At 53.9% G+C, this 56,749-nt stretch carries 52 protein-coding genes and 1 tRNA gene; 16 read left to right on the plus strand and 37 right to left on the minus strand.

Going from position 1 to position 56,749, the window contains the following annotated elements; translation table 11 throughout:
• Positions 1–797, minus strand: a 797-nt coding sequence (locus ACLQMU_RS10495) for an IS5 family transposase (protein WP_443673696.1), incomplete at its 3' end; no start/stop codon positions are given.
• Between the two features lie 114 nt (positions 798–911).
• On the opposite strand from ACLQMU_RS10495, the gene ACLQMU_RS10500 reads away from it, so the two are divergent.
• Both ACLQMU_RS10500 and ACLQMU_RS10505 read left to right on the plus strand, forming a co-directional pair.
• Entirely contained in the window at positions 912–1,589 is a 678-nt protein-coding gene (locus tag ACLQMU_RS10500; protein ID WP_422148248.1) for a YIP1 family protein, read from the plus strand.
• Between the two features lie 249 nt (positions 1,590–1,838).
• Positions 1,839–2,450 carry a YIP1 family protein gene (locus tag ACLQMU_RS10505; protein WP_422148247.1) on the plus strand — a complete coding sequence of 204 codons (612 nt, stop codon included), beginning with the start codon at positions 1,839–1,841 and terminating at the stop codon, positions 2,448–2,450.
• A gap of 208 nt (positions 2,451–2,658) precedes the next feature.
• Here the strand turns inward: ACLQMU_RS10505 and ACLQMU_RS10510 are convergent, their stop codons facing one another.
• Positions 2,659–3,684: an mRNA surveillance protein pelota gene (locus ACLQMU_RS10510; RefSeq protein ID WP_422148246.1), complete on the minus strand. Its 1,026-nt coding sequence runs from the start codon at positions 3,682–3,684 to the stop codon at positions 2,659–2,661.
• Positions 3,681–5,585 (minus strand): ribosome rescue protein RqcH, encoded by a 1,905-nt coding sequence (gene rqcH, locus ACLQMU_RS10515; protein ID WP_422148245.1) that lies wholly within the window; start codon positions 5,583–5,585, stop codon positions 3,681–3,683. The genes ACLQMU_RS10510 and rqcH overlap by 4 nt, the downstream gene beginning before the upstream one ends.
• Before the next feature lie 62 nt (positions 5,586–5,647).
• Between rqcH and ACLQMU_RS10520 the strand changes: the two genes are divergently transcribed.
• Positions 5,648–6,001, plus strand: coding sequence for an EMC6-like membrane protein (locus tag ACLQMU_RS10520; RefSeq protein WP_422148244.1), 354 nt, complete (start codon positions 5,648–5,650; stop codon positions 5,999–6,001).
• Positions 6,002–6,020: 19 nt separating this feature from the next.
• Positions 6,021–7,793, plus strand: a complete 1,773-nt coding sequence (locus tag ACLQMU_RS10525) for a ribosome biogenesis/translation initiation ATPase RLI (RefSeq protein WP_422148243.1) — start codon at positions 6,021–6,023, stop codon at positions 7,791–7,793.
• Positions 7,794–7,859: 66 nt separating this feature from the next.
• Here ACLQMU_RS10525 and ACLQMU_RS10530 read toward each other — a convergent pair whose 3' ends face one another.
• The 17 genes from ACLQMU_RS10530 to ACLQMU_RS10610 form a co-directional block, all read right to left on the minus strand.
• On the minus strand, positions 7,860–9,119 hold the full coding sequence (locus tag ACLQMU_RS10530) for a ligand-binding sensor domain-containing protein (protein ID WP_443673697.1): 1,260 nt from the start codon (positions 9,117–9,119) through the stop codon (positions 7,860–7,862).
• Positions 9,067–9,558: a chemotaxis protein CheD gene (locus ACLQMU_RS10535; RefSeq protein ID WP_422148425.1), complete on the minus strand. Its 492-nt coding sequence runs from the start codon at positions 9,556–9,558 to the stop codon at positions 9,067–9,069. Before ACLQMU_RS10535 ends, ACLQMU_RS10530 begins: the two co-directional genes overlap by 53 nt.
• A 16-nt stretch (positions 9,559–9,574) precedes the next feature.
• Positions 9,575–10,186 (minus strand): chemotaxis protein CheC, encoded by a 612-nt coding sequence (locus ACLQMU_RS10540; protein WP_422148424.1) that lies wholly within the window; start codon positions 10,184–10,186, stop codon positions 9,575–9,577.
• Positions 10,187–10,193: 7 nt separating this feature from the next.
• Entirely contained in the window at positions 10,194–12,155 is a 1,962-nt protein-coding gene (locus tag ACLQMU_RS10545) for a chemotaxis protein CheA (RefSeq protein WP_424040472.1), read from the minus strand.
• A complete protein-coding gene (gene cheB / locus ACLQMU_RS10550; protein WP_424040470.1) occupies positions 12,148–13,197 on the minus strand; it encodes a chemotaxis-specific protein-glutamate methyltransferase CheB in 1,050 nt (349 codons plus the stop codon). Before cheB ends, ACLQMU_RS10545 begins: the two co-directional genes overlap by 8 nt.
• Positions 13,198–13,202: 5 nt before the next feature.
• Positions 13,203–13,565, minus strand: coding sequence for a response regulator (locus tag ACLQMU_RS10555; protein ID WP_422150659.1), 363 nt, complete (start codon positions 13,563–13,565; stop codon positions 13,203–13,205).
• A 63-nt stretch (positions 13,566–13,628) separates the two neighbouring features.
• Positions 13,629–14,438, minus strand: a complete 810-nt coding sequence (locus ACLQMU_RS10560) for a CheF family chemotaxis protein (protein ID WP_422150658.1) — start codon at positions 14,436–14,438, stop codon at positions 13,629–13,631.
• 71 nt (positions 14,439–14,509) lie between these two features.
• Positions 14,510–15,832, minus strand: a complete 1,323-nt coding sequence (locus ACLQMU_RS10565) for a hypothetical protein (protein ID WP_422150657.1) — start codon at positions 15,830–15,832, stop codon at positions 14,510–14,512.
• Between the two features lies 1 nt (position 15,833).
• Positions 15,834–17,471, minus strand: coding sequence for an archaellar assembly protein FlaJ (gene flaJ, locus ACLQMU_RS10570; RefSeq protein ID WP_422150656.1), 1,638 nt, complete (start codon positions 17,469–17,471; stop codon positions 15,834–15,836).
• Position 17,472: 1 nt separating this feature from the next.
• A complete protein-coding gene (locus ACLQMU_RS10575; RefSeq protein ID WP_422150655.1) occupies positions 17,473–19,341 on the minus strand; it encodes a type II/IV secretion system ATPase subunit in 1,869 nt (622 codons plus the stop codon).
• A 1-nt stretch (position 19,342) separates the two neighbouring features.
• Positions 19,343–20,077 (minus strand): ATPase domain-containing protein, encoded by a 735-nt coding sequence (locus ACLQMU_RS10580; protein WP_422150654.1) that lies wholly within the window; start codon positions 20,075–20,077, stop codon positions 19,343–19,345.
• Between the two features lie 14 nt (positions 20,078–20,091).
• Entirely contained in the window at positions 20,092–20,574 is a 483-nt protein-coding gene (locus ACLQMU_RS10585) for a hypothetical protein (protein WP_424040023.1), read from the minus strand.
• An 11-nt stretch (positions 20,575–20,585) separates the two neighbouring features.
• A complete protein-coding gene (locus ACLQMU_RS10590; protein WP_424040022.1) occupies positions 20,586–21,095 on the minus strand; it encodes a flagellin in 510 nt (169 codons plus the stop codon).
• Between the two features lie 3 nt (positions 21,096–21,098).
• Positions 21,099–21,998 (minus strand): hypothetical protein, encoded by a 900-nt coding sequence (locus ACLQMU_RS10595; protein ID WP_422148796.1) that lies wholly within the window; start codon positions 21,996–21,998, stop codon positions 21,099–21,101.
• A 388-nt stretch (positions 21,999–22,386) separates the two neighbouring features.
• The gene (locus ACLQMU_RS10600) at positions 22,387–22,998 is read right to left on the minus strand and encodes an archaellin/type IV pilin N-terminal domain-containing protein (RefSeq protein WP_424040020.1); all 612 of its coding nucleotides are present in this window, start codon (positions 22,996–22,998) and stop codon (positions 22,387–22,389) included.
• A gap of 247 nt (positions 22,999–23,245) precedes the next feature.
• Positions 23,246–23,857 carry an archaellin/type IV pilin N-terminal domain-containing protein gene (locus ACLQMU_RS10605; RefSeq protein ID WP_422148794.1) on the minus strand — a complete coding sequence of 204 codons (612 nt, stop codon included), beginning with the start codon at positions 23,855–23,857 and terminating at the stop codon, positions 23,246–23,248.
• 15 nt (positions 23,858–23,872) lie between these two features.
• Positions 23,873–24,460: an archaellin/type IV pilin N-terminal domain-containing protein gene (locus tag ACLQMU_RS10610; protein ID WP_424040018.1), complete on the minus strand. Its 588-nt coding sequence runs from the start codon at positions 24,458–24,460 to the stop codon at positions 23,873–23,875.
• Between the two features lie 275 nt (positions 24,461–24,735).
• On the opposite strand from ACLQMU_RS10610, the gene ACLQMU_RS10615 reads away from it, so the two are divergent.
• The gene (locus ACLQMU_RS10615) at positions 24,736–25,599 is read left to right on the plus strand and encodes a hypothetical protein (RefSeq protein ID WP_443673698.1); all 864 of its coding nucleotides are present in this window, start codon (positions 24,736–24,738) and stop codon (positions 25,597–25,599) included.
• A gap of 200 nt (positions 25,600–25,799) precedes the next feature.
• On the opposite strand, the gene ACLQMU_RS10620 is transcribed toward ACLQMU_RS10615, so the two are convergent.
• The gene (locus ACLQMU_RS10620; protein ID WP_422149142.1) at positions 25,800–26,177 is read right to left on the minus strand and encodes a translation initiation factor IF-5A; all 378 of its coding nucleotides are present in this window, start codon (positions 26,175–26,177) and stop codon (positions 25,800–25,802) included.
• Between the two features lie 106 nt (positions 26,178–26,283).
• Here ACLQMU_RS10620 and ACLQMU_RS10625 point away from each other — a divergent pair, with 106 nt between their 5' ends.
• From ACLQMU_RS10625 to ACLQMU_RS10645, 5 genes are all read left to right on the plus strand, one after another.
• Complete coding sequence (locus tag ACLQMU_RS10625) at positions 26,284–27,060, plus strand: bifunctional fructose-bisphosphatase/inositol-phosphate phosphatase (protein ID WP_424040013.1); 777 nt, start codon at positions 26,284–26,286, stop codon at positions 27,058–27,060.
• A 6-nt stretch (positions 27,061–27,066) separates the two neighbouring features.
• Positions 27,067–27,879 (plus strand): NAD(+)/NADH kinase, encoded by an 813-nt coding sequence (locus tag ACLQMU_RS10630; RefSeq protein WP_422149144.1) that lies wholly within the window; start codon positions 27,067–27,069, stop codon positions 27,877–27,879.
• Positions 27,880–27,968: 89 nt separating this feature from the next.
• Positions 27,969–28,460 carry an amino acid-binding protein gene (locus ACLQMU_RS10635; RefSeq protein ID WP_422149151.1) on the plus strand — a complete coding sequence of 164 codons (492 nt, stop codon included), beginning with the start codon at positions 27,969–27,971 and terminating at the stop codon, positions 28,458–28,460.
• Complete coding sequence (locus ACLQMU_RS10640) at positions 28,457–29,443, plus strand: homoserine dehydrogenase (protein WP_422149145.1); 987 nt, start codon at positions 28,457–28,459, stop codon at positions 29,441–29,443. Before ACLQMU_RS10635 ends, ACLQMU_RS10640 begins: the two co-directional genes overlap by 4 nt.
• Positions 29,427–30,533, plus strand: a complete 1,107-nt coding sequence (locus ACLQMU_RS10645) for a sugar-specific transcriptional regulator TrmB (RefSeq protein WP_422149146.1) — start codon at positions 29,427–29,429, stop codon at positions 30,531–30,533. The genes ACLQMU_RS10640 and ACLQMU_RS10645 overlap by 17 nt, the downstream gene beginning before the upstream one ends.
• A gap of 33 nt (positions 30,534–30,566) precedes the next feature.
• Here the strand turns inward: ACLQMU_RS10645 and ACLQMU_RS10650 are convergent, their stop codons facing one another.
• The 3 genes from ACLQMU_RS10650 to mntA form a co-directional block, all read right to left on the minus strand.
• Complete coding sequence (locus ACLQMU_RS10650) at positions 30,567–31,232, minus strand: type 1 glutamine amidotransferase (protein ID WP_422149147.1); 666 nt, start codon at positions 31,230–31,232, stop codon at positions 30,567–30,569.
• An 80-nt stretch (positions 31,233–31,312) separates the two neighbouring features.
• A complete protein-coding gene (hepT, locus tag ACLQMU_RS10655) occupies positions 31,313–31,756 on the minus strand; it encodes a type VII toxin-antitoxin system HepT family RNase toxin (RefSeq protein ID WP_422149148.1) in 444 nt (147 codons plus the stop codon).
• An 8-nt stretch (positions 31,757–31,764) separates the two neighbouring features.
• Positions 31,765–32,319, minus strand: a complete 555-nt coding sequence (gene mntA / locus ACLQMU_RS10660; protein ID WP_422149149.1) for a type VII toxin-antitoxin system MntA family adenylyltransferase antitoxin — start codon at positions 32,317–32,319, stop codon at positions 31,765–31,767.
• A gap of 183 nt (positions 32,320–32,502) precedes the next feature.
• On the opposite strand from mntA, the gene ACLQMU_RS10665 reads away from it, so the two are divergent.
• The 3 genes from ACLQMU_RS10665 (at position 32,503) to ACLQMU_RS10675 (ending at position 36,281) form a co-directional block, all read left to right on the plus strand.
• On the plus strand, positions 32,503–32,907 hold the full coding sequence (locus ACLQMU_RS10665) for a type IV pilin (RefSeq protein WP_424040010.1): 405 nt from the start codon (positions 32,503–32,505) through the stop codon (positions 32,905–32,907).
• Positions 32,908–34,773: 1,866 nt separating this feature from the next.
• The gene (locus tag ACLQMU_RS10670; RefSeq protein ID WP_422150137.1) at positions 34,774–35,478 is read left to right on the plus strand and encodes a type IV toxin-antitoxin system AbiEi family antitoxin; all 705 of its coding nucleotides are present in this window, start codon (positions 34,774–34,776) and stop codon (positions 35,476–35,478) included.
• 5 nt (positions 35,479–35,483) lie between these two features.
• Positions 35,484–36,281 carry a nucleotidyl transferase AbiEii/AbiGii toxin family protein gene (locus ACLQMU_RS10675; RefSeq protein ID WP_422150138.1) on the plus strand — a complete coding sequence of 266 codons (798 nt, stop codon included), beginning with the start codon at positions 35,484–35,486 and terminating at the stop codon, positions 36,279–36,281.
• 55 nt (positions 36,282–36,336) lie between these two features.
• Here ACLQMU_RS10675 and ACLQMU_RS10680 read toward each other — a convergent pair.
• From ACLQMU_RS10680 to ACLQMU_RS10690, 3 genes are all read right to left on the minus strand, one after another.
• Positions 36,337–36,421: transfer RNA gene (locus ACLQMU_RS10680), tRNA-Leu, on the minus strand.
• Positions 36,422–36,501: 80 nt separating this feature from the next.
• Positions 36,502–38,295: a KUP/HAK/KT family potassium transporter gene (locus tag ACLQMU_RS10685; protein WP_424040608.1), complete on the minus strand. Its 1,794-nt coding sequence runs from the start codon at positions 38,293–38,295 to the stop codon at positions 36,502–36,504.
• A gap of 121 nt (positions 38,296–38,416) precedes the next feature.
• Positions 38,417–39,463, minus strand: coding sequence for an AI-2E family transporter (locus ACLQMU_RS10690; RefSeq protein WP_443673699.1), 1,047 nt, complete (start codon positions 39,461–39,463; stop codon positions 38,417–38,419).
• A 114-nt stretch (positions 39,464–39,577) separates the two neighbouring features.
• On the opposite strand from ACLQMU_RS10690, the gene ACLQMU_RS10695 reads away from it, so the two are divergent.
• On the plus strand, positions 39,578–41,104 hold the full coding sequence (locus ACLQMU_RS10695; protein WP_424040611.1) for a TrkH family potassium uptake protein: 1,527 nt from the start codon (positions 39,578–39,580) through the stop codon (positions 41,102–41,104).
• Between the two features lie 17 nt (positions 41,105–41,121).
• On the opposite strand, the gene ACLQMU_RS10700 is transcribed toward ACLQMU_RS10695, so the two are convergent.
• The 8 genes from ACLQMU_RS10700 to ACLQMU_RS10735 all read right to left on the minus strand — a co-directional run bounded on the left by ACLQMU_RS10700 (position 41,122) and on the right by ACLQMU_RS10735 (position 51,752).
• Positions 41,122–42,972, minus strand: a complete 1,851-nt coding sequence (locus ACLQMU_RS10700; protein ID WP_424040612.1) for an ASKHA domain-containing protein — start codon at positions 42,970–42,972, stop codon at positions 41,122–41,124.
• An 84-nt stretch (positions 42,973–43,056) separates the two neighbouring features.
• Positions 43,057–44,490, minus strand: coding sequence for an acetyl-CoA decarbonylase/synthase complex subunit gamma (acsC, locus tag ACLQMU_RS10705; protein WP_422150144.1), 1,434 nt, complete (start codon positions 44,488–44,490; stop codon positions 43,057–43,059).
• Positions 44,491–44,502: 12 nt separating this feature from the next.
• Positions 44,503–45,741: a CO dehydrogenase/acetyl-CoA synthase subunit delta gene (gene cdhD, locus ACLQMU_RS10710; protein WP_424040614.1), complete on the minus strand. Its 1,239-nt coding sequence runs from the start codon at positions 45,739–45,741 to the stop codon at positions 44,503–44,505.
• Positions 45,742–47,127: a CO dehydrogenase/CO-methylating acetyl-CoA synthase complex subunit beta gene (cdhC, locus tag ACLQMU_RS10715; protein ID WP_422150146.1), complete on the minus strand. Its 1,386-nt coding sequence runs from the start codon at positions 47,125–47,127 to the stop codon at positions 45,742–45,744.
• Positions 47,120–47,677: a carbon monoxide dehydrogenase beta subunit family protein gene (locus ACLQMU_RS10720; RefSeq protein ID WP_422150147.1), complete on the minus strand. Its 558-nt coding sequence runs from the start codon at positions 47,675–47,677 to the stop codon at positions 47,120–47,122. Before ACLQMU_RS10720 ends, cdhC begins: the two co-directional genes overlap by 8 nt.
• A gap of 6 nt (positions 47,678–47,683) precedes the next feature.
• Positions 47,684–50,047 (minus strand): CO dehydrogenase/acetyl-CoA synthase complex subunit alpha, encoded by a 2,364-nt coding sequence (gene cdhA / locus ACLQMU_RS10725; protein WP_424040617.1) that lies wholly within the window; start codon positions 50,045–50,047, stop codon positions 47,684–47,686.
• A gap of 119 nt (positions 50,048–50,166) precedes the next feature.
• Positions 50,167–50,937, minus strand: coding sequence for an ATP-binding protein (locus tag ACLQMU_RS10730; protein ID WP_424040619.1), 771 nt, complete (start codon positions 50,935–50,937; stop codon positions 50,167–50,169).
• Positions 50,934–51,752 (minus strand): ATP-binding protein, encoded by an 819-nt coding sequence (locus ACLQMU_RS10735; protein ID WP_422150150.1) that lies wholly within the window; start codon positions 51,750–51,752, stop codon positions 50,934–50,936. The genes ACLQMU_RS10730 and ACLQMU_RS10735 overlap by 4 nt, the downstream gene beginning before the upstream one ends.
• Positions 51,753–52,018: 266 nt before the next feature.
• Here ACLQMU_RS10735 and ACLQMU_RS10740 point away from each other — a divergent pair, with 266 nt between their 5' ends.
• The gene (locus tag ACLQMU_RS10740) at positions 52,019–53,224 is read left to right on the plus strand and encodes a TraB/GumN family protein (protein WP_424040621.1); all 1,206 of its coding nucleotides are present in this window, start codon (positions 52,019–52,021) and stop codon (positions 53,222–53,224) included.
• Positions 53,225–53,284: 60 nt separating this feature from the next.
• Here ACLQMU_RS10740 and ACLQMU_RS10745 read toward each other — a convergent pair whose 3' ends face one another.
• Positions 53,285–53,680: a hypothetical protein gene (locus ACLQMU_RS10745; protein ID WP_424040623.1), complete on the minus strand. Its 396-nt coding sequence runs from the start codon at positions 53,678–53,680 to the stop codon at positions 53,285–53,287.
• Positions 53,681–53,883: 203 nt separating this feature from the next.
• On the opposite strand from ACLQMU_RS10745, the gene ACLQMU_RS10750 reads away from it, so the two are divergent.
• Positions 53,884–54,594, plus strand: a complete 711-nt coding sequence (locus ACLQMU_RS10750; RefSeq protein WP_424040624.1) for a hypothetical protein — start codon at positions 53,884–53,886, stop codon at positions 54,592–54,594.
• Positions 54,595–54,654: 60 nt separating this feature from the next.
• Here the strand turns inward: ACLQMU_RS10750 and ACLQMU_RS10755 are convergent, their stop codons facing one another.
• Positions 54,655–55,896 (minus strand): NAD(P)/FAD-dependent oxidoreductase, encoded by a 1,242-nt coding sequence (locus ACLQMU_RS10755; RefSeq protein ID WP_424040626.1) that lies wholly within the window; start codon positions 55,894–55,896, stop codon positions 54,655–54,657.
• Between the last annotated feature and the right edge of the window lie 853 nt (positions 55,897–56,749).

Raw genomic sequence — 56,749 nt, forward strand, 5'->3', positions numbered from 1 at the left:
CTGAACTTTCTTTTCAGGACAGAGAATTTATTTTCCACGAGTTGTCTTCGAGGATAGATACAATCATTGAACTGACAAGCCATTTCCTGACGATAAGTACCGCCAATAATTTCGTTATTCCAGGAGCGGATAGGGATAACTGAATTGGCATGAAGGTCTTCCCGGATCAACCGGTGAATCGCTTCGGAATCATATCCCTTGTCCATAACGTAGCAATCAGACCTCCGGATTTTGTGACATTGTCGGAGTAATTTTACTGCATGTCGGGTATCGTGGACCCGGCTGTTGGAGGCAACGAATCCGGTGATTACCTGTTGTTCGGTATCAACCGAGATCGAAGTTTTGAGGAAATGTTTTCGGATCTTGCCGGTTCGTTCGGAGAAATAATGACTGCAGTACCCGCTCGTAAAGCCGGATGAATCGATTGCTGTTATGGGAATACTATCGTTGTTGGAGTAGAACAGGTTCAACGTCTTTCTGAAAGTGAACCGAAGATAGAGGGATTTTATCCGGCAGAGAAATTTTTGGAGAGTTGTGAAATGAGGTACGATAGACAGATCAAGTATCTCTTGAATTCGTTCCATGTCTCCGACATCTTCAATAAATTCCCGGTAGTGCTGGTTCCGGTAATCCTTGAAGAGGACAAGGACAAGAAGTTGATGTTGGGTAAACGTCTTCTTTGAATACTTGCAGGAATATGGCTTGAGATGTGTTGACTTCACTACTGATGTGGCTGCCTGGATAAACCTGATATTCCGGCTTGCCAATCTCTTAATTGTCTCCTTACATGACGACACATCATAGTAAGGAGACGCTGTACCTTAGATCTTTCGGTCGTCGGTACAACTCGTTTTTATTTAGGATTTCTACAGAGCATAAATTTTATTAAACATGGAGAATTCAGGTTATCTATGGCCTCTTATCTATTCGATCTCCTGATCAAGCCGGATGCATTTTTCCAGAAGAGGATGGCAGAGAAAGAGAACCTCGTCAAGCCGGCTCTCATCATTCTTGCCGGAGCCATTCTTGGCGCGGTGGCCGGTTACCTTACGAGCAGCCTGACTTCGAAGATGATGGGGTGGGCCGGGTTAGGAACCGGCTTTGCTGTCGCATTTTCTGTTATTGGCGCATTTATCGGCATCTTTGTTACATGGGCTATTGTGACGGGAATATTCTACGTGATCTCCCTCGTTTTTAACGGCAACGGTAGTTTCTTCCGGTGTCTTGGGGTGATAGGGTACGGGTTCCTTCCGCGGGTTATCGGGTCCCTTATTATTTTCGTCGTAACAATTGTGTACATTCCCCTGATTTCCGTACCTCAGATCGCTCCGGAATCGCTCAAAAACCCGCAGGCGATACTGGGCGCAACAAAAACGCTCATGAGCGATCCTACGATGATACAATTCTCCCGGATTACCATGGCAGTCTCCATTATTTTCCTGCTCTGGAGCGCATACTGCTGGATCTATGGCATGAAACACGCACGGCAGCTTACCCTGCGGAATGCGGCAATCTGCGTGGCAGTGCCGGTCATCCTCTACATCATCTATGTTGTCTGTGCGATGTTCCTGCTCTATACACTTTTCTAGGAATGAGAAGAACACCGCACTCTTTTTTGCCGTCATTTCCCGGGTTGCCTGCCGGAGAAACCGTAATTTCCCCCCTCAGGTACCCTCTTTCCCGGTCCGGGAGATGCACCAGCTTCGCAAAACACCTTTCCCGGCGTGCCGGGAAGACATGGATGGTTCAGATTGCCTGCCATCCCGTCCGGCAGCCTCAGGGAAATCAGGAAAACGCGAATAAATTTATTTAAATATCAGGCCGCTGTTGGTTCATGTATGTTTGACACTGTCATTGCCCGGGCAAAGGGGCTTCTTATGAATCCTGTCGGGACCTTCCAGGCCTCGCGGGACGACACGGCAAAAACCGTGTTCTCCTATTTCGGCGTGCTTCTCGTCTTTTACGCACTCCTGAGCGCCATTGTTACCGCCCTTACCGTTTCTGCGATGAGCGCTCTGGGGATGTACAGCGCGATGCTGCCTGCCCACGGGATGGGTTTTGCCGTGCTGATGCCGGTCCTCGTCTTTGTGATTGTGCTTATCTTCTGCACTATCTTCACGCTCGTTGCCGGCGCATGGATCCACCTCCTGGTCTGGATCCTTGGCGGGAAAAACGGCATCATGCAGACCATGAAAACGATCGTGTACGGGATGACCCCCTCGCTTGCGTTCGGGTGGATTCCCTTCATCGGTTTCCTCTTTGGGATCTGGTCGTTCATTCTCGATATCATCGGCGTCCGCGAGCTTGGCGGGCTCAGTACCGGTAAAGCAGCGCTCGCGATGATCATCGGGGTCGCAATACCGCTCATTATCCTGGTTTACCTGATCGTCGTCTTTTACCTGCCATTCCTGCACTCGGCAATGGCAACGACTCCGTGGGCCGGTTATTGAAACATTATTTTTTCGAGTCTTTTTTTTGCGAGCCGGCGTACGGCCGGGACAAGCCTGTTGCAGAGTGCGGGTCCGGAGGGTGCGGAGGGTAAGAGGGGAGAAGGGAGGGGGTACCCCCTCAAGGATCCTGCCCCACCACCCGGCCGGAGGATCCGTATGATGGGGGTTGATACCCCCATACCCCCACGAGCGATGAGTGCCCGCTACATCACCCTACTTTATACCTGAGCAGCGCCGCGATGCCCCCAAGCGCGTCCAGACGTTCCCCGGGTTCGAACTCTGTGGAGAGCACCACTATCTTTGCCTGCATCCTTTCGGCACTCTCGATTAAGGGCACTATTGTCTGGTCCCTGATCAGGGTATCGGCGAGCAATACTTCTTCCACGGCACCGTACTCGATCGCAGATTCCACCGGTTTTTTCCCGTAGGCGACAGCCCCGTCCTGTGCAATGCGGAGAAGCACCTCATCCATCAGTTTAACCTCGCGCGAGAGCTGGAGATCTCCCATCAGTTTCTCGAGCGTCCCGGAACCAATCACGTCCTGCACCGCACCGCGCCCGATCCTCCGGGTTTCAACGACAATCGCCTGCCCGGCAGGAGCGCTGTTTTTGTTTTTGGCATACCTGACGAAATCGTCCTTGATAAAACCGGGTCCTGCAATAATGAGCGGCCCGGATATCTCCGCAATGCATTTGAGCACGGCATCAAAAAAACCGGTCCGGGTATCAGTCTCCCCACCCTTACCGCTTCCCGCCGTAAGAGTGATCACACTCTCGGGGCCGTACTGCCGGAGCCGGAAGAGCTCCGCTTCACCCTCTTCGATGGTCAGGATATGGATGACCCCGAAGACCGAGGCTTTTACCGCCCGATCGATTCGCTCGAGATCGATGGGTCTCCACTGCCGGATAACGGAGATTTCATAACCGGTCTCGACGTTGATCGTGTGGTACGCACCACAGTCCACGCCGTGTTCGATGGTGCCGGCAACCCGGAGCCGTACCCCGTGCCCGGAGAACTCTACTTTTTCAACACGGATACCCAGTCTTACCGGCCGTTTTTCCACCTTTTCCGGTCGGATCTTGTCAGTGGCAGATTCCACGCTCCGGAACGTTGTTGCAAATGCGAGATCCCCCGGGAAGATTAAATGTTCGAGGTGCCAGAGGTCATCGATGCTCTCCGGCAGGAGCCGTATTTCGCCGGCGTTGTCCCTGAGGTCCCCCTGCTCCGCTTTCATGGCGTCCCCAAAATATCAGAACCGCCGGGCGGGACAAACGCCGCGACCGATTCGGTGTTCAGGACTCCTTTGAGCAGTTTTTCCTCATCGGGAGTTATGTTCTGCCTCAGGAGGCGCAGCACTTTCTTTGCCACATCGTTTGGCTCGTACTGGCCGGGCTTTAACTCTGCAAACGTCTTTGTCCGCGATTTGATCACCGCAGGTGGTCCGCCGATCACCGCAGCCTGCGGTTCCAGCACAAGACCGACACTCACCGCGAGAGGAATGTTGTGATAATAGGTACGCTCTCCGCGGACGATGAACGAACCCCGTGCGACAAACTCCCCGGACTCAGGAGTCTTGCTCACCTGGTTGGGCTGTGCGCTGTACACATCGGCGGAAAAATGCCCGCTCCGCCACGCCCCGGAATACGATGCGGCAAACTGCGCCACCTCTTCCATCTTCTCTGTTTTGCCTTTTACGATAACGACACTTGCGCCATGAACATCCGCGTGCACGAAGAGATCGCCGCCGGCCATGTACTTCTTGACCAGTTCCTCGTTCTGCGAGGCGTCCCGCCCTCCCAGCACGACGATGCCGTCACTGGTGACAAACCACCGGAACCGGTGGTACCAGAGTTTTTTCATCGGGACAATATCGTGCCGGATTATTTTTTTCTTCGGCCTGACGGTTTTCATTGCCGCGAGGGCGCCTTCTTTTTTCTTTTTGAATTTTTTTATGACATCGTAGTACCGGCCGGCATTCTGTTCGATACTCTCATGGACAAAGATCTTCACCTTTTTTCCGAGATCGAGATCTACTGCCGCGTCTTTGGGGTGGACGGCCACAATACGTTTTGCATCTGCCGAGGATGTATCCCTGATGTGGTGCTCGATCTCCTGCCATGAAAGGCGTTTACTTGCAGCATCAAGCGAGGAGATGACCTGCGCAACAAACGGGTAATTTTCGTAGATGGCCGCCACCATCTCTTCGGTCTTTTTGATTTTATCGTCAAATTTTTTTATTGCCGTTTCCTGGTACTTGTGAATCCGCTCTTCTTCGGAAAGTTTCGGTTTTGAAGCGACCCGGACTTTTTCTGCCCGGGTGGTCGGGTAGAACATTTCAAGCGCCTCGGAAAAACCGGAGAACCGGTTTGTGTCTTCCGGTGTACTTTTGGATCCTGCGGCAAGTGCGACCGGTTCGCAGCTTGCTGCAGAAAGTACCGGTTGGCCGGCATGCTCCACCTTATCAAAGAGTAACCGGATGGCATCAAACACCGGGCCGGGATCTGCTTTCGAAGCCGGCGTGGCTTTATCGATCCCGGCAGTCCGGCACACGTACTCAGCATAGGTTCCGCCGAGCATGCCGGCAATTGCAAGGGCACGCACGAGATCCCGGTCGTCACTGCCGAGAACTGCTGCAAGGTTATCGGGAGAGCCGGTCGGGTCGGTGCTGCTCAGTGTGTACACGGCATCGGGCACGATATCCCGGTCCTTGAACCGGTGGTGGCGGAGAGGTTTTATAATACGGTACGATTCGTCGGTAAGGATGACATTTCCCTCATCGAAAAGTTCGACGATGAGCCGGTACGTAAGATTGCCTTTCCCGATATCGAAAATGAGGATCCGTTCCAGGCCGTGCTGGCGGATAGCAAGGACTTTTCCACCGGAGATATATCTACGCAGGAGCATGGCAAACTGCGGAGGATTTTTCGGGGGTGGCGGGAAATTTTTCACCAGATGTGCCCGCCGCCCGGCTTCAATGAGCAGCTGGTACTTTGCATGATTTTCCCCGTTTATGCGGATCCCAAGCGTGCGGGTCTCGAACTGGTAGATCTTGTCGATCCAGAGCGGCAGTTTTGCGCAGAGCTCGTACGTTACCGCCCTTACGTCAATCCCGCTCATACCCTGTGCAGTCGCCATGGATTTATACCAAATTACATATGGCTTGCGCACTAAAAAATAAGACTACTGGGTGTAGCCGGATGACCGAAGATGTGCATGAAGAAGAACAGCCAGTTCTTTCCAGGAAAAAGAAGACCAGACTGGAAAAGCAGGCTGAACACATAGACCGGATAAAGAAGACGCTAATGGCCTGTATAATAGGCATCTTTGTCGGGATCGTATCGTACTACCTGCAGGTTACGGTAAAAAACGATATCGGGCTTCTCGCCTTCATGCTGATGCTTGCCGGGGTGGTCATCCAGCGGCACATCTTCATGCTCATGCATATCGACACCTCAAAACTGGGCGCAAAAGACTGGCTCTATCAGGGATTTATGACGTTTGCGTTCTGGTTCATGTCATGGACACTCCTGCTCTCGACCGTGTCGCACTGACCTGTTTTTGTGGATACCCATGAGAATAGCCATCGTCCATAAGGATCGCTGCCACGCGAAGAAGTGCGGGACCGAGTGCATCATCTACTGCCCCCGGGTACGCACCGGTGACGAAACGGTTGTTATCGGCGAGGATGGCAAGGCGATTATTTCAGAAGAGCTCTGTGTCGGCTGCGGAATCTGCATCAAGAAGTGCCCGTTTGAGGCCATAGACATTGTCAGCCTTCCCGAAGAACTCGAGCACCCCACCCACCGGTACGGGAAGAACGGGTTTGCACTCTACGGACTCCCCATTCCGGTACAGGGTAAGGTTACCGGGATCCTTGGCGCAAACGGTATCGGGAAAAGCACTGCGGTAAAAATCCTCTCCGGGCAGCTCCGGCCGAACCTTGGGAATTTTGATTCCGAGGTTGCCTGGGAAGAGATCCTAAAACGTTATGCCGGAACCGAGCTCTTCGATTACCTCCAGACCGTTTCAAAGAAGAGCAGGAAAATCGCGGTCAAGCCGCAGTATATTGATTTTATCCCCAAGGTGTTTACCGGAACGGTCCGCGATCTGCTCATGACCACCGATGAGCGGGGAGTACTTGCAAAGCTTGTCGCCGTGCTCAAACTTGAGGCAATCCTTGACCATGCGATCGGTACGCTGAGCGGGGGAGAACTCCAGCGGGTAGCGATTGCCGCCTGCCTCGCGAGGAACGCCGATCTCTATTTCCTTGATGAGATTACCCCCTTTCTGGACATCTACCAGCGCATTTCGGCAGCCAAACAGATCCGTGAACTGGCAACGGAACGCCCGGTCGTGATTGTCGAACACGATCTCGCCATCCTCGACATGCTGGCCGACACGGTGCACATAGGGTACGGCAAGCCGGCGGTCTTTGGGGTCATAACCCGGCCAAAAGGCGTCCGTGTCGGCATTAACCAGTATCTCGAAGGATATCTTGCAGAGGAGAACGTACGGTTCCGGGAGTCCCAGGTCATTTTCGAGAAACGGGCCCACGAGAAAGGCTCCAAACGTGAGGACCTGGTAGAAATTCCCGCCCTTGTCAAAAAGTACGATACATTCCGGCTCACGATCTCGGGAGGAACGATAAGGGCAGGAGAAGTACTTGGCGTTATCGGGGCAAACGGTATGGGGAAGAGCACCTTTGCCAAGGTGCTTGCCGGTGTGGAGAAACCTGATACCGGCACCATGGACACGACGCTCCGGATCTCGTACAAGCCGCAGTATATCAAACCGGAAACTTCGGATTCTGTCGAGATATATCTTCGTAAATGTACAGGAAAATTTGATACATCCTATTACCAGCACGAGATCCTTGAGCCACTCTCGCTTCAGGCCATTCTCCAGTCACCGGTCGATTCCCTGAGCGGGGGGGAACTCCAGCGGGTGGCAATAGCTGCATGCCTGTCACGGGACGCGGATCTCTATATCCTTGATGAGCCAAGTGCGCACCTCGACGTTGAACAGCGCGTGAAGGCGACCCGTCTCATCAAGCACCATGCAGAGGGAAAAAAAGTGGCAATTCTTGTCATTGATCATGACATATATCTCATTGACATGATCAGCGAACGGATACTCGTCTTTGAAGGAGAACCGGGCGTGGAAGGCACCGCGGCCGGCCCCTTTGCCATGCGGGACGGCATGAACCGGTTTTTAAAGGCGCTGGACGTCACATTCCGTCGGGACCAGACGGGCCGGCCCAGGATCAACAAACCCGACTCCTTCCTTGACCGGGAGCAAAAAAGCCGGGGCGAATATTACTACTACGCCGCAGATGACGAATAATTCCGCTCCCCCCTCATTATTGAAACGGTTTAGGGGGTTCACTTATTCAGGAATCCTTTATCCCAATTAGCGGGACGGCTGCAGGAACGGGAAGAGCCCGGAAAGGAATGCAAGGATCCGGTCAAGTGGCGACATGGCTGCCGGAGGGGGCATTTCGTCTGGTGTCGGCGCCTGTGAAATGTTCACCGGTACCGGGGTCGGAGAAGAAGTGGAGGTCACGGTCTCAATGGTGATGAGGGGCGTTGTTGACAGGTCCATAGTATAATAGCCGACATTATCCAGCGTGGAAAACCAGAGCCGGTTACCTGCATCGGCAAAGACTGTCCTGACGCGGTGTGAGCCGGTTCCGAATCCTTCAAAAGTACCCAGGTGGCGGGCGATCTGGCCGTTCTCCCAGACATAAATGCCATTATCAGTGGCTACGTACAGGGCCCCGTCTGATCCACCGGTCACATCGTCGATGGCATACGGTCCACCGCCAAAATCTCTTTCGGTCAGGAGCGTAGTAAACCCGGTGGTGGAATCGTAGTGTGCCACCTGCGTCGAATTGAAGAAGTACGCGCCCCCGAGCGGGTCACGTCGTACATGGCCGAGCAGGCCGAAAAGATCATGTTCATCTTCTATTTTATCGAAACAGACCGTATCGTCCGATGGTGTCACTTTCCAGAGGCCTTCGCCATCTGTCGCTATCAGGAGTGTATCGGTCGCACTGTCAAGTGCCATACTGTCAGCCTCATAGAAACCCGGTCCGTCATGAGAGAAGGGAGCAAACCATGTCCATGTCCCGTTATGGTACCGGTTCAGACCCGCATTCCCGGTTGCCACCCACATGTCATCATTCCAGCGCTGGAGATACCTGATCCGGAGGCTTTTGAAGAGTTGCTGGTCACCAATTACCTGGAAAACGTGCCCGTTATAGATCTGAACCCCGCTCCCGTACCCGATCCAGAGATTACCGGAGCTGTCGTACTCAAGAGCTGTAACATAGTTATTCATCAGGCCTTCGGAAACATTGTTCAGGTTTATATGCTGCGTACTCCAGATTCCATTATAGGTCGAAAGACCTAACGGCGTGGCCATAAGGACTTCCCCCTGCAGGCCGTTAATCATATCGTTTACCTGGGCGGAAGGGATGGAATCGGATGCCGGACGAAAAAGATGAATCGATCCCTGGTACTGCTGGCCGGAATAAGATATGGCGGTTTCCGTCACATTTTCTGCACACGCCGCAACCGGCATAAGGCAGACAAAAAGCAGGAGACAAAAAAACAATTCAGATTTCGTGTGCAGCGCCATCCGCGCTCCTGACAGTAACTTTGCCACCATCCACCGGATAGAATGCCACGGTCCTGCCGGCTTTTCCCCCGACGTCTTCCGCAGCAATCCGGATCTGGTTCTCTGCGAGAATGGCCCGAACTTTTTCTGCATTTCGCTCCCCGATGTTGAGATTGTTGCCAAAATATTCAAACATGCATGCCCCACCGGCCATTTTTACCACGAGCGATGACCTGTGGCAACCCATATCAGATAGTTTATTGAGCAGGAGAGGGACTGCGGTATCGGCATATTTGCCCGGCCGATCCGTGCGCCCGGAGCTTTCGGGCAGCATGATATGCACCATCGCCCCGATGTGGCGATCTTTACCATAGATGGTCAGTCCGATGCAGGAACCAAGGCCAATCGCCATCATGGGTTCGGAACCTATATGGTATTCACCAATGCCAATCATGACCGGCATTTTATTCTGTGAGAGGGGTTCAGACATTCCGGTTCCGGTAATTTCAGCTGGATTTCATCAGGTTTTCCAGACGTTCAACAAAGGTTTTGAGCGTGCTTGTCTCCGGCATCATAATAATGTCACTGTCAATCTTGTGTTCCTCGCAGACCAGTTCTGTGGAGAACAACAGAACTTCGTCTATTTCCTCCTGCATCTGCGCAATAAGTGACTGCATGGCGGCATGCGCCATATCGATGGTAAGCGCCGGGGGTGAGGGAAGCATGACGAAACCGAGGAGTTCTGCAGTGGCATCGAGAAATGCCGAAGCCATAATATTACCGACCTCTAAAAGAGCGCTTTCATCCATTTCGTTGAGCGGGCGGTCCGGGTCTGTCAGCCCCAGCATCGTATTGGTCATTTGTACTGCAGATTTCCGGGAGATATAGATGATAATGTACCCTCCGTGGGGAATCTCGCCCTGCAACTCGAAGACCACAAGCGCTGCCGATTCCTCCCCGATATAACTTGCGAGCTGGGCGATATCTATGGTCTTGATCCTGGGTACACTCATCTCGACCGTGCTTGAGAGCAGCTGTGACAGGGTGGTTGCAGCGTGAGCCGCACCGATGTTTCCCAGTTCCTGCATCGCATCCATCTGAACTGATGATAATTTCATGGTTTATTCATTCCTGCATCGTATTTACATCAAGAACCGGCACCACATCCCCATCACCGAGGATAGTAACCCCGCTTATCCCTTTCGTGGTTCCGATAAAAGTGCTCAACGGTTTTACAACTACTTCCTGCTGGCCTTCGACAGCATCGACAGGAATACAGCATTTCCGTTTATGGTACTGGACTACAATAAGAATCTCACACCGGTCCGAGCTCCCGACCATATCGTTAAGCCAGAGGATCTGGAGCACTTCATCCCTGATCATGGTCACTTCGCCGTTCCCGATACGGTGCATGCCATCCTTCTTGAAGTTTGCCACTTCAACGATACTGCTGATCGGGATTGCGAGGCGCTTATTGTGGATCCGGACAATCATCACATCGACGATTGCCATGGTAGGGGGAAGAAGAAGCTCAAATACACTTCCTTTACCGGGTGTCGTCTCTACTTTTATGGTACCTTTGAGCGATTCGATCGAACGCTTCACCACGTCGAGCCCTACCCCCCTCCCCGATATGTCCGTGATGGTATCCGCGGTGGAAAAGCCCGGCTGGAAAAGCAGGTCGATGGCCTGATCCGTGGTGAGCGTTGCAGCAACCTCTGCGGTGATCAGCCCTTTATCCACTGCTTTTTTCTTGACCTTGTCAACATTGATACCGGCACCATCATCAGTAAGTTTGATGATGACATTATCACGGTCCCGGTGTGCGGTGAGTTTTACGAGGCCTTTCTCGGGTTTCCCGGCTTTTTTTCGGATGTCGGGTGATTCGATACCATGATTCACGGCGTTTCTGATCAGGTGGAGCAGCGGATCATTGAGGCCGTCCATCACGCTCCGGTCAAGTTCTGTCTCCCCGCCTTCCATGATAAACTCGACTTCCTTATGGTCGTACTGGGCGACATCGCGGACAACCCGGGGAAGGCGGTTAAAAATATGGGAGAGCGGGATCATTCGGATGGTCATCATCAGATTCTGGAGCTCGGAGACCGACCGCTCCACCATGCTGATTGCCTCGTCCATCTCTTTTATCCTGTGCTCTTCCGCGATCTGCTTGAGCCGGCCCCGGTTAATTACCAGATCCTCGACGAGGTTCATAATATGATCGAGCTGGACAATATCCACCCGTAGGTTTTTTATCTCCCGGTTTTTATCCGGTGCCGCCGACTGCTTCCTGTCAGGTTCTGTTACCTTTTTTGCCAGACCGAGTTCTGTCGACAGGGGGGCAGCCGGTGGTTCCAGAGGCCGTACCTCTACGGATGCGATCTCGGTGCCCAGAGCGGCGGTCCTCAGTGCCTCTTCACCGGCATCGCTGGCAATCGTGAGATGTACCGTTCCGTCAAACTTCCCTTCATCAATCGCCTCCTTTGACGGCTGCAGCGACCGGATTGTGCCCAGCTCTTCCAGGTTCTGGATTGCTATGAGTGCCCGGACATCTTTCATCATGCAATCAGGGTCGACCACTATGGTCATTGCAAATTCCTGCCCGTTATCTGATGCGGGAGATTCTGCGCACGGGATCCCCTCCGGGACATTTATCTCTGTCTCCTGTCGCGCAGGATGCCCGGTTTTCTCCCCCCCGTTGGACCCCTGCTGAAGCCAGGTACGTAATGCCTGTACCTGCGTGTCGGGATTCTTAGAAGAGGAGTCACCGCCGGATTCGATGTCGTCCAGCATTTCTTCGATAAGATCGGTGCAGGCAAGAAGGATGTTTCCCAGTTCCTCAGACATCTCCGCACTGCCGTTCCGTATCAGCTGCAAAACGTCTTCCATCGTGTGGCAGAGACGTTCCATGTCCGCAAAACCCATGGATGCGGATGCACCTTTGAGCGTATGGATCGACCGGAAGATCTCGTCAATGGCGTCCTGATCGGTACCTTTTTCCAGAACCAGGAGGTTATTGACAAGATTTTCGTGATTTTCACGGGATTCGGCCACAAACAGCGACCGGTACTGCTCAAACTCAGACATGGGAAACCTCTGCCATCTTCATCACAATCCGCTCCACCTCATCCGGGATCTTTGCTAGCGGGAGCACCTTATCCACAGCGTTTTTCTGGATGGCAGATCGCGCCATGCCATAGACAAGGCAGTCCTTTTGATCACAGATAATACTCGTTCCACCGGCTTGTCTGATGGCTGCCGCCCCGGCCCCGGCATCGTTTCCCATCCCGCTCAAAATGATGGCAACGGTATTTTCCCCAAAGACCTGTGCCGCGGACTCAAAGGTCTTGTCCACAGCAGGCCGTACGCCGTGAACCGGCGGTGCATTGGAATGGATGATCCTTCCCGTCCGTTTCCTATCCGCAGTCAGCGCTGCACCTATCATGGTATGGACGCCGGCCTTGGAAATAAATACCGTACCTGTTTTGAGCATGTCCCCGTTCTCTGTTTCCTTCACCGGCATATGGGCTATGCGGTTGAAACGGGCTGCCAGCGGCGCGGTAAAACCAACCGGCATATGCTGGGTAATGATCACACAGGCCGGGAGATCTGCACGCAGTTTTGAGAGGAGTGCATCGAGCATCGGCGGTCCACCGGCGGATGACCCAATCAGGACCACCCGTTCAGCGCTCCCGTCTTTTTGCGAGAGAACGGGAATCTTTTCGTGGAGCTGGTGAGAGGTGGTGATGAGATGGCGTATCGTTGCTACAAGTTCATCCGCAATAAGCCGGAGCTGCGGGATATCCTTTGGCTTGAGCATGAAATCATCAGCGCCCAGACGGATTGCCTCGGTGGTCATCTCTGCACCTTCCGAGGTAAGCGAACTCAGCATGATGGTTTTTGGGCGCCACGCGGCGTTCTTAAGTTCACGCAGCACTTCAAGGCCATTCATCCGGGGCATCTCGATATCCAGCGTGATCAGGTCGGGCTTAAGGGTGCTGATCTTTTCCAGTGCTTCAATTCCGTTTGAAGCAGTTCCCACTATCTCAAGGGAGGGATCCTTTTGCAGCATGTCCCGGATGACCGTCCGCATAAAAACGGAGTCATCGACAATGAGAACTTTTGCCATGGCATCTAGGACGCGAGCACGTTCTTGACTTCTTCGAGAACCTTTGGTGCTTGGAATGGCTTGACGATATACCCTTTGGCCCCGGTTTTTATAGCCAGCTTGACCATCTGTTCCTGCCCGACGGCGGTGCACATGATCACACGGGCGGCAGGATCGATCTGCTTGATTGCTTTTAAGGCTTCAATCCCGTTCACCTTGGGCATGACCACATCCATTGTGACGAGATCAGGTTTCAGTTCCTTGTACTTTGCTATCGCTTCTTCACCGTTTGCAGCCTCTCCCGCAATGGCATGGCCTCCGGAAAAGAGTATATTTTTTAGAAGGGTTCTCATGAAGAGAGTATCATCCACGATCAGAATATTTCCCATGGAATATCAGAGAGAGTATTGGTATATCATGCTATAAATCAATAGTGGGAAAAAGCGGTAATGTTAGTTTGTTTGGGTTTTTGTGGCGTCGGAAATATAGCGCACTCCTTTGGTGGTCAGCTGAATTTCACGCCGCATCGTGATCACTTCCGCGATCCCGAGTTTTATGATCCGGTCATAGATTTCGTCAAGCTGCTTGTGGGGGATATTAAGCATATTTTCAATGGCGTGGGAATCCATCCCGGAATACACGAGCATTGCAACCTGCTGGCCAACGGCGTCCAGTTCGTTGCCTTTCATATCCATCCCCTTTGTGGCATCTTTAAGGAAATTTGCAAGTACCTGGAGCGTAGAAAGGGGGCAGAGTACGAGGCTTGATACAACTTCTCCGGACTCAACATGATCAATCCGGACGACATCAGTCGGTTTGCCCTGAACATCCCTTTTTGTCAGTTCGATTGCCGCAACATCCGAAAGAGGTACACAGATCTGTTTTGTTGCGCTTACAAACCAGATTCCGGTCTTTACTACTGCAATACTGCCTTTCTCCCATTGCGCATTCTTGGCCAGTACCCCGCCGCGGATCGCCGGCGACATAAAATACGCCATAAGACGGTAAGCATTACAGCTGGCAAGGATAAGCCGTTTTAATACGACGAGGACTTTTTCGATACTGGCGATCCGTATAACGGTATCAGGGTTTCCTTTGACCGTAATGATGAGGATGTTCTTTTTCTCCTCCAGATCAAAGATGGATTTGAAGAGGATTTCCTTATCAACCGGTGCGGGAAACGAGATCCGGTCTTCGCCGACTTGGGCTTTTATAACGCTCCATTTGCCGGCATGTTCGATTTTCAAGGGGATTTCTTTCATGGGAAACTCGCGAGGGGGGTTATCTTAGCTGCAGGGATTTTTCAGATATCGTGATTAGGTACTGCAAATGTTTATTTTATTCCCTGCGATGTAGGGATTTTCTTCGTTGCACCTTTGCTTGCGGTATTGAGCTGCCCGGACATCTCTGAAAGTTCTTTTTCGATATCTGCCGCCGGCGCTTTGAAATCCTTTAAGTCACGGAGCAGGCTGAGATCCCTCTCCTTTTTCACATGTTTTATATCGGAAGCAAGGGAGCTGAGCATATCCTCATCAGAGCCAGAGGCGGTACCTGCTGCAAATGCAGAGATTTCTGAATGATCCTCTTCGAGCTTGACGGTAAGAAGAGATCCCTGGCTGGACCACTTGGCGGTGTCTGACAATATATCTGACGGACTACCCTGGGCGCTGCTTTCCGGTCCACCGGCACGTGTTGCGGGCGCTGTAATAAGACCACCGGGTCCCGGAGCTGAATCCTCTGCCGAAAGGTCGGGAACCGGGGGGGCCGGTTCCAGCATCCCGCTTTCATCCCCCAGGTCGATATCGTCCAGATTTATACTATCCAGGTCTTCCAGTGTTCCATCGGCTGCATCTACACCGTCAAAACCACTAAGCTCATCAGATCCGTCATCTGCATTCGCTTTGAGGATCGCCTCGGCGTCAGCGGCAGTATCATCCGGCAGGTCGGGCATTTCCAGATCCATCATGGAAAGGCTGGAATCTGCTCCTTCGGGTCCAAGACCAGGTTGTGAATTTTCTGCTGGTTCCGGTTCATCCAGATCATCAAGCAACCCGGCTTCGAGTTCATCGCCGGAGAGTGCCAGAAACGGGTCGATCTCTGACCCGCTCTCTGTGTTCATTACTCCGGCGCCACCCTGCTTCGATCCAAACACTGTCGGCGCTTCTGTGACGGTTTCGGGCGCAGATCCCCGGTGGATTTTTTCTGTTATCGTATGTTCCAGCAGTTTGTTGATCTCCTCGGGTTTTTTGGCAGTTTTTTTGCGCCCTGCGAGGATCTTCCCGAATGATTTGGTGGATGATGCCAGTAACGAGAGGTGGTGGCGAATCCCGCCTGTTTTCTCCGCCGGTTTTGCAGGGGCGTTCTTCCCGGCCTTTTTCCCCCCGTCATCTTTTTGGGGAGATATTTTCTTACCGGAGAGATTTACAGAATCGGACCGTTTGGAGGATGATTGCTGTCGTATTTTTTTAAAGGACTGTATTGACAGGGCATTTTTAATCTCTGCGACCGTGATCGAACCGAGAAGTATCAGCAGGAGAAAGCCCACCGCCATGATCAGGGGAATCAGGTAGATAAGTGGAATATCTACAAAGATCAGGACAGAACCGGTTCCCACGATCACGGCAAAGAGAACCAGCCTATGGGTAGTTTCCTTCATGTTACACACCAGTCCCGGATACCCCGCCCCCCATATTCGTCAGCGCCTGCGCACTGAAGAAGAGACCAACCACCATTGGTGCCACCAGAAGAACAAATCCGGTCAGTGTGCAGAATATTGCCGCGTAGAAATAATACATGTATCGATCCCCCCCTCCCACGATTCGCGCTGCGATAATATTGGCTACAGTGAGAATGGTGAGCGTGATGATGACATAGGTTTGCATCGCAGCTGCCGGGAAGTTGGTAAAGAGGTTCATGCCACCGCCAAATATGCCCCCCATGGAAATCCCGGCGCTCTGGCCGCCCGATGCTGATGACATATTCTGCATCTGGTTCATCATGCTCGCCACCGATCCGGTGAGCACCAGAAGGATCTGGTACAGCGCGACAAAAATGCCAATCATGGCGATATGCATTGGTACCAGAAGTACGATAAAGCCTTTTGCAAGCATATCCTTCTTCTCCCGGAGCAGGGTCTGTTCGAGCATCGAAGAGCCCACGACAGTGCCGATAGGTTCCGGCGGTCCCCCGAGCGCAACGGTATCCCGGTAAATGTTAAGGTATTTATAAATAAGGTTACTCCCGGACTCCCCGATAAACTTGTCCCAGCACTGTTTCTCATCGAGTCCCAGGTTGAGCTTTGAATACACGGAATTTACCAGAGGTTCGAGAGCCGTGAGCGATTTCCGGTCGACGCTCCCCAGCGCATACACGGCAGTTGTTCCCTGTCCGCCCATCACCGCACCGAAGCTCCTTATAAACACGGAAAAGTCATTGTCCCGCAGGGTAATGTTGTGGTCGTCAATAAAACCGATGATGCCGAGCGGGGCCATCAGGATACCTACGAGTATAAAGATCAGGCTTGCCGAGATCCCGAGAAGCACAAGGATAACGATGATGGCAAGCGCGAGCGGGACGATGATCCTCTCCATGGCGTGAATCGTCTCCTGCTCCTTTGATGTGCGTTCAGTGAGCCCGTGGCTTTTGGGATCGTCAGGGACTGACGTATACATAAGGGTGATACCAAACACACAGATGGCAAGGATGATCGCATACGACATGTCAAAGGTCGACTGGAGATCCCCCGGGGAATAGATCACGACCGATATCATGATGATAATGGCAATAACCGTCCCTGAAAGGAGCATGGCGACATAGGCATCCCCCCATTTCTGCAGCATGGACATTCCCTGCTCCAGTTGGTTCCGGTAGACACTGCGGACCGTCGAGAGTTCATTGCTCAGGAAATCTTCATCCGGGACACCGGACTCGATGGAGTTTGCATACCTGTTCAGCATGCTCTTGAGAATCTCGTTCTGCGTCCGTTCGGCAACTATGGAGAGGCTTTCGGCGTAACTGAAATTCCATTTTTTTACGAACGTGTCCACTTTTCCGATATATTTTGACGAGATATACTCATGGCGGTTCGCCGCAAAGGAAAAAATTTCGGGCCGGGTCGCATTGGCAATGGCAAGCGATGCCATATACGTGGTCATGAAAAGAAGATCCGCCCCCATCTTCTTTTTTTCCGTGATACCGGCAAGTATCTCTTTAAGCCTTCCGATTTGCGAGGCAAACGGCAGCGATTTGGCCGGGGGGGTTTTCCGGGGTTCAGGCAGAACAGTCTCTTCAGGCATATTATGAACCGATGGTAAGGAGACCCTGTTTCTTGATCTTGGTAATCATATGGAAGAGATCCCAGAATTTCACGTACCCGGCCTTATGCAGGCGTTCGAGGATCTTTGCGCGTTTCTCCACTTCAAGGTAGATCTCCGACTTCCTGCTGTCCGGGATCCCGAGCATGGTCGCGATCTTGTTCTCAAGAAGAAACGAACTGCCTTTCCCGGACCACACGAAGGTATCAGTAACCGGTTCCCAGGTAAACATCTGGACAAATGTGAATCCCCCGGTCTCAGCATTGTACCCCACCAGTTCATTGCAGCTGATCATCCGGCGCACGGTCTGCCCGTCAGGTCGTTTGACCGCACTCTGGATAATGACCAAGTTGAGGTTGTCAACGTAGGTCTTCGGGATATTGATAGGATCCCCGCAGAGACGCTGGATAAGCTTCTCCACTGAAGCCGCATGGAAGGTGCTCATCACCGGGTGACCGGTCTGCATCGCACCAAACGCGACGCTTCCCTCAACGCCGCGGATCTCACCGACAAGGATCTGGTTGGGACGCTGACGCAAGGCAGCCTTGAGGAGATCGAACATGGTGACCCCGCCACCACCCGTGCCGTCCCCTTCCCCTTTGCCTTTTGCCAGGGCCACTTCGCGTATCCAGTTCCGGTGCGGCACGGTAAGCTCGGGGGTATCCTCGATAGTGATGATCTTATTCTCAGGGGGGATGAAGGTGGTGATGGCATTTAAAAGCGTGGTCTTGCCGCTTGCTGTTTCACCGCTCACAAACAGGGACATGCCGTATTCGATACAGATCCAAAGGTATGCGGCGGCGAGGTAATCGATACCGTTGCTCTCGACGATGTTGAGAACGGAGAGCGGGACTTCGTTGACTTTCCGGATGGAGAAGTTGCTGCCATGCTTGCTGATCTCGGTGCCGTAGACGATGTTGATACGGGAACCATCCGGAAGGGTGGCATCGACTATAGGGTTGCGGTAGGTGATCGGCCGTTTTATCCGTTCCGCGACTTTTATCACGAACTCGTCAAGTTCGCTTGATACCTTGAACTCGATCACGGATTTCAACCCCTTGAAGACCTTGTGCTCGATGAAGATCGGCCCTACACCGTCACATGAGATATCTTCGATATAAGGGTCGGAAAGGAACGGCTTGAGGACCCCCATATCGATTTTATCCCGGATAAGGAGATACTCGATAGCCTGGTACTCAACATGGGAAAGGATGATCTTACCGGCCGGGGTGATAGGAATATTCCTGCTCTTCTTACCGGACTTCATCTTATCCTGAGCGGTGAAATCCGTGTTGAGGAAGTTGACCAGTCTGGATGCCGCCCCCTGTTGTTTTTCCGTCCTTGTCAGGCTTGCGATATTCACGCCGACAGGTTTGATCACCGCAACGGAGGCCAGCATCTTTTTTATGACATCTGCCCGTTCCTTGTCGGTGGTTGGATCTGTGTCAAGGCCGTCGATGAGATCGATGAGTTTGGTCTCGATCACCGGCAGGAGCTCGCTGACGCTGTGCAGGAATGAGGGTTCGATGGGGATGTAGAAGTTCCTGACATCATCCGGGTCAGGCAGGATGTGGACAAAGGTAGTGTCGTTGACCGGGTAGATGATGTTGGGATTCTTCATGGACCGGACATCCTTGGTTAATTCCGATAAAAAAAGCGGGATGCCATACGTATTTACCGGGAACGTGTGGAGGTATTCGAGAAGATGCGGGCTGTTCTGGACATACTCCTTTGCATTTGCCGGGAGCATCTTGAACAATGCGTCCGATTCGAGATCTGCGTACAGATCGAGATCTGCATCGACCGGTTCGGGTTTGAACGGAAGGTTTACTGCGACCGAGAGGGAGCCCATGTCAGATCCTCGCAAAACTCATCGGGATTACTTTCATGCCATAGCCCGGATGAACCTCAAAGCTGACAAGGTTTCCGGTGGTCTTTCGCGCACCACGGACTTTGACAACTTCCATGACCATGACATATTTGTCGCCGACAAGAGCTTTTTTCATATTGAGGTGTGCATCACAGATGGAACGAATCCGTACAAGGGTATCTTCCTCAAAGGCGTAGGTATGGAGCGTGACAAGGATGGTCTTGCCGTGATCCACGAGCGACTTGCAGTTAGTAAAGAAGGTAAGGATGGTATCTGTCTGGGCATATTCAGTAAAAAGTGTCAGTGAGTCGACTATCGCAACCTGCGACTTGCTGTTCCTGATATGGGTAATCAACCGGGCCAGGATGCCTTCCATCTCCTCTTTTTTCCATTCAAAACCGACAACGTGAAGCGGGAAGACCTTGAGATATCCCCATGCATAATATTCGGAGATATCAAGGCTCATCGATTCCATCTGCTTGATAAAGCTCTTGCTGGTGTTTTCCGTAGTAAACAGATCGACGGACATTCCCTGTTTCAGTGCGCCCCAGACAATCTGCTGGGTGAGAACACTTTTGCCGGTATCGTTCTCGCCCTCGATAAGGGTGAGGGACCCTACCGGAAGGCCATCGGCAATCTTCTTGTCCAGTTCGCTGTTACCGGTCGAGATGATCTGCCGGTCCTCGCCCCCCATCAGGTCGGAAATATTAGCTGCCATGTTCCCGTACCGCCTCAGAGGAATTCCGATGCATAAACGCCGTTTCCTGTGGTGATCTGGAACCAGGACGGAGGCGTACCTGTCGATGTCGTGACCTGCAGGATATAGGATTCCCCGGGATCGAGCTCGTGGGAGTGGATAACCTCATTGCCATAAAAACTGATCGTCCATGTTCCGTAAACTCCACTACTATTGCTATAGGTATATAGCTGATAGTTCTTGGAACTATTGTCATAGGCAATGATATCCATATGCGTGAAGTCCGAGATGATCTCTGTTCCTGTGTTTTTTATCGTGCAGTTGAAACCTGACAGGCTGGGGGTCGCATCGGTAATGGTAAAATCGGTCCGTAATTGTATCTGCTCCTGCAGGGTGACGGATTTCTGGGCGGTTGTGACGATTTGGGCGGTGGATATGGTACTCCCGACCAGCAGGTATGCGACGATCACCAGAAGAAGCACCCCTATTGCGGCCCCGATAAGATCTGCGACTGCCATACCGGGTCACCCTAAGTGGAGGTCACACTTGCCGTGAACTGGTCCGATCTCCAGATCCCGTCGGGCAGGGTAAACTGGAAGTAATTCGGGCCGCCCGCCGTATTTAATAGTGAGGGCAATGCGTCAATCTCCAGGGTTTCACCGGGATCCCAGTAATTATTGCCGTTCAGATCACTCAGCGTATACGTCCATTGCCCGGGGTTCAGAGAACCAGAGGGGGATAAACTCAACCGGTTAAAATTCGTTGCATCACCACAGATGACATCAGATCGTTGGATATCAGAAACCGGTATCTGCACACTCCCGGTATTTTTCATCCAGATCTGGGCATCCCCGCTGTTGTTTACCACGGCCAGGACAACCTTAAAATCAGTCCGGATCTGCTGGTCCGACGCATGACCGGCGGAAGAAAACGTCCCGGCCATCTGGTAGACAACCGGGAATATAGCACTGATGAGTACACCGGCCGCTATCACTGCCGTAATCAGGAATATGGCGGTCGTGAAGGTATCTGCAGACATCGGTTATATCCTGTCCGGCAGGTTCATCCATTCTTCGTCTTTTCTCACATTCCGTGAAGGTTCCTGTTCTTTGACCGGTACTATCGCTGCCTCCGGTCTTTCTTTTGCCGGCAGTACCTGCTGGCGCTGTTCCATCATGACCTCAATCATGTCCCGGTCGAGTGAGGAATCATTGGGCGAGAGGATCCGGTTGAGTGCATACAGTTCGGATACAAATTCGTCCGGCCCGACCTCGTGCTCGTCTCCAAGGTTTGCCGGCATCAGCCGGGAGATCTCCTTGATCTCATCACAGGATTCCCGCGAAATATATCCCATGATCCGGTACGATTCGAGAATGATATCAAGCCGGTCATGCCCGAATTTACGAATGGCCCCGTTCGTCCACTTGAACAGTTTGTATACTTTCTGGAGCCGGAGTTTTTCATTGGCGAGCGCGTTCTGGCCGGCCTTATGGCCGTTTGCGGGGATCTGGGCCTTTAAGAGCGAGAGCATCTGCTCGTCCGTAATCCGTTTCTCATCAGAAATTGCAGGGGGCGGCATCTCCGGTTTTACTTTCGGCTCCGGTTTTTTGCTTTCTTTCTCAAGTTCGGCCTTTGCGGCGGCATCAGCGGCATCAAGTGTTGATTCACGTGCATCCAGAGCCGCTTCCTTTGCCTCCAGTGCGGCTTTTTTTGCATCGTGGGTGGAATCAGCAATCCCGCCGGCATCAGCGGTCCCTCCGGATGCTGCCAGGGTAAACGGGTTCTCCAGTTCGTTCATCCGTTCCCTGATGTCCATTAACAGGCGCTTGATGGAGGTTTTTATGAGGTCTACTTCCCGTTCGAGGTTCTGGAGCTTGACCTCGGGATCATCCTCAGAAGCCGCGGTGATGATGTGTTCGACCTGAGCCTGATTTACCGCCATAACATTCAATTATTATCCCGTTTTTCGTTAATATACTTTCCCCCGGGGACCCGGGGATTGGCAGGGATTTTTTCCTGTTTTGGAGTCCAGGAACCGGTTTTTTGCAAAAGTACAGGAAGTTACAGGGCGATGTACTGTGGTGATTCTGGCGCACCCGGAAATACCGGTACCGGTTACCCGCCATCCTGGTCCTCAAAAGAGGACCTTTCGAAAGATTACCGGGATATCGTAGAACTCACCTTAATCGTGGACGTATTTACAAAATTGCATTTTGGTACTATCCAGGCACGGGAATGCCATGTCGGTTGTGCCAGCGGAACGTTATACCCGTCCCGTGGTATCTCCGTGATACCGGTGATCTCAGGGCGGGCACATTCAATAAAAGGGATTAGTAGAGTGGCTGGACTGCGGTCAGGCCACCGGGGATCGTCCTCTGGATGGGGAGAACCGCTCCAACCGATGGCTGGAAATTAATCGAGAACTGCGTATTGGGAGTTGCCGATGACGGCAGTCCCACCATAAGAACCATCTGGGCGTCGTTGTCGAGCATGGCGCCCGTCGTTACGTTATTGATTTTCTGTCCTATGCACCAATAATTGCTGTGTGTGGTGAGGGTAGGACAGGTTCCGCTATCTGTCCCTATGCCCCCATAGCTCAGGTTTGCATCGTGGCCTCCGTTATTGTCAGTATATGATACCACCATCGCAGACAGATCGATGGGAGTGCCGCCTGCGGTGAGTGCAACGGTCACGTTGACATAGCTGATGGCGGTCGGGGCAATACCTGAATTTGCAATCCCATAGGTATTCCCGACCACCTGCATGCTTGAACTTGCCTGGCTGACGCCCGTATGGACGGTTGACTGTGCAGTCTGTGACGTGAAGAACCCGGCGCCAAGTACCACGTACGAGAACGATGCAGCAACAACAACAAATGCAATCAGTACAATCGCAGCCTCAAGGCCGGTAAAACCGTTTTCGCAGGTTGGAAGCAGATCCATCTGTTTCAACTCCTGTGCGTCAGATGCTTGTGAGGATGTGCCTCCTTTTAAAAGGACGCAATCTTATATAAAAATTTGCACAATCACATCCTCTTCACTCAGGCTGGCTAAAATGCTGTCCCGGGATTACCGCCTCCAAATCCAGTATGTCTCCTGTGAAGGAGGTTGTTATCCGGAAGTGCCCGTATAACTCCAAGCAAAGTACATATTCCTGAATTTAAGAGGGGCACATTAAAAAAAAAAAGATTTAGTAGAGTGGCTGAACCGCGGTCAGGCCACCGGGGATCGTCCTCTGGATGGGGAGGACTGCTCCGACTGACGGCTGGAAATTAATCGAGAACTGCGTATTGGGAGTTGCTGATGCCGGCAGTCCCACCATAAGAATCATCTGAGCATTGTTGTCGAGCATTCCGCCCGTCGTTATGTTATTGATTTTCTGTCCAATGCACCACGTACCGGATCCGGAGCCAACGCCAGGACAGGTTACTCCTGCATCTGTCCCTATGCCCTCATAGGTCATATTTGGCAGGTGACCTCCGTTGTTGTCCGTGTAGGAGACTACCATCGAAGACAGGTCGATGGGGGTGCCACCGGCAGTGAGTGCGACGGTCACGTTGACATAGCTAATGCCGGTTGGGGAAGTACCTGAATTTGCAACCCCGTAGGTATTCCCGACCTCCTGCAGACTTGAACTGGCCTGGCTGACGCCCGTATGGACAGTTGACTGTGCAGTCTGTGACGTGAAGAACCCGGCGCCAAGCACTACGTACGAGAATACGGCAGCCACGACGACGAATGCGATGAGTACAATCGCAGCCTCAAGGCCGGTGAATGCATTTTCTGAGTAAAGATTTCTCATTTTTTTCACCCTCCTTTAGTATACCTCATACCATGTACCTGACGTCATCCCTGCAGGCACTGTCCTCGCAATCGGGAGCGCTGCACCGATCGGTGGATTCACCTGGACGATAAACTGGGTATTGACACCCAGATCCGTTGCCCCGAACCCCGGTGAAACCGATACAAGAACCATCTCGCGGGGATTGAGCAGCCCGGCATGGGTGGTCTGGCCCGGATCTATCGGGGTATTCTGCTGGACCCACGAGTAAGTGACGCTCGAATTTGTGAAGGTCTCTACTTTTGTAGGCGTGGAAACCGTATACGTTACTTTACTCATGTCCACCGCATTACCGCCAGCAGCCAGCTGGAGGTAGAAGGTAATATTGCCAATTCCGCCATCACCATTACTATCGGCCTGGACACTAACCGGCCCGGATGGTTCCACTGCCGATGTTGCCTGGTTGACACCCGTGTGGACAGTCTGCTGTGCCTTCTGCGTCGTGAAGAACCCGGCGCCGAGCACCACATACGAGAACACCGCCGCAACGACAACGAATGCGATGAGCACAATCGCTGCCTCGAGACCGGTGAACCCTTCATCATTATGTTTACACGAACTCATGAATTCACCTTCTGTGAATTTAGTAGACACTAGTCGATACCAGCGTCTCTACTGTGTTAAAAGGTATTTATTGTATAAATAGTTTTATTAGAAATCTGAATCCCTTCAAGCAATTTTTTTGCAATTATTTTTAAAATTTGATGCGCGTACGGAAGAATAAGGCCAGGATTTATATTAATACTCCAAGCCCCGGGTTCTCCTCTGCCATCCGGACGAGGAGATCCTGACGTAACCCCTTTTTATTTATGAAGGTTCCAATAAGGACTACAGCAGTCATGGATAAAAAAGCTATCACCTATATCATTGCGGCATTCTTCATGGTCCTTGTCATCGCATTTGTCATCAAACCGATAGCCACCGGCCAGCCAGTCAATACCGGCCTTTCCTTTACGACACCCACGCCTTCCATAACGGTAACCCCCCGCGTGGTATTCGCGAATATTACCACCATCCCCACGAAAATCACCACACTTCCAACCCCGACCACCCTTACCCCGGTGCCAACATGGAACGGGAAGACCCAGACGGTAGGCTTTGTCAATCCGGGTACTTACCAGATCTCCACCAACCAGTCCCTGCCTCAGGGAACACAGATCAATGCAACCCAGCCCGACGTCAACCGGACTGTATACGCAACCATATCAGGACAATACAGCGGTACCACCCAGATCATAAACATCCCGTTTCCTTACTGGGAATTATCCTACACCATCGACCCCATGATCGGCCCCGAATCCGGACCTTCGATAGTATCCATGGCAATAACCCCGACCCTGGGAAGTAGTTATTCGCACAGCGGGATCCAGGGATCGTATTCCGCCGTGACCCCGCAATTCTCGATCCAGGTCATGGATGCATCCGACCCCAACCGTATCGTACGAACCATTTCACCTCCCGGAGGGATCAACCCCGATCTCTGGGAAGGCATTACACAGGCGACACCGGTGGCAACCTCGACAACCCCGAAGAAGTACGGGGAGATTGCCCCCACACCGACATCCCCCACAACCGATCCCCGGCCGTGGCTGGAGAAATTTTTCGAAGGCCAGCGGGGTTATTATTTCATCATCAATTCCCAGTATATCAATTCCTACACGATTAAGATCCTCATCCCTTCACGGTATATCGGACAGTACTGATTTGCAGGAATCGATGGAACCGACCGGGGCTGTTCATGTAAAACCGCGTCCCGGTTCATTCACCAGGGTTTGAGCATAACTATCAAAAGCATAAGGCTGTCCCGTACTGCACAGATACGGTAAATCCCTAAAAAACACCCACAACGTAATGCAGTACCAGGAAATCCAGCAAAAAGGATTCTAGTTACAATCCGGCGCTATCAATCAAGCTTTCTCTTTCCCATGGACTCGATGTACATGATCTCCTTTCCTACCTCAAGCTGGCCCTTCTTATCTGCGGGAATGGCGATCTCGAAGTTGGAATAATCCTTCATGTCCATGAGCTGTGCCATATCGCCGGCTATGGAGATAACCTGCCCGCTCTTGCGTTCTACTACGGGAACATATGCCTTTGCGGATACAGGCTGGACGATCGAACGTTTGACACCGTCAAAGATACCGACCGCATCAATCCGTGCCTTTGCAGCCCCGTGTTTCCCGGGCTTGGATGTGGCAAGGCCGACCACTTTGCACGGCTCATCCTCCACAACAATATAGCGTCCTTCTTTTATCTTTCCGATTTCGGTCTGTTCCTTCATTGTACTTCACAACCTAAAACGTATCCATATCTTAAACGCAGAAGTAATTTATCTTTATTGCCGTACATAAATACAACGTTGACCGTATCCAGAGGTTTTTACCGCTATGGACTTCCTTTCTGCCTGCGATGAGATGGCCGCGCTCGTCCGCGAACGTATCCGTCCGCTGGTTGGTTCACCGGATGGAGGGCAGGTTATCCGGATGGGTGCCGACCACACGCCGACCGAGAGGATTGATCAGGTCGCGGAAGACTGCGTGATCGGGTATGTCCGCAAGCACGATCTTTGTTCCCTCCTGATCAGCGAGGAAGCCGGCAAGGTGCCGGTTGATGGCGGAAAAGGAACGATTTTTCTTGACCCGGTTGACGGTACCTATAATGCAGTTGCCGGCATCCCGTTCTATGCCCTCTCCCTTGCATGGGCAACCGGCGGGGTCGTGCACCAGGCTTTCGTCCAGGACCTGTCTTCAGGAGAAACGTTTACCGCAATCCGGGGTAAATCTGCGTACTGCAACAGGAAACCGATCTGCGTCTCATCAACCTCGCGGCTGGATGCTTGCGCCATGAGCGTATATGGCCGGAAATTTGATCCTACCCGGATGATGCAGCTCGGCCACAAGATCCGGAGGTGGCGGCTTCTTGGTGCATCCGCGCTTGAGCTTTGTTATGTCGGCGCCGGGAGGATCGATGGTTTCGTCGACCTGCGGGGAACCCTCAGGGTGACCGATGCCGCAGCGGGGATGCTTATCTGTACTGAAGCCGGCGGAATGGTCTCTGATTTAAACGGCGACCCCCTTGAGTTTCCGGATGAAGTGACGGTTGGACGATGCATTATTGCCACGAACGGCAAACTGCACCACAAGGTAATCGAGTACCTGCGGTGATCGGACATGAAATGCCTGCTTGTTTCCCGCATTGACCTGCCTGAAGCCCTCGACTGTGCCCGGAAGATGAAAACTGCGATGGAAAATGAGGGGTATACCGTTTGTCTTGAGAAGGATACCGCAGCCCGCCTTGGCGAACCCGGCCATCCCTGCCACCACACCGATGCAGATTTTGCAGTAGTGATAGGTGGAGACGGCACGATCCTGCACACCATCCAGCAGTTGCAGCGCCAGATCCCCATTATCGGGATCAACCAGGGTGAAGTGGGATTTCTCGCGGATCTCGAACCAGAGGGGGCCTGGGATTTTATAAAATCTCTCTCCAGCGGATTTGCTGTCGAGGAGCGTATGAGGCTCTCTCTCCTGCGGGACAACATGCCCCTCGGCGACGCACTGAACGAGGCACTCATTGTTACCACCCGCCCGGCAAAGATGCTGCGTTTCTCGATTATCATTGACGGTGTGGTCTCGGAGCGGTTTCGCTCCGATGGCCTGCTGGTCAGCACGCCTACCGGCTCGACCGCCTACGCGATGAGCGCCGGGGGCCCGATTGTGGATCCCCGGATACAGGGTTTCCTCCTTGTCCCGCTCGCCCCGTACCTGCTCTCGGCCCGCCCTCATCTCATCAGCAGCAACCGCCGGCTTGAGATCCGCCTGGAAAGCTCAAAACCCGCGAAACTGGTCATTGACGGGCAGAAGACCGTAGAACTGGGGAGTTCGGTCTCTCTTATCGTGCAGAAGGCAGAGCAGCCGGCGCTGTTTATCGATGCCCACCGCAATTTCTTTGAAAAAGTTGACGATAAGCTCCGGAAACTCTAGTCCACCCTGATCGCGCATGAGAAAAGAACAAGCTTTTCTTGATGAGCGGCTCTATTCTTGTTGATAAGGTGGTACGTGTGCAGGTCTCCATGAAGCTAGAGATGAAGGATTCTCCCGGACAACTGGTCGCAGCCCTCAAACCAATCTCTGACGTGGGGGGGAATATTATTGCGGTCATCCATCACCGTGACCCGGATTCCAGCCACCATATGTTAAACGTGCAGATCGTGCTTGCGCTTCCCGAGGGGCGTCTTGACAACCTGGTAGCGCTCTTAAAAGAGCAGGGCGTCCACATCCAGCGGATAGGTAAGGAGCGCCTGCTTTACAAGCGGACCGTGATCCTGATCGGCCATCTCATGCACACGGATCTGTCCGATACTGTCGACCGGATTGATTCCACGGGTTTTGCCGAAGTCTGCGAGATCTCTATGAGCATGCCTGCCATCAACGAGCGTTCGACATCCCGGGTCACCATCAAGGCAACCAACCGGGCGGATATGGATGCAGCGCTTGCCATCCTGCGCCGGGTCGCGGACCAGAAATCGCTTCTTCTCATCGAGCCGCTGGAGGAGATCGCATGAAGGCGGTACTGATCGGCCTGGGGTCGGTAGGACGCGGCGTCGCGGAGATGATCGCGACAAAAGATCCCGGTATCACGATCACCGGTATTGCGGATTCAAAGAGCGGCTGCATCTGCAACGACGGCCTCGATATAACGGCGGTGCTCGAAACCAAGAAAAGGACCGGGGTCTGCGGAGACCGATCGTTTGGCGCCATTGACGTGATTGAAAAAGCGGATTATGACGTCCTCATCGAAGTGACACCCACCAATGCGCTCACCGGGGAACCGGCAATCGGGTATATCCGGGCAGCTCTTGCAAAAAAGAAACACGTTGTTACCTCCAACAAGGGCCCGATCGCCCTTGCGTACCGGGAACTGTCTGCGCTCGCGCAGACGAATCGCGTAGCGCTTAGGTATGAAGCCACGGTCGGCGGTGCAATCCCGATTATGCACACGCTCGAAGACGGTCTTTTGGGGAACGAGATTATCGCGATCTACGGCGTCCTCAACGGGACCTGCAATTATATCCTCACCCGGATGGCCGCGGAAGGGCTCACGTACGAACAGGCGCTCATGGAGGCGCGGGAGATGGGATATGCCGAGGCCGATCCTACCTACGATGTCAAGGGGATAGATGCGGCGATCAAGCTGGTGATACTCGCAAACACCATCTGGGGAAACGGGACGAAACTTGCCGATATCGACCTGACCGGCATCGACCTGCTCACCCCGGATGCACTGCGCCTTGCCGAAGAGGGAGACTGTACCATCCGGCTGATTGCAGAGGCTATCCCGGGGAAAAAGATCCTCCGGGTCTCCCCCCGCCTTATCGAGAAGAGCCACCCGCTGGTGGTCGAAGGAACGCTGAATGCGCTCACCCTCGAGACCGATATGGCAAAGGAGATCACGCTGATTGGCAAAGGTGCAGGATCGGCAGAGACGGCAAGCGCGATCATCGGCGATATCCTGTACATCCGCAACCACTATGGCGAGCGTGCTTGAACACCGGCGGGAATACCTGCGCCTGATGCGCCAGTTCACGCAGGACGCCGGTTTTTTTACCGTGACCGATATCCAGAAAGCCGCCGGCATCCCGAGGAGCACGGCACAGGACTGGGTAATGCGGCTGGTGAGGGAAGGATGCGTCCTTATTAAAAAAGAGAAATCGGGGAGAGCGGCGGCCCGTTACGCTTCCATCTCCGCTGTTCCGCAGAGCACCTGCCGGAGGATCTTTACCACGACAGATGGAGAACAAGTCGAGATCTTCCACGACTGCATGAGCGGTGCGTGTGCGGCGTTCTGCGGCTACCACCATGCCCGTGCGGGCGGTGTGCTCACGGACGTGAAACGCGACGGGACGCTGCTGAGGGAATGTGCACGTATCGGTGACTCTCCGGTACCCATCGGGCTCCCGCCCCTTTCCGCGGTCGGGATCTGCGGTGTCGGGTACACGGGAGATCATATCGTCCAGCGGATCCGCTGCATCGGGGGCCCGGCGTACTCGCTCACGGACATGATGTCACAGGCGGAAGGCGTGACCCGCGTCGAGCTGGACCAGACCGGGGGAATTGTCGAAGGGAACGTCTGGACGCAGGCACATGCCCATCTCACGATAGGAGTTGACGATACCGATTCGAAAGAAGGTGGGGCGACGTTTGCCCTTGCCCTTGCGCTGCTCACCAGGCTCGTGACAGGGAGGGCCGTGCTCCCCATCAGCCATCACGTTGTGATGCTCAACGAGAGCGTAAAGAACAAGACGGCCGGGAACTCGGCGAGCTACATCGAGGTGGCCGTTCTCCCGGCCCGGATAGACCGGGTGATGGCAAAGAGCCGGGAATTTGTCGAAAACGAATCCCTCTCCCCGGAATGGGGGCTTGCGTTCCGGACGGGGATGACCATTCCTGCAAATCTGAGGGAGTACGGGAGAAGGGTGCGGGAAGAGGTGGTTGACCGTGCGATGGCAGAGGAGACCGCCCGGCAGACCGGGGCCGTCCTGTACGGGGGAAACGGTATTATCGGGGCGCTGGGCGCAGTTGCGCTGGCCCGGCTCCCGCACGAAGTCCAGCTGGACCCGGCAAGGAAAATTGCGTGAATAAAAAGTTGTGACAGCAAAAGCTGCCCGGCTTCATTTTTGTTTTTTCGCGATGAAGTCCCCGGCAATCATCCGGCAGAGCCGGTTGCTCTCTGCAAGGAAGCCGGGGGTTTCCCCAAGTATCGTATCCCGTAGTGCGGGATCCATGTCCCGGGTCCACTCCCGGATTATCGCGTCGGTAAGTTCGAGATGGAACTGGAGCCCGAGGGCGGTTTTGTAAGAGAACGCCTGGTTTCTCACCGCATCCCCCGTGCAGAGGAGGTGCGCACCGGCCGGAAGGTCGAACGTTTCCCCGTGGAGCTGGAAGACAGAAAACTGCGCTGGAAACGCTGTAAAGATTCCTTCCACGGCAGGTTCTTTCCGGATCCCGCGCCAGCCGGTCTCCTGGATGAACGGGTAGACCCGGGCGCCGAACGCGGAAGCGATCAGCTGGGCGCCAAGGCAGATGCCAAGGACCGGCCGGCCCTGTCGCACTGCCTCCCGGATCAATGCCTTTTCTTCTTTGAGATACGGCAGTTCATGTTCATCGTTCACGCTCATCGGCCCGCCCATGAACACAAGATGGGTGGCATCGGTTGCCGGCACTTCGCCAGTCTCATAAAGCCGGAAATATTCGAACGGGATACCGTGCTCAGCAAAGACCGTTTCGAAATACCCTGCCGGTTCCGATGCTGTGTGCTGGAATATGGCGATCTTCATGCTGTTAGCTGAAAGGTATGCGGGGTAAGGTCATTAACAGCTTTTCTTTATCCTGCCCCGCAGGCACCTTAAGACTCCGATCAATCCCGCCTGCCTCTGGTTTTTATGGTATCCTGCATCGTATCGGTAAATTCCTGTATTATGGGGATTTTCTGTATTAAGCTGAAAAGTTTTTCATCAGTTATTCCGTGGTATTCGTGTGACAGGAGATTCCGGTAGGTTACCAGCCCGATCAACTCTTTTGTAAGATCATTACCGATAAGTCCGTTTTTCTGAAGCAGGATAAAAACGTCACGATACGTCGAGGGGATACCAAAGTTATGTGCGATTGCTACTTCATTCCCGAGATCGATGACGCGGTTGAGGCAGGAAAAAAGGATCATGGATGCGGCATAGAAATTACGCTTGTCGTAAAGGTCCTCCCTTCGGCGGATGTTGAGACTGTCCAGATCCTGCAGGTAGGTTTGTATATCGCAAAAGATCGATCCGATGCGCTCCAGATCATACCGGATGGTATCATCCATCTCCTCGCTCACCCCGCGATCCCCAGTGCATGCAGGCAGTACTTCCGGATGAGCGGCGCGGTATCAAGGTATTCCCGTACCGTGGCAACCTTAATGCGATGGAGGGCGAGGGGATCCCTGCAGAAGAGCGTAACACCCTCTTTTATGACCCTGAACCGGATGGTCAGGGGCAGATCCCGGAAGAGACTTACGTCAATCTGGTCCGATCCATAGCTAAGCAGGTCGATCTGCTCTGATGCCGGTACATCTCCTCCCGTGATGATACTAAGGTCGATATCGGAGATTGGCCGTGCCTGGCCCCGGGCCACCGAGCCAAAAAGGATAATGGCGAGGATGGAATCCTTTGTGCGGAGCTCCTCAAGCACCGAACCGAGGGCCTCCTTATCTGGAGCTTTTTTGTTTTTTCCGGATACTGACATGACGATCACGTGTACACCATACCATGGGTGAGCATTCTTATATGTTTTTAGATATTTCGGGAAGGGAACCGGATACGGCATGAGGAGGGATTTTCCCACCGGTCTGGTCAGGCCGACTACCCTTTCCGCGGCCGATGCCGTCATCCTTCTATCCGTTCTCCCCCCTCGCCCGCTGCCCGGCACACGGTATTTCCCGCACGGATTCCACCACACTACCCCACATTGCCTGAAATTTAAATCAAAGTATTTAAATACTTAAATGAGATAATAATCTGCTTATACAGTGTCATATCCGGCCAGCGGATATGGAGATCGGAGTGAGTTTGAATGGCATTTACCAGAAAAAATGAAGACGCAGTATCACCGGTCATCGGCGTTATCCTGATGGTCGCGATCACCGTGATCCTCGCAGCGGTCATCGCTGCGTTCGTGTTCGGCATGGCAGGGAATATTCAGAAGACGCACGTCGTTTCAATGACAATAACAAGACCAAATTCCTCTGCTGTCAATGTAATGAATAATGGGGGACAAGATGCGGGCTCCATATATGCTGCTAACATAGTAGTTGATGGTACCTCAGCAGGATGGTTGAACTCATCGGCCACTAATGTGCCGATACCAATTGGGGCATCTTCCTCAGCTTCTGCAGCTAAACCGGGACAGAATAACGTAGTTGTTGTTGGGTATTTCATGGATGGATCCTCTCAGGTCCTCCTTCAAAACACAATCTAATCTCTTTTTATTGTATCCTCGGTTTGCTGTTTGCTGTTGTCCGGACGGTTACGCTTCTGCGTGCCCATTCACATGATCATATGCCCGGAATTTAGCGGGGTGACAAGTGCAGTACCCTTTCATCCCTGCTCGTGAGACAGCATCTATTCCTGCGGTCTCATTTCCATTGCACAATGTTATGAAAAGGAGACCTCGCATAATCGCGACTGGGGCACGCCAGATATGGAGGCAGTCCCGGAAAAATGGGATACCACCACTGCGCCGTAAAAAATTCCATTCGCCGTAAGCCTCTGCGTATCCTTGACAGGGGACCAATGATCGGCGCTGACGTGTCCCGGACGGGCCAGAACCGGCCATCCTTAACGAGATCCAATGCTTTTTTGTAAATGGTATGGAGGATACGTTACCCCCACCCAAATCCGGGCCTGAATCAGCCCCCGTTTCCTGACAAGGTGGTGTGGTGGACACGATCCGGAAGCATTCCTGTCCACCGCCGGGGAAAAGTCCCATTATATCACCGCAATCAACGAAATAAGTCAAATCCTTTGAGAAATAATTTCCCTTTAGCGGTGTTCCGGAAGGGGTGTTTTCCGGACAACGAATACATCAGCCGGACGGGAGATCCTGCCACCGAACGAATCTGTGGCCCTCTTTTCTTCCGGGGCGAGCCTCCCAAAAACTGCGGGCATCCCGCATATGGAGGAGGGTGACTCCCAACTACCCCCTCCCCCTCTTCCGACGAAAGGCTCCACGCGAAGCACACGTCCCGGTGCTAGAACAAAGGGGGGTAGTCCCCCCTCATGCTGATGGAGGAGGGGGGGGTGGCAGGCTTTTTGGGAAATGGAGGGGATCGGACTTTTTCCGGAATTGCCGGGTCGCGATCTGATTTTTTATAAGAATCTTCAGCGGCTGAGTCGCTCTTCTTCCGGAATCCTCAGCTCATGACCCGCTCTTTTTTTAAAATCCTCAGCAGCTGAGTCGCTCTTTTTCCGGAATCCTCAGCTCACGACCCGCTCTTTTTTTAAAATCTTCGGGTCCCTGGCCGGACTTTTTTCTGTATGAACGCAGGGTCAGCGCGGCCTTCGTCAGAGATTTTGATGATTATTGGTGGGTCGGCCTGTTTTGACGCAAAGCCGTATCGATCTTTCCTGAGAATCCTCAGCTGGCGGGTCGTTCATTTTTTGAAATCTTCAGCTTGTGATCCGATCTTTTTTCAAAATCACCAGCAACTGAGTCGCTCTTTTTCCAAAATCCTCAGCTCGTGAGCCGGACTTTTTTTGAAATTATCAGCTGCCGGATCGATCTTTTTGGAAAATCCGCAGTTCATGATCCGGACTTTTCCGGAAATCTCCGGGCCGGTGGATCCGTATTATGTGGTGAGGATATCATGGGGGCTGATGTCCATATACCCCAACGAACGGGGAGTGCCGCCGCCCCCCCCGGCGGCATCAGGAAGGAAGACCTAGCTGGAGCTTGCCCGGCGAGGCGCCCGAGCGACTCTCGCGAAGCAGGGAGGGGGATGGAATCGCAGATCAAGGGAATCGCTCACTAGTGCCAACAAAAACTGGAAAAAAAGCATCCCAAATTTCTGGAGGCCATAAAAAAAGGGTAAGGATGAATTGAGAGATTCATTAATTTGACCACGGGCATAATCCCTAGGATTGTAAACCACAAATGCGAGGGGTAGGATTCGAATCCAAGAACTCCTGCGAGACAGGGTCTTAAGCCCTGCGCCTTTTGACTGGACCCTCGTTCGTCATGTGCGTTGCGTCTATTAAGTGTCTAATTCTGACTCATACTCAGTCAAGGTTATGTTCACAAAAAGTGAACAATGTTTAAATAGTGAACATACCGTATAGAGTATTTATGTTCACTAAAAATGAACAAAGGCTACAAAGTGAACGTAGGGATAATCAATTAAAAAACCCGTTTGCCAAAAAATCTACAGATGTTATCAGAGTCTTATTGATCAATTATCCGAAAACGTGGACGATGCGGGATCTTGCAGAGGAGTCTGGCGTCGCTTTGGGATACGCATCTCGTGTATCAAAAGCGTTGATTAAACAGCGGTTAGCACTTCGCAGTTCTGCACGAGCGGAGCTGAAAATCATAGATCCAACAGAACTACTAATAAGATGGGCAACTTTTGCCAATTTTGTGGCCCGATCAACGTTTATCGAATATTACACCAATGTCGATGATATTAAGACGTTTTTAAAAGGACTCAAAGATGAAAAAAACAGAGAATATGCACTGACAGGACTTGCTGGAGCGTTACTTGTAGAACCATTTGTCCGACCAACAAACATCCATATTTATGTTAAAACTGAGGATTCTGCAAGAAAATTTGCTCATCATCTCGATCTTATGCCCATTGAAGAAAATGGAAATGTGAAGTTTGTCATTGCACCAAGTGAAGGAATTTTTTATGCAGCGCAACTAATCGATAAAATTAATGTCGTCTCTGATATTCAGTTATATGTCGATCTGTACAACTATCCCGGGCGAGGTAGAGAAGCTGCAGATGAATTATATAAGAAAATTGAAAAAAAGTGGGGAAGGAGGGAATAAAAGAAATGTACTCACGTGAAATCACAGAAACATCAAAATCTGCACTTCTCGAACTTGGCTTGTCGTTGAAAACTTACCGAGAGGATATGATCCTATCAGGTGGATGGGCACCGTACTTTATTACAGAAAAATATTTTGAGCATTGTGGAAGTGTTGACATCGACCTTGTTCTTAAGACAACTATATTACCAAAATATGAAAGTATCCGGGAAGTCGTAACGGATCTTGGGTATATTGAGGAACGCCCCTTTCGATTTAAGAAAGAGATAAAATCTCCTGTCGATGGCAGGTATTATCCGATTCACGTTGATTTTTTGTGCGATAAATGTGATCTGGGATATTTATTCAAGGTACAACCTGATCTTCAGGCTTTCATGTTTGAAGGCGCTGATATCGCATTTGATTATTATTTCGAGACAGAAATAGAAACTGTATTACCTGAAAATGGAAGGGATAGAATGTCTTTCAAAGTTCTTGGATTAACGGGTTCAATAATTTTAAAAGGCCAGGCATTAACCGGCCGAAAAAATCCAAAAGATGCTTATGATATCTTTGCATTAACTCACTTTATGGAAAAACCTGATCGTGCAGCCCGGCACTTTAATCAGGAAATTGCCAAGAAAGCATTATCCAGAGAGAAAAAAGATCTCGCGAAAGATTCCATCTCTGCAATAAGACGTTTATTTAAGGATGGAACAATGAGAGGCTCTTTTAATGTCGAATCTTTTACAGAAAGTAAATACCATAGAAATATCGTATCCGCTCAGGTGAATCAATTCCTTGATGCAATTGATCCGATTTAGTTTTTCATTTTTTGTTCTCCTAAACGTTCTCATTTCGGAGAATCTGGCCGAAAAATGCGAGGGATGGGATTCGAACCCAAGAACTCCTGCGAGACCGGACCCTAAATCCGGCGCCTTTGACCGGGCTTGGCTACCCTCGCGTACCGTCTCTATTTGTCTGGCTGAATTAAGAGCATATCGTGCCGCGGCAAAAATAAAAAACCGCAAAAGCCGGAGAACCCTACATCTCCACCCGGGTCACGACACCGTGGATCTTGTCCGACGGCAGCCGGTAGAACTGCACGACTGAAGGCGTGAGGTGCTTGATTGCGCCGAAGATCTTCCAGGCCACGTGGTTGGTGACGATATCCTCCATCCCGTAAAAGATGGTCTTCTCGTCAATGTCTGCTTCTTTTAAGATGGTCGAGATATCGACAATCTCCATGTACCCGAGGTAGATCTCGAAGATCGAGAGCCCTTTCGTGAGTTCCCGGGTCACCCCCCAGGTCACCCCGAACGGCTGCTCCGTGCGGATGATCGAAATGATGATGTTCTCCTCGTATACGATATTGTTCGTGAACATCGTCCGGGGAATGTACTGCGGGATCTGCCGGAAGTCACGGGCGAAATAGAGTGCAGAACCCGAGATCTTATTCACCGATTTGTAGAGATCGTTGAATCTCGGCAGGAACTCGTCGAGCGGCACCGGTTTTAAGGAAGTCGCGAGGCGGCGCTGGCCGTGTACGTAGATGAGGATGATCGTGAGCGGAATGGTCGCAATCAGGAGCGACCAGTACCCCCCCTGTGTAATCTTGTGAAGATTTGCGACAAGGAAAGACCCGGTTACGATCAGCACGAACCCCGCGATCAGGCTCTTGAGGATATCGCCGCGGAGCAGGAGGATCCAGACAATCAGGATACTGGTGATCATCATCGTCCCGCAGACCGCCAGCCCGTACGCCTGGGTAAGGTTGATGGAGCTCTTAAATATCAGGATCACCATCAGGACGGCAAAGAGCAGCATCCAGTTCACGCTGTCGATGTAGATCTGGGACCTGAGGTGGGGGGAGGTGTACTCGATCCGCAACAGCGGGAGAACCCGGGTGGTGATGCTCTGGTATACGATGGAGAATATCCCGGAGATCATCGCCTGCGATGCAATCACTGTCGCCGCGATGCTTAAGAGGAGGAAGGGAATGTAGAGAAGTTTTGCTTCAGAGAAGATCATCTCGAAGAGGACGTTCTGGGCGGCGGGATGTGCGATCAGAAATGCGCCCTGCCCGAAATAGTTGATCGCAAGAGCGATGAAAACAAGATACCATGCCTTGACAATCGGCTCTCTGCCCAGATGCCCCATATCCGCGTACAGCGCTTCGCCCCCGGTGGCGCACAGGATCACGGAAGAGAGGATCAGGAACCCTGCAAGGCCGTTATGCGTGAGATAATCGATCGCAAAAAGCGGGTTTATTGCAAGGATCACCTGGGGCGCCCCGCAGAGAGCGATAATACCGGAAGCCGCGAGAGCGCAGAACCAGATCACCATGACCGGCCCGAACGCCCACGCCACCTTTTCCGTGCCCCGGGCCTGGAAAGCGAAGAGGCAGATGGCAATGAGCGCGGCCGCAAGCATCAGGATAATCTGTGCGGTATGCTCAAAACCGGGGATCAAAAGCACGCCTTCCACAGCGGAGAGGATACTGATCGCCGGCGTGATGACACCATCGCCGATAAAAAGGGAGATGCCGATGATGGATAGGAGAGAAACAAAAGCGATCTGGTTGCCGGATTTTAACATCGGCAGCAGGATCTCCTTGAGCACGATCGTCCCGCCTTCGCCTTTCTTGCCCAGGCGCATGGCAAGGAAGGTGTACTGGACCGTAACAAGGAGCGTGAGCGTCCAGAAAATCAGGGACAGGATACCCATGATATTCTGGGGCGTGGGGGGGATCAGAAAAAAGATGGCGGTGAACGTATAGATGGGACTTGTCCCGATATCGCCGAACACGAGACCCATCGATTTGACGATCGCGGGCATTGCAAAATGATCCCTGAGCATTCCTGCTTTACGCGTGGGGACATATAGGGTATATTGTTTTCTCTTTGAGGATTTATTCGCCGTACAGCCCCGGAACGGGCTTGAGATTTAAACCGGACAACTACAGGCCGGCTTCCTGTACAGCCCCCGGATCCGGGGTTTCCTCTGCACCCTTGCAGTCACCGCTCCAGATCCGGTAACTCCTCATCAGGAGAACGATGATCAACGGCCCCAGGACAAACCCGGCAAGCCCCAGGGTCAAAAGACCGCCAATGAGCCCGACAAACATGATCACCGGGTGGATTCTCACCCGCCGGCCCACGAGCACCGGGCGCACGTAGATCTCCGGCAGCGCAGAGACGGCAAGATATCCCAGGAAGAACATGATGAGCACGCCACGCAGGTCTCCCAGCGCAAACGCGTATGCGCCGATAATAATGAAGGCAACCGACGATCCGAGAATGGGGATGACCTCGCAGAACGCGGCGAGAAACGAGTAAAAAAGAATATTCCCGTAACCGAGCAGGTAAAAGACCGGGATCGCAATAAAAAAGGTCAGCGCCGCGATCGCAAACTGGACGATATAGATAACATACAGCGTATCCACGGTCACCGGGGTCAGCTGGTCGCAGTAGTTCCTGACCGGCTGCGGCAGGTGCCGGAATATCAGGTCCCTGATCGCGGTACCTTTGAGCAGGAACAGGAAAAATGCGATGAAAAAGACAAGTCCCTTAACCGCAATCAGCAGGAAATTATCGGCGAGCGTTGTCCAGTAATTGACAAAAAGTGCGTTTCCTTTCACAAGCCATACGGCGAGCGTATCTTTACTGATCGTTATACCGAAGGCACCCGGATGCGTGGCGGGATTACCCAGCCACGAACCGATCGTGGCAAATATCTGGTTTGTAAGCCCGGCATTGGCCTTGAGAATGATCACCGTCACGTAAGCCGCCACGGCAAGAAGGATAAAGAGGCTACAGGTGATGATCACTGACGACAGGGCAGGGTGCGTCGAGTGCGACAGCCGGCGGTGAAGCGGCATCAGTACTACCGCAAGCGACGCACTCAGGACGACCATATCAAGGACCGGCCATAAGAGAACAAGGACAACTACCGCGAAAAAAAGAACGGTGAGGAACGGGTAGAGTTCCCTGTTTATGCATTTCATAGCTTATCAGATGGTTTGACCGCAGTAATGTTAATAGGTGCGTGAGAGGAGAGGATCGGGATGAGCGCAGCACAACCCATAACAATACCCGGACACTAATTATGTTCCTATCAGATGAAGCGGCTCGATCATCTCTCAATGATTGTACATGACGTGGGACGGATCTGCCGGTTCCTCGGATTTGTATCCCTTGTCCCTTTTGCGGTACTGGTGATATTCCAGGAATGGGATATGCTGCTGCCCATGGCAAGCGCTCCCCTGGTCTTTCTGGTTCTGGGGTACCTGCTGACCCGGGTCCCGGTCCGGGACTTTGAGCCGCCCGTTTCGATAACGCTGGTCGCAGTCGCGGTCGCCTGGTTCTTAATCGCCGTAATCGGGGCGCTTCCCTTTGTCTTCGGGCTGGGGATGTCCTATACCGACAGCCTTTTCGAAGCCATGTCCGGCTGGACAAGCACCGGCTTTACCATGATCCAGTCGCTCGACCAGGTACCCATGACACTCCTTTTCTGGCGGACGTTCATGCAATGGATTGGCGGTATCGGCATCATTGCGTTTGGGATCTCCATGCGCAGGAAGACGCAGGTGACGCTTTTCCAGATCTTCCGGTCCGAGGGAAAACCCGAAGATCTCATGCCAAACCTCAGGTCCACCGGCTGGAAGATGTGGAAAATTTATATCTTTCTGACCTGTCTGTTTACCGGCCTTGTCATGCTTGCCGGTATTCCGCTCTGGGATGCGCTCAACCTGGTCATGGTTGCCATTGCAACCGGGGGATTTACCCTGCATTCTGCGGGACTTGCCTATTATAACAACCCCCTGCTCGAAGTCCTGCTTTTGCCGGTAATGTTTGCCGGCGCGATACCGTTCAAATTGTATTTCCTGATGTACCGGGGAAAGATCGATGCCATGTTCCGGGACAAGACCATACGTCTCCTGCTCCTGGTTGCCCTCGCGGGGTCGGCGATCGTCTCGCTGGAACTATACCTCTTCAACGGCCTCAATCCTCTCACCGCGCTCCGGGAAGGTGTTTTTGTCTCTGTCGCCGGCCTCTGTACCTGCGGTCTCCAGAATGCTGATATTCATGTATGGGCAGCAATCCCGCTCGCCGTGATCTCGCTCCTGGTATTCATCGGCGGTGCAATGGGCAGCATGGCCGGGGGGATCAAGATCAACCGGATGGCGCTTGCGTACGAGGGGGTAAAGTGGTGGTTCCGGCGGTTCTTTGTGAGCAGCCGGGTGATCGTGCCGTTCAGGTACGAGGGTCGGATGCTCTCCCGGGAGATGTCGGAGATGGAGATATCGAAGAATATGCTGGTGATCGCGCTGTACGTCTTTACGGTATTTATTGCGACCATTCTCTGCCTGCACCTGTACATCACCACGTTCCGCCTCGACGAGGTGCTCTTCGAGTGCATTTCCGCGCTTTCCAACTGCGGCATAACGGTCGGGTTTATCACTGCGACGAGCCCGGTAGCTATCAAATGGATCTTCATCGTCCTGATGTGGCTGGGAAGGCTTGAGATCGTACCGGTGATCATCATGGTCATGGGCATCGCAAAGGGGCTTCGGGACGAGCTCCTGACCGAACCTCCGGTGCAGGCTGAAGCGTCATTTGTACGGAAAAACGATGAACCTGCATGAACCGGGCACACGGGTATTCAGGGTGAAGGGGGGAAGAGGTCCGGTCGTCCCGGTATGTAGAGAGCTGCGGCATATTCTTCGGCAAAGGCCGTGTCCACCATCAGGTCGATATACACCATGTGCTTCGCCAGTGTCTCGGCGGCCGTCCGGCACCGTATCGAGACCAGGGCCGCATATGCCCCCGAGAGCGAGCCGTTGCCAAGTGAGTATACGGCAGCGGCGGGAAACCGGGGGATGACACCGAACCGGACGGCATTACCGATATCGGCATAAGCGCCAAACGCCCCGGCAAGGTAGAGGTGCCGGATAGCCCCTACAGGACACTTGTATCTTGCAAGGAGGACCGCGATCGCTCCGCAGGCGGCGGCCTTTGAGTCCATGAGGTAGTCGACATCCTGCTGGGTAAGTACGATATCCCGGCCTATACCATTCTCCGGGGCCGGAACAAGCACGTATTCCGCCCCCTCCGGCCCGGCCCTGACCCGGGGGTGCCCGGGGTTGAGTTTCCCGGCAAAGTCAAGGGCACCGGTCTGCACCATGGCAACGGCCAGATCGATGATCCCCGAGCCGCAGATGCCCCGGGCAGGGGCTGACCCGATGGTGCTCCAGCAGATCCCGCCGGTCGCCGGATCCCCGCGCACGTGGTCGATCGCGCCTTTCATTGCCCTCATCCCGGCCCGGATGCCGGCGCCTTCAAATGCGGGACCGGATGCACAGGAGACCGAAGCGGTCCAGTGCCGGGTACCAAGGACGATCTCACCATTTGTCCCGAGGTCGACAAGGAGGGAAACCTCATCGGACGCATGCATCCCGGCCGAGATCATGTCGCCGATCGCATCCCCGCCCACGAACCTGCTGACATTGGGAAGGCAGTATACACCGGCTGCGGGATGTACCATAAGTCCGAGCTCCTTCGCGGTTTTCTGGAGCGGCGTCCGTGAGACCGAAGCATCGGCAAGTTCCAGGTACCGCGGATCGATCCCGCAGAGCAGGTGGTTCATCACCGTGTTTCCCGCGACGCAGACATCAAAAATATCCGAGCTGTCGATGCAGGCGGTACGGACAAGGGTTTCGATGACATCGTTGATGCTTGTGGCGGCAGCCTTCTGGAGCGTGGCAAGCCCGGCAGGCGAACTGGCGTACCCGATCCGGGTGAGCAGTTCTTCGCCGTAGGTAATCTGGCGGTTCAGCGTGGAGCCGGTGGCAATAATTGCACCGGTGTCGAGGCGGGCAAGGCAGCCGACGACAGTTGTGGTGCCGAGATCGATGGCGATACCGTACAGCGGTGCTGTATCGGTGGCAGGGGAAAGGGAGAGCACAGCCGGGGGCGACCGTACGGTCGAGAGCGTGGCTGACTGCGGGGTTTCTGCTTCAAGCAGCGCATGGTACTGCTCATCGGTCATACGGGGCCGGAGCCCGGAGTATCCCGCGAACCGTATCGACCGGGACGCAAAGGGCAGGCCTTCGGTTGGCGCCGTTTCCACCCGGTAACGCATGACCGCAGGCTCGATCCCGCCGGGTGCCACCGGCTGCGTGATCAGGATCTGGGGGGAGTCGATCCGGCTCTCCACCGGGATCGTAAACTCGGCATCCCCGGAGAGCGTCACCTGGCAGGCGAGATAATACCCCTCATCCCGCTCCTTCTGCGTGAGCTGGCAACCCGTCCCGGTCTTCGGTCCTGCCAAGCAGGTTCCTGTCGTTAATATGACCCGGCATTTTCCGCATGTGCCTTTTCCCCCGCAGATACCCTCGATTGCGATCCCCGCCATTCCTATTGCGGCAAAGAGGGGCGTACCTTCCGGCACAGTAAGCACCCGGTTCATTGGCTGGAAGATGACCCTGACATCTCTTGTTTCCGGTATCTGCATGGGTGTCACTTGCCTCAATATTCATATCGCCCGGTTTTTCCTGCCGGGGCAGCATGTTTCCTGTTCCTGAAACGGCGGATGCCTTTACCATTTCTTCGGCGGCCAGTGCGCCTTTAAAAAGGCAGGAATGCCGGACGAATCCTTCGGGCCGACCAGCACATGCCAGCCGCTTGCCTCCTCGGTCTCACCGCTCAGGCGGGCGGCAAGCCCGGGAATGATCAGGTACCGGTAATTGACCCGGTCGGCAATGCCGGTATCTTTCAGCGCTGCCGCTATCGACTCCGCGTTCAGGTACCGGCCGGCGACCGCACTCTCCACGCTGTTGCCTCCGGTATCCACGACAATCAAAAAGCAGTCAATGCCCGCAGCCTTGATGTCGCTCTCGACCGTGAAATAGGTGAGCGCGTAGTTGGTGGTGATAAGCACCGGAGCATCCTTCTTGGGCGAGCCAAAGATCCTGATGCCGGTATCGACCGAGACCGGTTTCCGGGGGTCGGTGTAGATATTGAAACGCCAGATCAGCTGGGGCAGGAGCACCCAGCCTTCAAGGCTGTGGAGGATCAGGAGGTCGGCGTACCGGGAGAGCAGCATCGATGCGGCGCAGGCCTCCTTCCACTGGATCAGCTCGTGCGAGATCTCGGGCGAGAGCCATGCGGTGATCGGAGCGCCGAGCAGGGGGTACCCGAGGAGTTCGTCGCGATCGGCAAAGACCGCCCGGCGGATCTGGGAGAAGGCATGGATCGTTCCTGACATACCGGGCTCGACTGCCGTTCCCGGATCAAGGACGAGATCGGCCACACCATAGGCAACAAGGGTTTTGACAAGCGACCGCAGGAGCGCGATGTCGTGGGGGGCCGATACGACAAGCGGGCATTCATAGCGCAGGGCAAGTTCCGCCATCTCCTTCCAGTTATCCTTTGTCGCTGCGTAGAGAAGCGGGCGGCGTTCCCGGATGTGCGCGAGGCCGGCGGCCATGATTGCCGTATCGTAGGTACAAAGAATGAGGGGCAGTTCGGTCTGTGCGGCAACTGCAGTTACTGCGGACGCGAATGCGGCAGGGTCGTGTCGGGTCGAACGGATCGCTATCGCGTCCAGACGCAGCTCGCGCCCGATATAGTTATAGGAGAAATCGGCGATGGCACTGATGCGTGCGGTGCGCTCATCTTCGGACAGGTCATCGGAAACATCGATAGCGATAGGGGTGGGGTTGTGGTAGGTGAATTCATGGCGGTACAGGACGTACTTTCCTCCCAGCCTCATCGCCCGGTCGCCGGTCCCGACAATGACGGTCCGGACCGGAGGGGCCATGAGACCTTCGAGTCTGGTAAAGTTGGCCCGGTATTCTTCCTTGGTGACCGGCGGGCAGTTATCGACCGCGAGCTCCCCGTTGACCACTCGTGTGGCAAACGCCATGCAGTTTGCCTCCCCGCACTCTTTGCAGTTGGTCTTGGGAAGAAGTTTGTAGATGTCTATGGGGCTGATCTCCTTGATCGTCTTTTTGGGTTCGCGTTCCGACATCGTGGTCCCTTCCTAGATCTTCATCGTTGCCCAGCGGGCTATTCCGTCCGGCACCGGCGCATCTTTTTCCGCAAACATCCTTATCGTATCTTTACAGGTCCGGATTGCGGCAGGGTGCATCATCATGAAAATGTCAACCCCGGCAAGGAGGAGCGTGAGCGCATTGATCGTCTCCCAGAGCGGGCCGCGAAGCCCCCGCGAGCCGTATTTTTTGTCCATCTTCATCCATGCCTCGCGGGCCGCCCATGCATTGGTGGACGCAGAGATGGTCGGCTGCTGGAGTTCGGTATCGCCCATCAGCGCCGCATGACGGGCCCGCTCGTGGATGGTAAACGAGTACTCGAGCCCGTACCCGAGGGCAACGGTCGTAAGATCCATCACGATATCTTCCGGCGGGAGATACTCGTAGAGCCTGCGGTTGAGTTCCTTTGCCTTGTTGAGTTCGAGGCCGGTGAAGCCGAGCACGGCATGCCCGTGCTCCTTTGCCGCCCGGGCAACCACATCCAGCGTTTTGGTCTCGGTCATGCCGAGCGTGACGGAGTTTAGAAGGACCCGCTCGCCATCGGCGATTTCTGCAACTTTACAAAAGACCTGCGCGTCCTTCCGCGGATCTCCGCACCCGCCGATGATCAGGGGGACATCCACGGCCTGCAGCACCTCTTCAACAGTACGTGCCGCCGCTTCAGGAGATGCATCCCGTATAAGCGGGTCGGTGGACATGAGGTGAACGGTGATCATATCGGCGCCATATTTTGTTACATTCATCCGCGCCCACTCGGCAGGATCGCTTATTACATCCTTAACGTTCTCCATGAGCACTTTCGGAAGCGGAACTTCCATATCGAAGACATCGAGAGCAAAAATCGGCGGGTGAGCCGCAGGGTGCTCAGCGCTGACAAACGGCGGGTAATCGGATCCCCCGATGACAAGGGTGCTGCCCCGGCTCCCCCCCGCACTTTTTGTCGCGCCAAGCCGGACTTCGCGTATCCTGCCCACGAATTCTTCCTTCGGCGGGATAAATATCTCCGGGAAAAGCGAGGCGGGTTTCTGGTATGCTGTGGCGGCCAGCCCGTGGGGTGCGGCTGCAGGCCCGGTGGGGATCCACAGTTCAAGGTCTCCGATCTCCATCGAAAAATTCTCGAGTTCGAGCCGCTCTTTTCCCGAGAGCATCGCAAGAAGCCGGGGAACTGCATCCTGTTCCTGCGTCGCCTCCTGTAGTTTTTCCCCCTCGCGGGCAGTCCTGCCGGCCATTTAAGTATCAGCCCCCGGTTTTTTGGGCTGGATGGGCTCTATGATCACCCTGTCTGCGGTGATCCGGGCGTTCTTGAAGATGATCTTGAAGCCCCCCGAGGTGACCGGGAAATCGCCGCCGGAAAAAACCGGGACGGCACCGTTTATCCCATCAGCCGGTTCCGTCTCCTCTGCCGTCCAGCGCTCCATGACCGGGTGCGCATGCAGGGAGAGGAAATCCCGAAGTTCGCTCACGGTCCCGACATCTTTTTCCGTAGCGATCCGGGACAAGAGGTCCGCCGGGATGAATTCCCGCATCTGATCCTTCAGGCCGGACGGCATCCACGCAATACGGGCATATCCCCCGTCCGCGGCAAGGAATTTGGGGGATCGCATATATTCAAGCGAGATCCCGTGGAAACCGTCTACCTGCCGGCCGCCGGCTGTTGAATCCGCCATTGTTGAGAACGGCAGACCGTTCACGGTCACATCCTTGTATCCCCTCATCACGATACCGAACCCTTCGACCTCGGGGATGTAAAATGCAATCCCCTCGAAGCAGCCGCAGGAGGTGTGGGGGTAGGCAAACGCGCTGTACAGGTAGATCCGGTGAACGGTACCGAGCGATCGTTTCTTCGCGCTCTCATTGATCCCGGCGTATTCCCCTCTCACCGGGTCGAGATACTCTCCCTTTTCTATGGGGAAAATAGGGCCCTTGGGATCGATCCGTGCTGCCGCCCTCCCGTCAAACCAGCTGATGGCCCCGCAGTTTGCGTACCGCTGCGGTGTGATCACGCAGACATGGCTGGGTGCAAACGACTGGCAGAGGGCGCACCCGTAAAAAACGTCGACGTCGTCATCGGTCAGTCCACGTGCCCGGGCGTCCCGTGCCCCGTAAGCCGCTTTTGCCTCGGCGTAGCGGGCGGAGATCGACTCCTTGTCTGTAAAAAAGGTGACCTGCATCTGTTCGATGATAGGCAGTTCGTTTTTAAGGAGTGCAATGAGAACTTTCCCGACATACGCAAGCGTCGTAAATCCCCGGGCATAGGCTTTTTTTGCGACCCTCACCCAGATGTCGTAGCGCTGGTTGAGGTGCATGAACCCTTCGATGTAATTGGTGTATTCATGGATACGACGCTCGATAACGCCTTCGATATCCTCTTCCAGTTCGGGGCCGGTAATCTCGATAAGGATGCCAAGGGGGTACTTCATCCCCTCTTCCATTTCGGTAAGATCCGGGCCGACAATCGTGATTGTTCCATCGCGGACTTCTTCGGGTTTTTTTACCCGGACTAGTTCAAACTTTTCCTGCACGGATGGCCCGCCCAGCTCCACATACATGTCGTTTTTCCGTATCCGCTCGCCGACATGGACCAGCCCCACATCCACCGGAATATCCTCAAACATCGTTCGGTCCCTCCGTCCCGGTATCTGCCGCGATTGCCACGAGGTTCTCCATCCAGTCTTTCGCAGGAATGTTTGCGAACGACCAGTTTGCATTGGGCTGGTACGTGTTGTCGAGCGTGATTGTTTTTGTGTGCGGGGCCGCATGTTTGAGCCCGGAGAGGAGCGTCCATGCCATAGGATAGGGCAGTCCCGCAATGATTGCAAGATCGCAGGGTCCCTTTCCCACCGGCCCCTTCCAGCCGGGGTCGGCAATCCGGTGGCCGGCTTCAACTGCCGGCATAATGACAGCGCTGGTGTATCCGCGTTCCCTGAGTGCCCGGTTGATATGGCCTGTCGCAATCACCGGGATGTTCTGTGCCCGGGCCAGATCGAGGAGGTAATCGACCAGTTTCCGCCCCCCGAGATCGATCAATGCGGCACTGTGCCCGATGAGAAGCACCGGGTGCTGTGCCCGGCGGATGACCGCCCGGGCCATTGCCGGTTTCGTAATGACTGCCGCCTTTTTCGGCCCGGCAATCTCGGCGGTCTGCCAGGGATCTGCAGATGTCATGGGATATCAGCGCTCCTTGGAGGGCATGGGGCGGTCGTATTCGAGCAGGGTTGGATCCGGGATAGGCCGTTCTTTCCAGTCAGACCCTGCGAGGATCCGGGTGATCTCCGCTTTCAGGGTAACCGGAATATCGGTCCTCGTGCGGATGTACCGCGGAATATCGTCAGGCAACGTGCCATGGTGACGCTGATAGAGGTCGATGTAGTGCGTGAGTTTCATTGACCGGCCCCGGCTTGTATCGTTAGGCCGCATGCAGAGTTTTGCGATAAGCACCATCGCCTCTTCCCTGGTCTCTGCCGCGACAAAGAGGTGTTCCGGCGCCGGGCCTGCATAGACATCTTCTCCCGTCCGCTGGTCGTGCACGTACCAGTCGGCATCATGATCGGCACGCCCCAGAAGCATCCGCCGGTACTTGGTGCCGTGCGGGCCGACTACCACCGGGATCCCAAGGCGCCAGAACCCGCTGGCGATTGCTGCTGCCTTCTGGGACATCGCGCCCCACGCCACGCCAACTGCGCCGACACGATTGTGGACGTAGTCTGCGATCTCGGTATAGTTCCCGCGCAGGTTGCGACGCGCAAAGATGCTCGCGATCTTGATAGTCGCCCCGGCAATATGGGCGTTGGCGACGCAGGAGCCCACGTTCACGATCCCTCCGGCCGTAAAACTTCCCGGGAACTGCTCGTACGGGGTCTTGCCTTCCTCGTCGCGGTACATACCGATCGACATCGCGGCGCAGCCCGAGGTGCATACAATATACCGGCGCTTCGCAAACTCCACGCTCATTTCAGCGACCTCCTTTCCCCCGTTTGCGAAATTGGCGCAGCCTACAAATGCCACTACGCCCGGGATCTCGCCGAGCACGATCGGTCCCCCGGCATTCCGGATCTCGACGTCCTGGATCGCACCTCTCCCGGTTCGGATCACGAATTTCTCGTTTTTTATCCTCTCTGCCGCCGCTGACATAATCAGAGAGTGCACCGGGATCTTCCTGGTACACGCCTGCTCGCACCTGCCGCAGCCCACACAGGCCTCGTACAGGCCGGCAAGCCGTGAAAGGTCGCCCGCACCGGCAGCTTTCATACCCCGCGGGATCGCAAGGTCGTTCGGGCATGCCCGCTGGCAGAGCCGGCACTCTGTGCAGGCAGTCGCCAGTTCGCGGATCTTCTCCGGGTCTGCCATCGTCGAGACTTTTTTCCGGGACGGCATAACAGCCCGGGCTACCCTGACTGCCACCTCCCCGGCCTTCTCCGGATCGAGGATCAGGACACCGGCCTGTCGGCCGGCTGCCAGATCAGCGACAATTGCATCGGCGGGATCGTGCGTCCGGTCAGGCAGGCCGAGACAGTTCTTGTCGGAGGTTGCGATAAACGGCGCGTGTATGGCCTCTGCCTCTGCGAGCGCATCGGTGCGGATACACTGCTCGTCCACGACAATAACATCCGGTATTCCGCTCCGGATGTACCGGAGCTGCCATGACATCGGGCCGATGATCTTTGCACGGAGTGAGTACCGGGTCGCATCGATTGAAGTGCAGCAGATGCCGGTCACTTCGACCCGATCTGCCAGGTTTTCGTTGTGCAGGTAATCGATAATAGCGACCGAAGGCGGCACGTTGTGGCCGATAACGAGAATAACCGGTTTTGTGGTGTCGACCGTGCCCATGCCGAGTGCAGCAAGCGGGGCGTCCGGGTCGGCTTTCGGGTACCCGAGGGCCGATATCTGCGCTAGATCGGCCACCTCCATGCCGACCTGATCGATCATGCCGGCATGGAGCACTTTGCTCTCGAAATCGAGGGGATCGCCTTCCTGTCCGGTATGCGTCACCGCAAGAAGAGAAGTGATCTGGCTCTCGCAATAATCAAGAACCGTTTCAAGATCGGCAATGGTTTTCGGTTTTTCTCCGCAGACGAGGCGGATGACCGGGGCCTCCACGCCGATCGCGTTTCCGCCGGGATTGATGGGGCAGTCCCGGCCGGCTTTTTTTATCGCATAGCTGACGAGTTCGCGCGCATGGCTGGTATGGGTGGCAGCACCGATACTGGCGGCCAGGAGTACCGTGCGGGCCTGCTGGGCCGGCATCGTGATACCGCAGGCTCCCTTTTTTGTACCGGTCAGGTCGCATTTTCCGTACGTGCACAGGCAGCAGAGATCGCAGAACGGCATATAGAAAGGCTGGTACCGGGAGAGAAGCTTCCGGTCCCAGTTACGGAGTGTGGCGAGCGTTGGATAAGGCGTGGGGCCCTCGGGTTCAGCCCAGTCTGCTGCTGATAGTTTCCCTATGGAAATAGAGAGATCCCTGATACGTCCGAGACCGGAATCCAGCTCCTTTATGGTAAGCGAAATCTTTTTTTCTGTCAACAGCAGCACGACCGGGAGAAATCCTCATCTGAAATACAGGAATGCAGATAGATATTTATTTTACCGGTTTTTAATCGAATCGCCAGAGCGCCGGGGGGCCGGCAGCCGGGTTCACATCCCTGCATGCGTCACACCTTCCCGTAACCGGCCTTTTCCATGAGTGCGCAGACAGAACGATACGCCGGGGAATCTTCCGGGATATCGAGAAGCGACCGGCCGGTGATCACTGATTCCTGCACGAGAGGATCAAAAACGATCTTTCCCAGGTACTGCCGACCTGTCTCTTCCTGCGCCGTCGCCTCAAGGCCCGAAGGAAACATGCAACCCCCGATTACAAAAAAGTGATCGAAACCGATACCGACCTCCCGGGTAATCCGGTCTGCCCTCTTTACGTGGGCAAATGACTTGTGCGAAGGGCCTATCACATCGAAGATATCATTGACCTGTGCGGTAATTTTCCGGTTGAGGTGTTCCAGACCTGCAGGGGAGTCGATCAGCACATACCGGTAATTTTTCGTGAGCGATTCGAGCGCACCTTTGAGCGCGGCATCGGGCATGCAGTAGCAGCCTTCGATCCACTTGGTTCCGACTGAGATAAGATCAAACCTGCTGCCTTCGTAGAGACCTTCTTCAAGTACCCGGCTCTCGATTCGTTCGGCCGGGGCGATCCCCGTCATCGTCCCGCCTTTCCTGATGAAGGTATCCGTGACCAGTTCGGCGATGGTCTTTATGCCTTCGCGTTCGAGATCGATCCCCACCATCTCGGCAAGGTTCTGGTCGGGATCGACATCCACCAGCAGGAGCGGCGTCTCATTTTGTTCGATAAAAAATTTTGTCTGCAGCGCGACAAAACTCGTCTTGCCGGTCCCTCCCCGGCCCATGGTCACCAGCGTCTTCATGAGTTTTTCCCCGTATCATCCCGGACAACCGGCCGTTCTTTCAAATCCTGGCAAACCCGGTCAAGGATTCCCCCGATGGCATGGACTGAAGCCGAATGCCGAAGGGTTTTGATTGAGTCCCCCGCGATACCCGCACGGGCCACGGCCGCGTCGAAGGGGATCATGCCTGCAACGGTGATATCATGAGCACGTGCAAAATCCCGTATGACCTGTTCCTGCCCGGCATCCATGACCCTGTTCCCGACAAGCGCTGTCCGGGGAATGCCCGCAGCCTGTGCCATCTGCAGGATTGTTCCCGCTGTGGCAAGCGACTGCCGGTGTGCATCGCTGACGACCAGCATGATGTCCACATTCTCTGCGGTCCCCCGACCGATATGTTCGACACCAGCCTCCATGTCAAGTACTACCATCTCATCCCGCTCGACGAAAAGGTGACGGAGCAGGGCGCGTATTATGCTGTTTGCCGGGCACGTGCAGCCGGACCCCATAGATGTCACGGTGCCCATGACCAGCAGGGAGGCCCCGGCCGGTGTCGGCACGGCATACTTCGTTACCATATCATCCACTGTAAAATTCAGGGAATAGACCCCGGGATACGCCGTACCGGTCTTTGCGGCAATGAGCTCGCTGTTTTTTGAGACCGGGAGAATCGCACCTGATTCACGGGAGGAAAGTCCGAGCAGGAACCCGAGGTTGGGCGCCGAATCGGCATCAATGGCGAGGGTTGTATAACCGGCGCGGGTCAGCAGGAATGCAATGCTGCCGGCCACCAGCGTTTTGCCTGCTCCCCCCTTCCCGGCTACCGCGATCTTCATGCCGCCCCCACTGTATCACGGATATATGGGTGAAACCGGCTTAATAACCCGGTCCCGGTACCAATGATCCGCGAATGCAGCATATCTCCTTCCAGTACATCCTTTTTTTTAGGAAATAAAAGCGGTGATGCGCGTGTTTTTCCGGTCTCTTCTTTCCGGTAACTCCGGGGCACCGTTGGGGTATCCCGTTATACCCCGCCAGCTCTTTCGGGTACCTCACTCTTAAAGAAGTTAAAAAACCAATTGGAATGGAATTACGGTGGCAGATGGCTGAGATAAAGATCATCGGGACTGCACACGTCTCACAGAAGAGTGTCGAGGAAGTCCGGGCTGCAATTGAAGAATTCCATCCGGATGTCGTGGCCATAGAACTTGACCCGGCCCGGTTCTCGGCCTTAAAAAAACAGGCCCGTGACCCGACGGTCGATGATGTCCTTGAAGTAAAGAACTTCAACTCGCTTCTTGTCCAGTGGCTCCTTTCCTACCTCCAGCGGAAGATCGGCGTCGATGTCGGTGTGGAACCGGGTGCCGAGATGAAAGCGGCTATTGCGGAAGCGGAGACGAGAGGCATTACAATTGCACTCGTGGACAGGGACCTGCGGCTTACCCTTTTGAGGTTCTGGAAATCGATGGGGATTATCGAGAAGATCAAGATGGTCTTTGCGTTGATCTATTCCGTCGCAGAGGTCGATAAGGGACAGGAATTTGACATCGAATCGCTCAAGGAACAGAATATTATTGATGCCGTCATGGAAGAGTTCCGTAGGTTCTCGCCCAATGGCGCCCACGCCCTGATTGACGAACGCGACGCGTTTATCGCCCACCAGCTTGTCCTGTTAAAGGTCCAGCGGCCGGAAGGCCGCATCCTCGCCGTGGTTGGCGCCGGTCACCGGCAGGGCATTACAAACTATGTCGAACACCCCCAGACACTCCCGCCGTTCGACTCCCTGACAAAAGAGCCAAGATCGTTTCCCTGGGCAAAAATATTCGGGTTTGCGGTCACCGGACTTTTTGCCTTCCTGCTTGCGGCAATCGCATTTTCCGGTGTCGGCTGGATGGTGCTCTTATACGCGCTCCTCTTCTGGGTGATTATTCACGGGGTGCTTGCCGCAGTGTTTACCCTCATTGCCGGGGGCCACCCGTATTCTGCACTCACCTGTTTTGGCGTGGCGTGGATGACCTCCTTAAACCCGCTTCTCCACGCAGGATGGTTTGCCGCATACGTTGAGGCGAAGGTGCGAAAGCCACCGGTGTCGGATTTCCGGAAAATTTACGAGACTGAATCCATCGGGGAGATGGCGCGCATCCCGCTTTTCAAGGTGGTTCTGGTAGCCGCGCTTGCGAATCTTGGGAGCCTGATCGGGACAGTCCTGTACTTCATCTTTGTCTTCCCGCTGCTCCACATCGACCCGGGCGTGGTAATCTCAAACGGTGTCCACAATATGTGGACATGGGCAACGGGGCTGTTTTGAACAATATATCCGATTTTTTTTGGCTTGCAAAATATCATCGGTTGTCCTCGCACATGTTCGTTATGTTCCCCGCACCCTTTCTCCTTTCCTGCACGCCTTGATCTCCTGATCGATCCAGTCATGCACGATCAGTTTCATCTGTTGCTGCGTTATGCCAGGCCCGCACCGGGCACGGATCTCGACTTCGAGCAGATCAAGGAGAGGCTGAACCATCCTGAAATAGGCACCGGTTCCAACAAAACCCCCCGCATTTTGTATATGTATCACGACCAGCTCGTTAAGGTGCGCGAATTCCCCGGTTATATCAATAATCTGTTCCAGGGTCATGCCGGTGGATACGTCAGGAATACTGAATGCGCCGGGAGAAGAATGATCTTTATCCTGCGGGGGGCAGGAAGAGTTTTCCGTTCCCGTTTTTTCTCCCATATCAGCAGGAAAGGGGGTGGTGGGGGCCATAGCCATCATTCATACTTTTGAGTGCAGTTTAAAAAAGTTACCTTTCATGAATATTGGGTTGAGCGGAACGCATCCTGCAGGATCTCATCTTTTTCTTAAACGAGCCTTGATGTGTTCCAAAAACAATAGCGGTGTGCCGTATATCCGGATCCGGCATATCCGGGTGGAAAAAAAAGAAATCAGATGAACGTGGAGTGTGAACCATGAGCAGTACCGCGCTTCTGGTGATTGAAGGGCTCTGGTGGACCCCGGAGCAGAAGCCCAAGCGACCCTCGGTGTTGTCTTTTCTGGAAGGACTGGAGAGTTACCGTGGGGATTTCAATATCTATTACTCCAACTTCTACGAAAAAAACGGTTTTAAACGGGCGCTTTCGGACGACCTTACCAATACCCGGGAGGATCGTCTCTTTCTCTACGTGGCGGCGCACGGAACCGGCAAGCGTATCGGAGGGCTGAAAGCGAAGACCGGAATAAAAATCCCGGCTATGTTCAAGGCCGTCAGGACCGCCGCAAACTATTCCAATATTGAGGGAGTTGTCATCGGTTCATGCAGCATCGGGAACAATATCAATGATTTTCTCTCCACAACGAAAAATTCACGCATCGCCTGGATTTTCGGGTATACCTGCGAGATCGGCTGGATGGCCTCGACACTTGTCGATCTCTCGCTCTTCGAGCATCTTATGAAACTCAAAAAAAGCGATCTTGCAGACCGGGAAAAGGTTTCCAACACTTTTGTCAGGGCTTTGAGCCGGTTCAATGGTGATTACGTGCTTTGCAAGGGTAAAAAAGGTGATGCCGGCATTCCGCTTAAGAATGCAATTACTATCGTCATACAACCCCGCAAACCGAGATGCAAAGCGCAGGACGAGACAAGGTACGTGCTGGAAAAGCTGGGCTGGATTAAAGAATAATCATGGGATGAGCGGATAAGGATGTGCGAATGCGTACCCTTTTTCGGTCTCGGCACGGCATTATGACACGTGCTCTCCGATTCGTTTATTAATTCCCTGCGCTGCAAGAAAACCCGTGGAAAATGCGGCCTGCAGGTTGAAACCTCCGGTGTCTCCATCGATATCGAGCACCTCCCCGGCAAAGAAAAGCCCGCGAACCTGCCGGGATTCCATCGTCTTTGCATGCACCTCCTCAAGTGCGATACCGCCCCGGGTCACCATCGCGACGGAAAGATCCCCAAGAGATAAAACTTTCAGCGGGCATTCCACCAACTGGCTAATCAGACAGGTCCGGCCTGCCGCAGTCAGGTGCGCACCAGTACAATCCGCAGGAATTCCGGCCAGCGCGGGAAGAATGCGGGCCAACCGTTCAGGCACCCCCATTCCTGATATAATGGTTCTGATAGATTTTGTAGGGGCATGGGAGAGGGCAAAAAGAAACTCCCGCGCAAATGTGTTCCGCTGCACCGGACCGGCAAAAGAGAGCCGGATTTCGTCTTCTGCCCGGATATCGCGCGAACAATCGAGGATACCAGGCCCGGAAAGACCGGTATGCGTGAAAAGTACGTCACCCTGACGTTCAATGGTCTTCCGGTTCTCCCGCCAGACAGAAAAAGCCAGCCCGCGAAACGACATGCCGGCCAAATCTGCAAACGGGAAATTGCCAATAACGAGTGGGGTGAGTGCCGGACCTGTACCGGTTATTGAATGACCCAGAGATGCCGCGAGCCGGTAGCCATCACCGGTCGATCCGGTCTTCGGGTACGATACGCCACCGGTGGCAATAACAAGATTTTTTGCAAAAAATATGCTTTTTGTCGTATCCAGGACGAATCCCGGATTGGTATATTCGACCCGGTTCACCGGTTCACCGCATCGCAGGTCAACACCCCGGCTCCGGCATTCACGGATGAGGACATCGCAAACATCTTCTGCCTTGCGGCTCACCGGAAAAACCTTCCCTTCCGCTGTCGATTCCATGGAGAGGCCACGCTCCTCAAAAAAACGTATGAGATCCACGTTTGTACAGGACAGTAATGCGGGCCGGAGAAATTTTCCATGGGCACCGTACCGGGAAAAAAATGTCCGTATATCCCCTTCATGCGTGACGTTGCACTGACCGGTACCCGAAATCCGGAGTTTAAGGCCGGGTTTCAGGTTCTTCTCCAGCAGGAGCACACGGGTATCCGGCCCTGCGGCATGGATCGCACAGAAAAGACCGGCCGGGCCGGCGCCCATGACTGCGATGTCGTACTGCTCCACGGGCCACCTTTACCGGAGTATCTCTTTTGATCACACATGAACATTACAGTCTGGTGCCTGAATCGCGAGCCCGCCATTCGGACTTAATAAAAAGTCCGGCAATTTCACAAAACATTTTTTGAGAAGTTCGATAACCTTACCGGACTTTTTTTAAAATGTTTTTCACCACATCGAATATCAGTTGTACTCCCACGAACGAGGAGTTCCGCCGCCCCCGAAAGGACGCCCCCGCGGCGGATCAAGTGAATAAATTTCCGGGGATGTCGCTCCACCGCAAATCTCATTTTCCTGTCTGTCACACTATCGCGAAGCGGGGGATGCCCGTGCGGCGGGGGCGGAGCCCCCGAGAGCATGCTCTGCTCGAAAAACCCTGGCAGCAACACTCACCATGAATCTCGCAATCCCGAAGGTAAAAACCCCTCAAAACCACCGTATCCCACCATCCGGATATCCCTGTTTCCGCACTGTCGATACCAGAGTGGCCACTTTAGGATAATTTTCCCGGGAAAAAACGGGCCGTTTTTCTTAGGCAAGGAACCCCCTTTATTTTTTGGCAATAGCGGGCCTCCGGGCAGGGGCGGGCTCCCGGAAGACCTTTGGAATTACCGTTTTTTCGCGACCGGTACAGGGCCGCTAAATTGCACGGTTTTTTCCTGCTTAAAACGCCCGGTTTCAAAAACCAACCGATTAAAACAAGAATCGTGGAGAGGATTGGCGCCATTTCCACTGGAACTTCCGGGACACGGTTCCGGCCCAAGGACTCTCCGTCGGAGAAACGATCGTGGGAAACCGTAGGTCCTGCCATACTGCCCTTTATAAGGGGGACGCTCGGATTGGGGGGATACCTCCCGGG

Origin of the sequence: Methanoregula sp. (assembly GCF_052325125.1) — an archaeon.
Classification (GTDB): domain Archaea; phylum Halobacteriota; class Methanomicrobia; order Methanomicrobiales; family Methanospirillaceae; genus Methanoregula.

What these genes read in the sequence shown, in the direction of transcription:
- ACLQMU_RS10735 (WP_422150150.1), bottom strand. Translation starts at nt 51,752, where the DNA reads ATGAAGATCGCGGTAGCCGGGAAGGGGGGAGCAGGCAAAACGCTGGTG.
- ACLQMU_RS10750 (WP_424040624.1), top strand. Translation starts at nt 53,884, where the DNA reads ATGAGCAGTACCGCGCTTCTGGTGATTGAAGGGCTCTGGTGGACCCCG.
- ACLQMU_RS10505 (WP_422148247.1), top strand. Translation starts at nt 1,839, where the DNA reads ATGTTTGACACTGTCATTGCCCGGGCAAAGGGGCTTCTTATGAATCCT.
- ACLQMU_RS10590 (WP_424040022.1), bottom strand. Translation starts at nt 21,095, where the DNA reads ATGTCTGCAGATACCTTCACGACCGCCATATTCCTGATTACGGCAGTG.
- ACLQMU_RS10635 (WP_422149151.1), top strand. Translation starts at nt 27,969, where the DNA reads ATGAAGCTAGAGATGAAGGATTCTCCCGGACAACTGGTCGCAGCCCTC.
- ACLQMU_RS10685 (WP_424040608.1), bottom strand. Translation starts at nt 38,295, where the DNA reads ATGCCCGCGATCGTCAAATCGATGGGTCTCGTGTTCGGCGATATCGGG.
- ACLQMU_RS10720 (WP_422150147.1), bottom strand. Translation starts at nt 47,677, where the DNA reads ATGACATCTGCAGATCCCTGGCAGACCGCCGAGATTGCCGGGCCGAAA.
- cheB (WP_424040470.1), bottom strand. Translation starts at nt 13,197, where the DNA reads ATGGCAAAAGTTCTCATTGTCGATGACTCCGTTTTTATGCGGACGGTC.
- ACLQMU_RS10740 (WP_424040621.1), top strand. Translation starts at nt 52,019, where the DNA reads ATGGCTGAGATAAAGATCATCGGGACTGCACACGTCTCACAGAAGAGT.
- ACLQMU_RS10585 (WP_424040023.1), bottom strand. Translation starts at nt 20,574, where the DNA reads ATGGCAGTCGCAGATCTTATCGGGGCCGCAATAGGGGTGCTTCTTCTG.
- ACLQMU_RS10690 (WP_443673699.1), bottom strand. Translation starts at nt 39,463, where the DNA reads ATGAAATGCATAAACAGGGAACTCTACCCGTTCCTCACCGTTCTTTTT.
- ACLQMU_RS10625 (WP_424040013.1), top strand. Translation starts at nt 26,284, where the DNA reads ATGGACTTCCTTTCTGCCTGCGATGAGATGGCCGCGCTCGTCCGCGAA.
- ACLQMU_RS10540 (WP_422148424.1), bottom strand. Translation starts at nt 10,186, where the DNA reads ATGAAATTATCATCAGTTCAGATGGATGCGATGCAGGAACTGGGAAAC.
- ACLQMU_RS10575 (WP_422150655.1), bottom strand. Translation starts at nt 19,341, where the DNA reads ATGGGCTCCCTCTCGGTCGCAGTAAACCTTCCGTTCAAACCCGAACCG.
- ACLQMU_RS10745 (WP_424040623.1), bottom strand. Translation starts at nt 53,680, where the DNA reads ATGGCCCCCACCACCCCCTTTCCTGCTGATATGGGAGAAAAAACGGGA.
- ACLQMU_RS10670 (WP_422150137.1), top strand. Translation starts at nt 34,774, where the DNA reads ATGTTCACTAAAAATGAACAAAGGCTACAAAGTGAACGTAGGGATAAT.
- ACLQMU_RS10650 (WP_422149147.1), bottom strand. Translation starts at nt 31,232, where the DNA reads ATGAAGATCGCCATATTCCAGCACACAGCATCGGAACCGGCAGGGTAT.
- ACLQMU_RS10640 (WP_422149145.1), top strand. Translation starts at nt 28,457, where the DNA reads ATGAAGGCGGTACTGATCGGCCTGGGGTCGGTAGGACGCGGCGTCGCG.
- ACLQMU_RS10605 (WP_422148794.1), bottom strand. Translation starts at nt 23,857, where the DNA reads ATGAGAAATCTTTACTCAGAAAATGCATTCACCGGCCTTGAGGCTGCG.
- ACLQMU_RS10600 (WP_424040020.1), bottom strand. Translation starts at nt 22,998, where the DNA reads ATGGATCTGCTTCCAACCTGCGAAAACGGTTTTACCGGCCTTGAGGCT.
- hepT (WP_422149148.1), bottom strand. Translation starts at nt 31,756, where the DNA reads ATGGATGATACCATCCGGTATGATCTGGAGCGCATCGGATCGATCTTT.
- ACLQMU_RS10560 (WP_422150658.1), bottom strand. Translation starts at nt 14,438, where the DNA reads ATGAAAGAAATCCCCTTGAAAATCGAACATGCCGGCAAATGGAGCGTT.
- ACLQMU_RS10595 (WP_422148796.1), bottom strand. Translation starts at nt 21,998, where the DNA reads ATGGCGGTAAATCAGGCTCAGGTCGAACACATCATCACCGCGGCTTCT.
- ACLQMU_RS10555 (WP_422150659.1), bottom strand. Translation starts at nt 13,565, where the DNA reads ATGGGAAATATTCTGATCGTGGATGATACTCTCTTCATGAGAACCCTT.
- ACLQMU_RS10510 (WP_422148246.1), bottom strand. Translation starts at nt 3,684, where the DNA reads ATGAAAGCGGAGCAGGGGGACCTCAGGGACAACGCCGGCGAAATACGG.
- ACLQMU_RS10545 (WP_424040472.1), bottom strand. Translation starts at nt 12,155, where the DNA reads ATGTCTGAGTTTGAGCAGTACCGGTCGCTGTTTGTGGCCGAATCCCGT.
- ACLQMU_RS10520 (WP_422148244.1), top strand. Translation starts at nt 5,648, where the DNA reads ATGACCGAAGATGTGCATGAAGAAGAACAGCCAGTTCTTTCCAGGAAA.
- cdhD (WP_424040614.1), bottom strand. Translation starts at nt 45,741, where the DNA reads ATGGCCGGCAGGACTGCCCGCGAGGGGGAAAAACTACAGGAGGCGACG.
- mntA (WP_422149149.1), bottom strand. Translation starts at nt 32,319, where the DNA reads ATGACGGCATCGGCCGCGGAAAGGGTAGTCGGCCTGACCAGACCGGTG.
- rqcH (WP_422148245.1), bottom strand. Translation starts at nt 5,585, where the DNA reads ATGGCGACTGCACAGGGTATGAGCGGGATTGACGTAAGGGCGGTAACG.
- ACLQMU_RS10500 (WP_422148248.1), top strand. Translation starts at nt 912, where the DNA reads ATGGCCTCTTATCTATTCGATCTCCTGATCAAGCCGGATGCATTTTTC.
- ACLQMU_RS10675 (WP_422150138.1), top strand. Translation starts at nt 35,484, where the DNA reads ATGTACTCACGTGAAATCACAGAAACATCAAAATCTGCACTTCTCGAA.
- ACLQMU_RS10695 (WP_424040611.1), top strand. Translation starts at nt 39,578, where the DNA reads ATGAAGCGGCTCGATCATCTCTCAATGATTGTACATGACGTGGGACGG.
- cdhC (WP_422150146.1), bottom strand. Translation starts at nt 47,127, where the DNA reads ATGTTTGAGGATATTCCGGTGGATGTGGGGCTGGTCCATGTCGGCGAG.
- ACLQMU_RS10730 (WP_424040619.1), bottom strand. Translation starts at nt 50,937, where the DNA reads ATGAAGACGCTGGTGACCATGGGCCGGGGAGGGACCGGCAAGACGAGT.
- ACLQMU_RS10610 (WP_424040018.1), bottom strand. Translation starts at nt 24,460, where the DNA reads ATGAGTTCGTGTAAACATAATGATGAAGGGTTCACCGGTCTCGAGGCA.
- ACLQMU_RS10630 (WP_422149144.1), top strand. Translation starts at nt 27,067, where the DNA reads ATGAAATGCCTGCTTGTTTCCCGCATTGACCTGCCTGAAGCCCTCGAC.
- ACLQMU_RS10580 (WP_422150654.1), bottom strand. Translation starts at nt 20,077, where the DNA reads ATGGCAGCTAATATTTCCGACCTGATGGGGGGCGAGGACCGGCAGATC.
- ACLQMU_RS10530 (WP_443673697.1), bottom strand. Translation starts at nt 9,119, where the DNA reads ATGGTGGCAAAGTTACTGTCAGGAGCGCGGATGGCGCTGCACACGAAA.
- acsC (WP_422150144.1), bottom strand. Translation starts at nt 44,490, where the DNA reads ATGTCGGAACGCGAACCCAAAAAGACGATCAAGGAGATCAGCCCCATA.
- ACLQMU_RS10700 (WP_424040612.1), bottom strand. Translation starts at nt 42,972, where the DNA reads ATGCAGATACCGGAAACAAGAGATGTCAGGGTCATCTTCCAGCCAATG.
- ACLQMU_RS10665 (WP_424040010.1), top strand. Translation starts at nt 32,503, where the DNA reads ATGGCATTTACCAGAAAAAATGAAGACGCAGTATCACCGGTCATCGGC.
- flaJ (WP_422150656.1), bottom strand. Translation starts at nt 17,471, where the DNA reads ATGCCTGAAGAGACTGTTCTGCCTGAACCCCGGAAAACCCCCCCGGCC.
- ACLQMU_RS10565 (WP_422150657.1), bottom strand. Translation starts at nt 15,832, where the DNA reads ATGAAGGAAACTACCCATAGGCTGGTTCTCTTTGCCGTGATCGTGGGA.
- ACLQMU_RS10615 (WP_443673698.1), top strand. Translation starts at nt 24,736, where the DNA reads ATGGATAAAAAAGCTATCACCTATATCATTGCGGCATTCTTCATGGTC.
- ACLQMU_RS10535 (WP_422148425.1), bottom strand. Translation starts at nt 9,558, where the DNA reads ATGTCTGAACCCCTCTCACAGAATAAAATGCCGGTCATGATTGGCATT.
- ACLQMU_RS10645 (WP_422149146.1), top strand. Translation starts at nt 29,427, where the DNA reads ATGGCGAGCGTGCTTGAACACCGGCGGGAATACCTGCGCCTGATGCGC.
- ACLQMU_RS10620 (WP_422149142.1), bottom strand. Translation starts at nt 26,177, where the DNA reads ATGAAGGAACAGACCGAAATCGGAAAGATAAAAGAAGGACGCTATATT.
- ACLQMU_RS10525 (WP_422148243.1), top strand. Translation starts at nt 6,021, where the DNA reads ATGAGAATAGCCATCGTCCATAAGGATCGCTGCCACGCGAAGAAGTGC.